Origin of the sequence: Proteus mirabilis HI4320 (genome assembly GCF_000069965.1) — a bacterium.
Lineage (GTDB): Bacteria > Pseudomonadota > Gammaproteobacteria > Enterobacterales > Enterobacteriaceae > Proteus > Proteus mirabilis.
In genome coordinates, this window is sequence record NC_010554.1 from 922,744 (window position 1) to 980,414 (window position 57,671).

At 39.2% G+C, this 57,671-nt stretch carries 47 protein-coding genes (2 of these 47 only partly in view); 35 read left to right on the top strand and 12 right to left on the bottom strand.

From position 1 onward, the window contains the following. From PMI_RS04130 to PMI_RS04140, 4 genes are all read left to right on the top strand, one after another. On the top strand, nucleotides 1–1,387 hold the 3' portion of the coding sequence (locus PMI_RS04130; protein WP_004247812.1) for an amino acid permease. The gene continues 101 nt to the left of window position 1, outside the view; only the last 1,387 of its 1,488 coding nucleotides appear in the window; the start codon falls outside the window, past its left edge; it ends in the stop codon at nucleotides 1,385–1,387. 780 nt (nucleotides 1,388–2,167) lie between these two features. Further along, on the top strand, nucleotides 2,168–4,150 hold the full coding sequence (locus tag PMI_RS04135) for a ligand-gated channel protein (RefSeq protein ID WP_012367757.1): 1,983 nt from the start codon (nucleotides 2,168–2,170) through the stop codon (nucleotides 4,148–4,150). A gap of 751 nt (nucleotides 4,151–4,901) precedes the next feature. Beyond that, complete coding sequence (locus tag PMI_RS19560) at nucleotides 4,902–5,111, top strand: hypothetical protein (protein ID WP_012367758.1); 210 nt, start codon at nucleotides 4,902–4,904, stop codon at nucleotides 5,109–5,111. Continuing rightward, nucleotides 5,101–6,480 carry an APC family permease gene (locus PMI_RS04140; protein ID WP_004247065.1) on the top strand — a complete coding sequence of 460 codons (1,380 nt, stop codon included), beginning with the start codon at nucleotides 5,101–5,103 and terminating at the stop codon, nucleotides 6,478–6,480. Before PMI_RS19560 ends, PMI_RS04140 begins: the two co-directional genes overlap by 11 nt. A gap of 65 nt (nucleotides 6,481–6,545) precedes the next feature. Here the strand turns inward: PMI_RS04140 and PMI_RS04145 are convergent, their stop codons facing one another. Together PMI_RS04145 and PMI_RS04150 are read right to left on the bottom strand one after the other, a co-directional pair. Then, nucleotides 6,546–9,479, bottom strand: a complete 2,934-nt coding sequence (locus PMI_RS04145; RefSeq protein WP_012367759.1) for an autotransporter domain-containing protein — start codon at nucleotides 9,477–9,479, stop codon at nucleotides 6,546–6,548. A 317-nt stretch (nucleotides 9,480–9,796) separates the two neighbouring features. Continuing rightward, complete coding sequence (locus PMI_RS04150) at nucleotides 9,797–11,446, bottom strand: alpha-keto acid decarboxylase family protein (protein ID WP_012367760.1); 1,650 nt, start codon at nucleotides 11,444–11,446, stop codon at nucleotides 9,797–9,799. Nucleotides 11,447–11,595: 149 nt separating this feature from the next. Between PMI_RS04150 and PMI_RS04155 the strand changes: the two genes are divergently transcribed. Together PMI_RS04155 and dld are read left to right on the top strand one after the other, a co-directional pair. After that, entirely contained in the window at nucleotides 11,596–12,489 is an 894-nt protein-coding gene (locus PMI_RS04155) for a LysR family transcriptional regulator (protein WP_004247816.1), read from the top strand. Between the two features lie 217 nt (nucleotides 12,490–12,706). Then, the gene (gene dld / locus PMI_RS04160; protein ID WP_004247070.1) at nucleotides 12,707–14,476 is read left to right on the top strand and encodes a D-lactate dehydrogenase; all 1,770 of its coding nucleotides are present in this window, start codon (nucleotides 12,707–12,709) and stop codon (nucleotides 14,474–14,476) included. Between the two features lie 81 nt (nucleotides 14,477–14,557). Here dld and sbcB read toward each other — a convergent pair whose 3' ends face one another. Then, a complete protein-coding gene (gene sbcB, locus PMI_RS04165) occupies nucleotides 14,558–15,988 on the bottom strand; it encodes an exodeoxyribonuclease I (protein ID WP_004247817.1) in 1,431 nt (476 codons plus the stop codon). Nucleotides 15,989–16,407: 419 nt separating this feature from the next. Between sbcB and PMI_RS04170 the strand changes: the two genes are divergently transcribed. Together PMI_RS04170 and tmaR are read left to right on the top strand one after the other, a co-directional pair. Beyond that, on the top strand, nucleotides 16,408–17,670 hold the full coding sequence (locus PMI_RS04170; protein WP_004251857.1) for an MFS transporter: 1,263 nt from the start codon (nucleotides 16,408–16,410) through the stop codon (nucleotides 17,668–17,670). A 260-nt stretch (nucleotides 17,671–17,930) separates the two neighbouring features. Beyond that, nucleotides 17,931–18,269, top strand: coding sequence for a PTS system regulator TmaR (gene tmaR, locus PMI_RS04175; protein WP_004247073.1), 339 nt, complete (start codon nucleotides 17,931–17,933; stop codon nucleotides 18,267–18,269). A gap of 173 nt (nucleotides 18,270–18,442) precedes the next feature. Here tmaR and rne read toward each other — a convergent pair whose 3' ends face one another. Beyond that, complete coding sequence (gene rne / locus PMI_RS04180) at nucleotides 18,443–21,964, bottom strand: ribonuclease E (protein ID WP_012367761.1); 3,522 nt, start codon at nucleotides 21,962–21,964, stop codon at nucleotides 18,443–18,445. Between the two features lie 531 nt (nucleotides 21,965–22,495). On the opposite strand from rne, the gene rluC reads away from it, so the two are divergent. Then, nucleotides 22,496–23,449, top strand: coding sequence for a 23S rRNA pseudouridine(955/2504/2580) synthase RluC (gene rluC / locus PMI_RS04185; protein WP_004247076.1), 954 nt, complete (start codon nucleotides 22,496–22,498; stop codon nucleotides 23,447–23,449). A 106-nt stretch (nucleotides 23,450–23,555) separates the two neighbouring features. On the opposite strand, the gene PMI_RS04190 is transcribed toward rluC, so the two are convergent. After that, nucleotides 23,556–23,954, bottom strand: coding sequence for a hypothetical protein (locus tag PMI_RS04190; protein ID WP_004247077.1), 399 nt, complete (start codon nucleotides 23,952–23,954; stop codon nucleotides 23,556–23,558). Nucleotides 23,955–23,998: 44 nt separating this feature from the next. Continuing rightward, entirely contained in the window at nucleotides 23,999–24,598 is a 600-nt protein-coding gene (locus tag PMI_RS04195) for a Maf family protein (protein WP_004247078.1), read from the bottom strand. 141 nt (nucleotides 24,599–24,739) lie between these two features. Here PMI_RS04195 and yceD point away from each other — a divergent pair, with 141 nt between their 5' ends. The 21 genes from yceD to umoD all read left to right on the top strand — a co-directional run bounded on the left by yceD (nucleotide 24,740) and on the right by umoD (nucleotide 42,419). Further along, complete coding sequence (yceD, locus tag PMI_RS04200) at nucleotides 24,740–25,273, top strand: 23S rRNA accumulation protein YceD (RefSeq protein WP_004247079.1); 534 nt, start codon at nucleotides 24,740–24,742, stop codon at nucleotides 25,271–25,273. A gap of 5 nt (nucleotides 25,274–25,278) precedes the next feature. Then, nucleotides 25,279–25,449: a 50S ribosomal protein L32 gene (gene rpmF, locus PMI_RS04205; protein WP_004247080.1), complete on the top strand. Its 171-nt coding sequence runs from the start codon at nucleotides 25,279–25,281 to the stop codon at nucleotides 25,447–25,449. Between the two features lie 24 nt (nucleotides 25,450–25,473). Further along, a complete protein-coding gene (gene plsX, locus PMI_RS04210; protein ID WP_012367762.1) occupies nucleotides 25,474–26,511 on the top strand; it encodes a phosphate acyltransferase PlsX in 1,038 nt (345 codons plus the stop codon). A 4-nt stretch (nucleotides 26,512–26,515) separates the two neighbouring features. Then, entirely contained in the window at nucleotides 26,516–27,469 is a 954-nt protein-coding gene (locus PMI_RS04215) for a beta-ketoacyl-ACP synthase III (RefSeq protein WP_004247821.1), read from the top strand. Nucleotides 27,470–27,488: 19 nt separating this feature from the next. After that, a complete protein-coding gene (gene fabD, locus PMI_RS04220) occupies nucleotides 27,489–28,421 on the top strand; it encodes an ACP S-malonyltransferase (protein ID WP_012367763.1) in 933 nt (310 codons plus the stop codon). An 8-nt stretch (nucleotides 28,422–28,429) separates the two neighbouring features. Further along, nucleotides 28,430–29,164, top strand: a complete 735-nt coding sequence (gene fabG, locus PMI_RS04225; protein ID WP_004247085.1) for a 3-oxoacyl-ACP reductase FabG — start codon at nucleotides 28,430–28,432, stop codon at nucleotides 29,162–29,164. Between the two features lie 157 nt (nucleotides 29,165–29,321). Then, nucleotides 29,322–29,558: an acyl carrier protein gene (acpP, locus tag PMI_RS04230; RefSeq protein WP_004247087.1), complete on the top strand. Its 237-nt coding sequence runs from the start codon at nucleotides 29,322–29,324 to the stop codon at nucleotides 29,556–29,558. Nucleotides 29,559–29,632: 74 nt separating this feature from the next. Further along, nucleotides 29,633–30,874 (top strand): beta-ketoacyl-ACP synthase II, encoded by a 1,242-nt coding sequence (gene fabF, locus PMI_RS04235; RefSeq protein ID WP_004247823.1) that lies wholly within the window; start codon nucleotides 29,633–29,635, stop codon nucleotides 30,872–30,874. Nucleotides 30,875–31,018: 144 nt separating this feature from the next. After that, complete coding sequence (pabC, locus tag PMI_RS04240; RefSeq protein WP_012367764.1) at nucleotides 31,019–31,846, top strand: aminodeoxychorismate lyase; 828 nt, start codon at nucleotides 31,019–31,021, stop codon at nucleotides 31,844–31,846. Between the two features lie 17 nt (nucleotides 31,847–31,863). Beyond that, nucleotides 31,864–32,886 (top strand): endolytic transglycosylase MltG, encoded by a 1,023-nt coding sequence (mltG, locus tag PMI_RS04245; RefSeq protein ID WP_004247090.1) that lies wholly within the window; start codon nucleotides 31,864–31,866, stop codon nucleotides 32,884–32,886. Between the two features lie 2 nt (nucleotides 32,887–32,888). Beyond that, nucleotides 32,889–33,533, top strand: a complete 645-nt coding sequence (gene tmk, locus PMI_RS04250; protein WP_004247091.1) for a dTMP kinase — start codon at nucleotides 32,889–32,891, stop codon at nucleotides 33,531–33,533. Then, nucleotides 33,530–34,516, top strand: coding sequence for a DNA polymerase III subunit delta' (gene holB / locus PMI_RS04255; protein ID WP_004247825.1), 987 nt, complete (start codon nucleotides 33,530–33,532; stop codon nucleotides 34,514–34,516). The genes tmk and holB overlap by 4 nt, the downstream gene beginning before the upstream one ends. Before the next feature lie 67 nt (nucleotides 34,517–34,583). Further along, complete coding sequence (locus PMI_RS04260) at nucleotides 34,584–35,369, top strand: metal-dependent hydrolase (protein WP_004247093.1); 786 nt, start codon at nucleotides 34,584–34,586, stop codon at nucleotides 35,367–35,369. Between the two features lie 64 nt (nucleotides 35,370–35,433). Continuing rightward, nucleotides 35,434–35,784 (top strand): purine nucleoside phosphoramidase, encoded by a 351-nt coding sequence (gene hinT, locus PMI_RS04265; protein ID WP_004247827.1) that lies wholly within the window; start codon nucleotides 35,434–35,436, stop codon nucleotides 35,782–35,784. Nucleotides 35,785–35,825: 41 nt separating this feature from the next. Continuing rightward, on the top strand, nucleotides 35,826–36,227 hold the full coding sequence (locus PMI_RS04270) for a YcfL family putative periplasmic lipoprotein (protein WP_004247095.1): 402 nt from the start codon (nucleotides 35,826–35,828) through the stop codon (nucleotides 36,225–36,227). 14 nt (nucleotides 36,228–36,241) lie between these two features. Continuing rightward, nucleotides 36,242–36,823 carry a penicillin-binding protein activator LpoB gene (locus tag PMI_RS04275; protein ID WP_004247096.1) on the top strand — a complete coding sequence of 194 codons (582 nt, stop codon included), beginning with the start codon at nucleotides 36,242–36,244 and terminating at the stop codon, nucleotides 36,821–36,823. Further along, the gene (locus PMI_RS04280; protein WP_012367765.1) at nucleotides 36,816–37,727 is read left to right on the top strand and encodes a phosphotransferase; all 912 of its coding nucleotides are present in this window, start codon (nucleotides 36,816–36,818) and stop codon (nucleotides 37,725–37,727) included. The genes PMI_RS04275 and PMI_RS04280 overlap by 8 nt, the downstream gene beginning before the upstream one ends. Nucleotides 37,728–37,765: 38 nt before the next feature. Then, nucleotides 37,766–38,785, top strand: a complete 1,020-nt coding sequence (gene nagZ / locus PMI_RS04285) for a beta-N-acetylhexosaminidase (protein ID WP_004247099.1) — start codon at nucleotides 37,766–37,768, stop codon at nucleotides 38,783–38,785. Then, a complete protein-coding gene (gene ycfP, locus PMI_RS04290) occupies nucleotides 38,782–39,327 on the top strand; it encodes an alpha/beta hydrolase YcfP (protein ID WP_004247100.1) in 546 nt (181 codons plus the stop codon). Before nagZ ends, ycfP begins: the two co-directional genes overlap by 4 nt. A gap of 395 nt (nucleotides 39,328–39,722) precedes the next feature. Continuing rightward, nucleotides 39,723–41,030 (top strand): NAD(P)/FAD-dependent oxidoreductase, encoded by a 1,308-nt coding sequence (locus tag PMI_RS04295; protein WP_004247101.1) that lies wholly within the window; start codon nucleotides 39,723–39,725, stop codon nucleotides 41,028–41,030. Nucleotides 41,031–41,918: 888 nt separating this feature from the next. Then, nucleotides 41,919–42,419 carry a flagellar biogenesis regulator UmoD gene (gene umoD, locus PMI_RS04300; RefSeq protein WP_004247102.1) on the top strand — a complete coding sequence of 167 codons (501 nt, stop codon included), beginning with the start codon at nucleotides 41,919–41,921 and terminating at the stop codon, nucleotides 42,417–42,419. A gap of 88 nt (nucleotides 42,420–42,507) precedes the next feature. Here umoD and mfd read toward each other — a convergent pair whose 3' ends face one another. After that, nucleotides 42,508–45,963: a transcription-repair coupling factor gene (mfd, locus tag PMI_RS04305; RefSeq protein WP_012367766.1), complete on the bottom strand. Its 3,456-nt coding sequence runs from the start codon at nucleotides 45,961–45,963 to the stop codon at nucleotides 42,508–42,510. A gap of 194 nt (nucleotides 45,964–46,157) precedes the next feature. On the opposite strand from mfd, the gene lolC reads away from it, so the two are divergent. From lolC to pepT, 5 genes are all read left to right on the top strand, one after another. Beyond that, nucleotides 46,158–47,360 carry a lipoprotein-releasing ABC transporter permease subunit LolC gene (lolC, locus tag PMI_RS04310; protein ID WP_012367767.1) on the top strand — a complete coding sequence of 401 codons (1,203 nt, stop codon included), beginning with the start codon at nucleotides 46,158–46,160 and terminating at the stop codon, nucleotides 47,358–47,360. Continuing rightward, on the top strand, nucleotides 47,353–48,057 hold the full coding sequence (gene lolD / locus PMI_RS04315) for a lipoprotein-releasing ABC transporter ATP-binding protein LolD (protein ID WP_004247832.1): 705 nt from the start codon (nucleotides 47,353–47,355) through the stop codon (nucleotides 48,055–48,057). Before lolC ends, lolD begins: the two co-directional genes overlap by 8 nt. Continuing rightward, a complete protein-coding gene (gene lolE / locus PMI_RS04320) occupies nucleotides 48,057–49,304 on the top strand; it encodes a lipoprotein-releasing ABC transporter permease subunit LolE (RefSeq protein ID WP_004247833.1) in 1,248 nt (415 codons plus the stop codon). The genes lolD and lolE overlap by 1 nt, the downstream gene beginning before the upstream one ends. A gap of 90 nt (nucleotides 49,305–49,394) precedes the next feature. Further along, on the top strand, nucleotides 49,395–50,252 hold the full coding sequence (gene cobB / locus PMI_RS04325) for a Sir2 family NAD+-dependent deacetylase (RefSeq protein ID WP_004247834.1): 858 nt from the start codon (nucleotides 49,395–49,397) through the stop codon (nucleotides 50,250–50,252). Between the two features lie 51 nt (nucleotides 50,253–50,303). After that, entirely contained in the window at nucleotides 50,304–51,548 is a 1,245-nt protein-coding gene (gene pepT / locus PMI_RS04330) for a peptidase T (protein ID WP_004247111.1), read from the top strand. A gap of 580 nt (nucleotides 51,549–52,128) precedes the next feature. On the opposite strand, the gene PMI_RS04340 is transcribed toward pepT, so the two are convergent. From PMI_RS04340 to hflD, 5 genes are all read right to left on the bottom strand, one after another. Beyond that, on the bottom strand, nucleotides 52,129–53,250 hold the full coding sequence (locus PMI_RS04340; RefSeq protein ID WP_004247112.1) for a ribosomal protein uL16 3-hydroxylase: 1,122 nt from the start codon (nucleotides 53,248–53,250) through the stop codon (nucleotides 52,129–52,131). Between the two features lie 194 nt (nucleotides 53,251–53,444). Further along, complete coding sequence (phoQ, locus tag PMI_RS04345) at nucleotides 53,445–54,908, bottom strand: two-component system sensor histidine kinase PhoQ (RefSeq protein WP_004251833.1); 1,464 nt, start codon at nucleotides 54,906–54,908, stop codon at nucleotides 53,445–53,447. Between the two features lies 1 nt (nucleotide 54,909). Then, a complete protein-coding gene (gene phoP, locus PMI_RS04350) occupies nucleotides 54,910–55,584 on the bottom strand; it encodes a two-component system response regulator PhoP (RefSeq protein WP_004247114.1) in 675 nt (224 codons plus the stop codon). A gap of 190 nt (nucleotides 55,585–55,774) precedes the next feature. Further along, entirely contained in the window at nucleotides 55,775–57,145 is a 1,371-nt protein-coding gene (gene purB, locus PMI_RS04355) for an adenylosuccinate lyase (protein ID WP_012367768.1), read from the bottom strand. A gap of 32 nt (nucleotides 57,146–57,177) precedes the next feature. After that, nucleotides 57,178–57,671: the 3' portion of a high frequency lysogenization protein HflD gene (gene hflD / locus PMI_RS04360; RefSeq protein WP_012367769.1), read on the bottom strand. 136 nt of this gene lie beyond the right edge of the window; only the last 494 of its 630 coding nucleotides appear in the window; the start codon falls outside the window, past its right edge; its stop codon occupies nucleotides 57,178–57,180.

Consider the following 57,671-nt stretch of genomic DNA (forward strand, 5'->3'; position numbering starts at 1 on the left):
AATTGGTACAGGGCTTTTTGTCGCATCAGGTGCAACTGTTGCTCAAGCAGGGCCAGGGGGCGCATTGCTCTCTTACGCATTAATAGGACTTATGGTCTATTTCCTTATGACCAGCCTTGGAGAGTTAGCGGCATTTATGCCTGTTTCCGGATCTTTTTCAACCTATGGCTCTAAATATGTTGATGAAGGATTTGGTTTCGCACTAGGCTGGAACTACTGGTACAACTGGGCTGTGACGATTGCAGTTGACTTAGTCGCCGCGCAGCTCGTGATGCTGTATTGGTTCCCTGATGTGGATGGTTGGATTTGGAGTGCGTTATTTTTAGCCGTTATTTTCTTGCTTAACTATATTTCTGTAAAGGGATTTGGTGAAGCTGAATATTGGTTTTCATTAATTAAAGTATCGACCGTGATTATTTTTATTGCGGTGGGTATTGCGATGATCACCGGTATTATGAAAGGTGCTGAAAATGCAGGTTGGCACAACTGGGAAATCGGCGATGCGCCTTTTGCTGGTGGTTTTGCCGCTATGATAGGGGTAGCGATGATTGTTGGGTTCTCTTTCCAAGGAACTGAACTTATCGGTATCGCAGCGGGGGAGTCGAAAGATCCTGCGAAAAATATTCCTAAAGCAGTACGTAAAGTTTTTTGGCGTATTTTACTGTTTTATATCCTAGCTATCTTAATTATCAGTTTAATCATTCCTTATACCGATCCTAACTTGCTACGTAATGATGTGGGTGACATCAGTGTGAGTCCGTTTACACTGGTATTTAAAAATGCAGGGTTACTTTCAGCTGCCGCTATCATGAACGCAGTTATTTTAACGGCGGTGCTTTCGGCAGGGAACTCCGGTATGTATGCATCTACGCGTATGTTATTTACCTTAGCAAGAGAAGGTAAAGCGCCGAAATTTTTTGGTAAATTATCCAAAAACGGTGTTCCACGTAATGCACTTTATGCAACAACAGTGGTTGCGGGTTTATGCTTTTTAAGCTCAATGTATGGTAACCAAACGGTTTATTTATGGTTATTAAATACATCAGGTATGACAGGATTTATTGCTTGGTTAGGTATTGCAATCAGTCATTACCGTTTTCGTCGGGGTTATGTAGCACAAGGTCGTGATCTGAATGAATTGCCATATCGTTCAGGCTTCTTCCCTGTAGGACCTATTTTTGCCTTTATTCTCTGTTTAATTATTACATTAGGTCAAAACTATCAGGCATTTTTAGAAGATACTATTGACTGGTATGGTGTTGTGGCAACCTATATTGGGATCCCATTATTCCTGCTGATTTGGTTTACCTATAAAATAGTGAAGAAAACACGTTTTATTCGCTACAGTGAAATGCAGTTTCCTGAGCATATTGAAAACAAAAAATAGTTAGTTTTATCACTAAATAGAGAGCCGGCTAATTTGTGAACTTTATCACAATTTAGCCGGCTCTTTTTCTATTCTATGACTAATAATTACACAAATAAGAGAAAATTCTAATTTATATTCGCAATCGCATTGATAAGTATTCTTATTTGCTTTATTGTTAGCAAACAATTTATTGCATAATAATGTGACGACAGTGTTATTGGTTATAGAAAATAGATCTGATGTATGTAAAGCGTCATCATCCACTCTCTAGAGCGATTTTTAGCTCATCTAATAACGCATCGTTGTATAAGAAGTCATATATTGAATATCGCGTATTATATCAATTAAGCGAATTTTCCTCTTATTTGTCACATTATTCTCAATTAATCAATTTTAATGCAAAAAAGTGATGAATAAATTATCAGGTTAAACTTTGGCATATTTATCTGTTAATGAAACAGCTGGATAGAAAATCAATAGCAATATGCAAATAGATGTAGGTATATATTTGTTTGATTAATCTACAGACAAGCCTGATAAATATATTGTCACTATTAATAGGATTTTATTAACACATTGTTTTAAAAGAAAATTTATATGTCAAATTACTTGAATGATAAAAATATTATAGAAGCATAAAACAATAACAGCAGAAGTATAGGAATTTAGTCAATAGGGATATAAAAATAATATCAAAATAACTAAGGGTAATTAAATTAATTACCTTCATTGTTGAGCAACTGTCGATCTGTCCATCTATATAAAACTTAAAGAATATATATTCTTGGAGAATCGGGAATGGTAGTGTTAAAGAAAAATAAAATTGCGCTTGGCGTTGTTGCTGCTCTTGCATCAAGTTTTGTGATGACAGCTTCCGCAGAAGATCCTGAAAGGTTACTGGTGACAACCGCTTCGGGATTTAAACAGACTGTTGAAGATGCTCCAGCTTCTGTTTCAGTTGTAACTCGTGAACAATTAGAAACAAAATCATATCGTGATGTGACTGATGCGCTAAAAGATGTTCCGGGGGTGCTAGTGACGGGGGGCGGTAGCAGCTCTGATATTAGTATTCGTGGTATGGATCCTAAGTATACCATGATCTTAGTCGATGGTAAGCGTGTTGCATCTCGTGAAACGCGTCCTAATAGTGATAACTCAGGTATTGAACAAGGTTGGTTACCTCCTTTACCCGCGATTGAGCGTATTGAGGTAGTAAGAGGCCCAATGTCTTCTTTATATGGCTCTGATGCCATGGGAGGCGTTATCAATATTATTACGCGTAAAGCGCAAAAAGAATGGAACTTTAGTTTACGTGGTGACACAACGTTGACTGAGCGTAAAAATGAAGGAAATACAGGACAAGGTAGTTTCTATGCTGCAGGTCCATTGATTGATAATGTGTTAGGTCTAAAGCTGCAAGGGCAATATTCTCACCGTGGTGAAGATAGACGTGTTGATGGCTATAACCGTCAGATCACGGCAAGTGGTGGCGGTACATTAAGCTGGACACCAGATGAGAAAAATACCGTTGAATTTGAATTTAAAAAAGATAATCAACATCGTGATTCACGTGTTGGCTATTCAAAATCAGCTGAACTTGTTAAAGGAAAGGCACCACAAAGTAGCTTTACTGATTATGAGCTAACGCATTATGCTTTAACCCATGATGGTATTTATGATTTTGGTACTATGAATACCTATGTTCAGCGCGATGAAAGCCGCAATCCATCACGTAAAATGGATTATGATGATACAACTGTTCGTAACCAAACCGTCTTTATGTTTGGTGATCATATGTTAAGTGTCGGCGGTCAATATCGCTATGAAGAGCTGAAAGATGAAGGCAATAAGCTTAAAGGTAATAATAAGCTAGATCGCTATAGTTGGGCGCTGTTTGCTGAAGATGAGTGGACATTGACAAACGACTTCGCTTTAACCGCCGGTTTACGGATGGATAAAGATGAAAACTTTGGTACTCACTGGACACCGCGAGTTTATGGTGTTTGGCATTTAGCTGATGAATGGACATTAAAAGGTGGGGTATCTACTGGATATCGTTCACCGGATTTACGTCAAGCGACAGCCACTTGGGGACAAGCTACAGGCGGTGGTCGTTATGATGCGGTTATTTACGGTAATCCTGATTTAAAACCAGAAAAATCGGTGACAGAAGAAATTGGTATTATTTGGGATAATCGAGATAATTTAAATGCAAGTATTACGATTTATAATACTGATTTTAAAGATAAAATAATGGAAAGGCGCGTTTGTGACAAAGACTCATCTAAACCATGTAAAGCGAGTGATGGATTTGGACATGTTTATGATTTTGTGAGTACTCGTGAAAATGTTGATAAAGCCAATATGCGCGGTGTTGAAGTTACTGCTAACTGGATTATTTCCCCAGAATGGAATTTAGCAGCAAACTACACGTTCACAGATACGGAACAAAAGAGTGGCGATTTCAAAGGTAAGCCTCTGAATAAGCAACCGCGCCATATGGCAAACGCGACCTTAAATTGGGAAACCACACCTGAAATGGAAACTTGGGCACGCATTAATTTCCGTGGTAAGACATCAGACTATTTATCACGTACTTCAATGGCTAAGAGCACACCTTCATACGCCTTTGTTGATGTAGGTACTAGCTATAGTCTAACGAAGCAACTAAATCTGATCGGTGGCGTCTATAATGTTTTTGATCGTCGCATCGAAAGAGATAATTACGGTTCAACCTTAGAAGGCCGTCGTTATAACATCGGATTAAACTACAACTTCTAGTTTTATCCCTCAGTGTGTGTCAATCAAGCTCCACATTATGTGGAGCTTTTTTTGTTATTTAATTAAAGCCAATACTGGCAAAATGCATAATAGGCATTTATATTTAGTTTAATGAATCACCTAAAAATAAGGTTCATTTGTTTTAACCACTGACTATCTTTACTGAATACTTAATCTTTTTTTCTTATTACTGAAAATCATTTTTGATTACTCTATATGGCTTGTTGAAAAATAATGGTATTTCAGTTGGCTGTATCTTTTTTAGTCTTTATAGCGTGAAATAAGCAATTAATTTACATTAGATTTATTTATGCATTATTAATACTTTATTTTGGTTGGTATTGTTGTATATAACATGCAGAATTAATTAACTTTTTGATTGTTAATGTGTTAATGATTTTTGTTGTTTAATACCAAACGACAATAGGCTATATCTCAAAGTTAGGCTTTGTGATAAAAACGCAAATATTGTCAATGAAATGTGACAGTAAAGGCTAACTTAGTTTGCTATTTAAAAAGATCGTAAAAAAAGGTGGTTTTTTGATGAAAATCTATTGCTATTTAAGTCTGAGACGTGCAAAATGCGCCCACTAAAAATATGACTGATGCGTTTTAACTGCATCGGTTTTTTTTTGCTTTTTACTTATTACTACACCAAGAGGTCAGACTTATTTTAGTCTGAATAGATAACATAATTTGATTAGCAGCCAGCCCCTTAGAGAAAGGGTTGTCGTGATAGAGGAATGCTAATATGGTACAATTATTCCCTTTCGCAGTCGGGCCTAACGGCACCTGCGGTAATGATGACTACGGAGCACGGCGTCTCCTAAACTCACTCCTGTCCTCAAAAACTTCTTTCTATTCTGTTTATAGACAGATGCGAAGTCTTCCCAGTAACTGTCGGTTGAGTTTATCAAGTACTCAGTTCGAAGTTATGGGAGGGTTCGCTCATGTCAGATAATGTCATCTCCTCTATCGGCACCAATCAAACTGGTGTTAATAACCGTGTTCAATTACGCAAAACATTGACGCTAATGCAAGTCGTCATGATGGGGTTGGCATTTTTACAACCTATGACGATTTTTGATACTTTCGGTATTGTATCAGGTATAACCAATGGTCATGTGGCAACATCATATGCTATTGCGTTAACCGCTATTTTATTTACCGCAGTGAGCTACGGGAAATTAGTCAAGCGTTTCCCTTCAGCAGGCTCTGCTTATACTTATGCACAAAAATCCATGAGTCCACATGTTGGTTTTATGGTTGGGTGGTCTTCATTATTAGACTACTTATTTATGCCAATGATAAATATCTTATTGGCTAAAATTTATTTACAAGCCATATTCCCAGGCGTTGATCCGTGGATCTTTGTTGTTGCGTTAGTCGCGTTAATGACATTTTTTAATCTACGCGGAATTAACGTTGTGGCTAACTTAAATACCGTTATTGTTGTTATTCAAGTAGCTGTAATGGTGGTATTTGTTGGTTTATTAATTCATGGCGTATATAACGGCGAAGGTACAGGGGAGTTATGGACTTTCCGCCCATTTGCGTCAGTAGATGCTGAATTAATCCCAATGATAACCGGCGCGACAATTTTGTGCTTCTCGTTCTTAGGGTTTGATGGCATTAGTACCTTATCTGAAGAAACACCCAATGCCGGTAATGTGATACCAAAAGCGATTTTCTTAACTGCGTTAATCGGTGGTTTAATTTTTATCGCTGTTTCTTATTTTTTACAATTATATTTCCCAGATATTTCACGTTTTAAAAATCCAGAAGAGTCACAACCTGAGATTATGCTGTATGTAGCAGGAGCCTTGTTCCAGTCTATTATCTTAGTGTTTTCTTGTGTGACGGTATTAGCATCGGGTATGGCGGCTCACGCAGGTGTTGCGCGTCTGCTGTATGTGATGGGACGTGATGGTGTATTCCCTGAAAAAGCGTTTGGTTATGTTCATCCCAAATGGCGTACACCGGCATTTAACGTACTGTTAGTTGGCTTTTTAGCGCTAGGGGCGATCTTTTTTGATTTAGTCACTGCTACAGCGTTAATTAACTTTGGTGCGTTAGTGGCATTTACCTTTGTCAATTTATCTGTTATTTCGCAGTTCTACATTCGTGAGCGTCGTAATAAAGGGTTAATGGATCATATTAACTATCTTATATTACCGATTATTGGTGCCGCGACAATGGGGGTACTGTGGGTAAACCTTGAACCAGGCTCTATGGAATTAGGACTGATTTGGGGGGCAATTGGTATACTTTATATGGTGTGGATCACTCGTCGATTCCGTCGACCTATGCCTCAAATGCCAGAGAAATAACATTGTATTTAGTATGTTGATTATTTAAAAATGGCCTCATTAGTGAGGCCATTTTTTGTTTATAGTTAGAACGCGATAGAGAGTTTCATATCAATACCATTATCGTGCTGATTTCTTGCCGTTAGTCCGCTGTATCCAATTGAGACTTTTGATGTCTCATTAATTTGGATAGTCGTTCCAGCTTTTACCACCAGTGCATCTCGAGCAGCATCAACACTATTTGCTATAAATGTAGGCTGGGTTTGTGTGAAACGTAAATGGATCCCTCGTTCTACATCGTTATATTGGTGTCTCCAGCCTAGCTCACCATAGAGAGAACCCCTTGATTTACTGTTAAATTTCCATTGGTTATTTAAACGTAGCCCTGTAGTGGAGGTGGTTGACTCTAGAGTTTGCGAATGGGCTTGTAAGGCTGCTCGTCCACCTTGCTCGTTAATGGTGGCGTTTTTTGTTTTGGCATATTCAAAATTAACAAAAGGCTCTAATTGTGTATCAGAGAGGGTGATGGGATAAGCTGCTTCAATAAAAATTTGGCTAGTGTTCCCATTGTAATTCGCCTTATTTTTATCTGACTGTACACCATAGTTGACCGATTTTGTTGTATGGATACGATGAAAGGTATTAGATGCACCAGCACGTAACACGATTGTGTCAAAATCATAGCCACCATAGAGTGATAAGTGGTAATTTTCGCTATTTGCGTGACTGTTATCACCAGATAGTGAGGTTTTGGTGACCCCTGTTGCAATACCAAGCAGCATTTTATCGTGACTAACCCGCTGATCTGCACCTAATAGTACGCCATAGGTGGAAGCATCATAGCTATTTGCATTGCCATCATTGGAAGTCTTTTCCCAATTAGAGAGAATTTTAGCCCAAACATGACCTTTGTTACCTGCACTTTCTTTCTCTCTATTAATTATTTCTGCATTTTTAATCTGAGAGAGGAGTGTTTCTTTTATTTGCCGGCTATTGTTGAGTTGGTTAGATAAGATATCCGCATGAATTTGACCTGTTAATTGATTATAGGCAGAGCGGGCATCATTCCCTGTATCCATTCTTATAATGCTTTCATAAATAGGATGTCCCAAGGGTAATGCGTCTATCGCATTGGCGATTGATAGTTGGTTTTTTGTTTTAGCCACACTTGAAAAGGCGGTGTTATTTCTTCCGACATTTAGTATTACTGAATTTTTATCGTAGGACAGTGTGGTACCTAAAAAAAGATAGTTTGGATTTACATCAGTAAATTGACCATTAACACCGTGATCTGCCGTTAAAATGGTATATTTTGTGTTATATAAACTTTGAACATCATCTTTTGTTAGCAGATTTTGGCTATTTTCAAGCGATACATTAACCATTCCACCATTCAGTGTCGCGGTACCCAAACTGATTATTTTATCGCTATCACCTTGTGAATTTATTTCAACATGGTAGTTGCTACCAGAATTAAAAATAACAGTATCATCTATATTAATTGTACCTATTGAATGACCCGGTGATACGATGCCTCCTGAATAAACGGCCAGCTTATTAATTTTTCCTTTACCAGAAAGTATCCCTTTGTTATTGATATTGACTTGAGAATCAACGCTCCCACCATTTAATAGCAATGCTCCTTTGTTGACATCTAGTAAAGTGTTTAGTGTTCCTTCAAGAAGCAATGTACCACCATTAATGGAAGAATTTTTTGCATAGTGGTTTTCACCAGTGAGCAGTAAATGACCCTGATTAACTTCAATGCCAGCAAAATGGTTATTGCCTGATAAGATCAAGGTGCCATTACCTTGTTTGATTAATTTGCCAGGCCCACTAATATCATTTTTCCATTCATCAAGTTGACCAAATTCAGCAAAGTCAAATTCATTAGTTATTTGATTAACAATAAAATGATTGTAGAAATAACTAGGGCCATTATAGGCTTTCGGGAGATTAATTAATCCCCAATTGGCGTTTGGATCATCTTTGTTTGCAGCCCAGCCAGCCAATGAATTACTCGGGTAGGTGGTACTCGCTAAGATAGATTGTCGTTGCTCTCTGGTTAAATAGGCAAAGCGTAAACGCAGTAAAGCGTTGGCAGATGTTGGTATTTCATTAGGGGTAATGCGTGGTGCAGGTTCTGGATCTTTGGTTGCGTAATAACCTGTTTCATCGTTAGTGATTGTTGTCGAGGTCGTTAAGCAATGTGGATTTTTGCATTGGCTAGCAACATTTTGGCGGACTTCTTTGGCAAGCTCTACAAAAGTGCGGGTGGTGTCATCATCTGCAAGCATTTGTGACAGCAGGTAATAATTGCCTATTCTGGATGCAATGGTATCTGTTGCGAAGTGTGCCCCGACAATAACTCGACTTTCACCATATTCTATTGCTCTGGCAAACATTTCACTGCCCTTTTCAGGGAATAAGATGGATAACACTGCAGCTTGTTTGTATCCGTTCCACGTATGACCACTGGGATAAGATGAGCCTGTTATAGTGGTGTAGTTATCAAGATAATGACCTTCTTTATCAAGTACTTGATAAGGTCGGCCACGTAAAAAAAGTTCTTTTAAGATAAAATCTATCGAGCGTACTCTTTTTTTGTTTGTATCATAAGCATAGGTGCCTGTGCTATGTAATTTATTGAGATCTTGATAAGCTTGAATATCGCTAAAGTTGATCGATCTAGCCTTATCACCAAATAAAATATTAGCATAGGTATTAAACACATAAGTATGAGACTGTGACTTATCTGCTTCGGCAAGTTCTCTACGTTCGCCGGTAATGGCTTGATAATTATTGCTGATTATTCTATCTAATTCGGCGGTTCTCGATCCTTTTTGAGGGCTAGTTGTGATAACACCATTTTTGATCTCATCTAACCAATAATTACGTTGGTCGATAATTCGTTGTTTGGTTTGTGAAATATTGGTTTCAGACCATGTTGAATGGGAAAAAAGTAAAAAAAAGCAGCTTAACGAGGTAGGTATTACGATATTTTTCATAAAATAAGCCATAATCTCTAAAAAATTGAGAGCTAATTTATATTAGCAATGTTTAATTTTTATGACAGGCATTATTATATTAGAGATATTTTCTAAATTGTTTTGCAGTAATTTATTCAGCGTTTTTTTTATTATTTTTACTAACATTATATGATAGTTTGAATATAGTGTGATCAATGTAGTAAAAAATATCGGTATATTCTCTATATTAAAAATAAAAATTAGAGTATGCCGATGATTTAAATTATACCTTATTTATTAAGCAAATTAGCTAAGCTTTATCTATTTTGTACTGTTAAATGCTTAATTAGTTATTCTACTTATTCATTTTAGAATGAATATAATGAACTTTTTGATTCTTTTAATTTTTGCGCTAATTCAGAGGCCTCATATCGCTCTGTGACTATCTCAATATAAGATGCGCTATTTGTTAGTGCGGCTTTATTTAACGCATTATCTAGTCCACTTGCTGTAGTTACTTTTTCACTATACCAATCTGTTGCACCAAAGGCTTGCGGTAACTGATGATAGTTCCACTGAGCTAAATCATTATAATAAGCTTCGGGGTAATCACATAATAATCTCTCTATTAAATAACCATCGTTATTTAATACTAGAATAATAGGTTTTAAACCGAAACGAACAAATTGACTAATTTCTTGTACTGTTAATTGATGAGAGCCTTCACCGGTAATTAAAATAATGCGTTTTTCTGGTGCCGCTAATGCAGCGCCTAATGCAGCCGGTGTTGCCCAACCAATAGAGCCCCATAGTGTTTGGTTATGAAATTGTGCACCTTCAGGTAATAAAGCGAAGCCTAATCCCATGGATGAGGTTCCTGTTTCTGCAATAATAATATCATTAGGCTTAAAGAATTTTTCTAAACGAGGATAGAGATATTGTGCTGTAATTTTATCATTATCAGATGCAACCGCTTCACCTAATCCTTTCGCTGTTATTTTATGATAAGTTTTATTTGGTAGTCGTTGGGTTAATTCAGAAAGAATATCTGTCATATAAACGCAGGAGTAGATCACAGAATCAATTTCAACATAGTCTGGCATGATACTGATAAATTGTTCTGATTTCATATTAGCAGTGAAACTGCCTGTATTAAAGTCAGTCAGTAATGTACCGATCCCTAATATATATTCACTACTTTCAACAAATTCTCTGACCTCTGGTGTCATTAATTGTCCGTCATACATACCAACATATTGCGCGTTAGATTCACTTAATATGCTTTTATCCATAAACATAGTGGCATAAGGTAAACCTGTTTTATCAATAAAATGCTGGATTTTATCTGTTAACCCTAAACGTGCAGATAAAAAGCCTGGTAATACACAGACATTATTGCTGTGGGTGAGTTTCTCAATGATTGCTGATACTGCTTTTTCTAATGTTGCTTTATCACTTGTTGGCTTTTGTGGTGCGGTAACAGATAACGGCGCTACTACTTGGCTATTAGCATAATCTGAAGGTATACCAATATAAACAGGACGACGCTCTTTTAATGCCACATCTATTACGCGCTCCATTTCTTCCACACAATTTTCGGGTGTTAAAATAGTATGAGCGCAAGCAAGGCGCTGAGCAATCTGATAAAAAACATCAAAATCACCATTACCTAAAGTATGATGCACAAGGCGTTTACTTTTTTGTACGCCACTTGCTGGCATGCCAACTAAATGGAAAATCGGTAAATTTTCAGCATAGGCACCGGCAATAGCGTTAATCGCACTTAATTCACCTACGCCAAAGGTAGTGGATAATGCTGCCATACCTTTAATTCGGGCATAGCCATCTGCAGCATATGCCGCATTTAATTCATTACAGTTACCAATCCAACGTTGTTGTTGGTTGTTGCAAACAGTGTCTTCAATAGGGAAGGCGTAATCACCAGCAACACCAAAAATATCTTTGATACCTAAATCATATAATCGGTCTAAAACGTACTTAATAACTGTGTTTGTCATATAATCTCCAGAAAATCTGAAATAATAATCTACTAAATGATAGTAAAGTTCTTACATTATGCTTAATGTTCTATCGCTAATTTTGTTTTTAAGGAAATGGTTTATTATTATTGGGGGTATAACCAAAAGTAATAAGGTAAAAATTATTTATGGATATTCGTGTTTTACGCTATTTTATTGAAGTTGTTCAATTAAATGGATTTAGCCGAGCCGCTGATGCTTTATTTATTACACAACCAGCCATTAGTCGTAGCATTAAAAAATTAGAGGATGAATTAGGCACTGTTTTATTAATAAGAGAAGTGGATGGGGTAAAATTAACTGATGACGGTGCTATTTTATATGAGCATGCAAAGCAGATCCTCGCTCAATTTAATAGTATGAATAAAGCATTAAATGATAAAGATGAACCTTTAACAGGCGCCTTAAATGTCGGATTACCTCCTGTTATAGCCTCAACCTATTTTGCTGATATTATCATGGCGTTTAGCTCTCGCCATCCCAATGTTGAACTTAAAATTTTTGAGCTGGGCACCAAACAGATGGAAGATGCGATGTTAGAAGGCACGGTAGAAACTGCGGCAGTGATGTTACCTTTTAATGATAAAGATTTTGAATTAACCATTTTTTCAGAAGATCACTTGATGTTATTAGTAGCACAATCCCATCCTTTGGCTAAAGATAAGAAGGTTAATTTTAAACAGCTTATTACAGAGCGGTTTATCTTTTTTTCAGAAGATTTTCGTATTAATGATTTGGTACGTAGTGCTTGTGGGATTTATAACACTGAACCACAAATTGTGGGGAGAAGTAATCATTTAGATTTAATTATTGCAATGGTTAAAGCCGGTGTCGGGATCACACTGTTGCCTAATAGCATGTGTAATAAATATCCTATCGATGATTTAGTGGTTATTCCCATTACTTCCCCTAGGTTATCTTATCAATTAGCTTTAGCCACCAATCAAAATAGTTACCAAAGCCGTAGTTGCCAAGCATGGAATAAATTAGCAATAGAGAAATTAATGAAAGAGAATATTTAATCATGGAATGATAAATACGCTTTGTAAAAAGCGTTTTATTAATGGTAGCTATAATTATTTTATCAAACTAGTGGCTAATTTATTGTGATTAACTTGCTCACAATGGTATAAAAGTGGTTATATTGATAATACATTTCTTTTTATCTCATTATTTTTAAATAAAAATTAAACTGTGATAAATAGAAAAATCAGACAAGACAGGAATAGGATAGGGACAATGAATGAGAGTAGCAGCTCCACAAACCAGCATTTTATTCGTAAGTTAGAAGGTATTGTCGGTAAAAAACATGTATTAACCCAAGAGCATAAAACAGAGCGATATCGTAAAGGGTTTCGTTCCGGACAGGGAAAAGCGCTGGCAGTGGTATTCCCCGGCTCTTTATTAGAACAGTGGCGTATTTTTAAAACCTGTGTTGAAGCCGATAAAATTATTATTATGCAAGCGGCAAATACTGGGTTAACAGAAGGTTCAACCCCCAGTGGTGATGACTATGATCGTGATATTGTTATCATCAGTACCTTGCGCCAAGATAAAATACAAGTTCTTTCTGAATATAACCAAGTTATTGCCTTTCCTGGCAGTACATTATGGCACTTAGAAAAAGTATTAAAGCCATTAGGAAGAGAGCCACATTCAGTGATAGGGTCTTCTTGTATTGGTGCTTCGGTGATTGGAGGCATTTGTAATAACTCAGGGGGGGCATTAGTGCGCCGCGGTCCTGCTTATACTGAGTTATCTCTTTATGCCCGTGTTAATGAACAAGGTGAAGCAGAGCTTATCAACCATTTGGGAATTGATTTAGGTGACACTCCGGAAGAGATATTAACCAATCTGGATAATCGACATTATCATGCGAAACAAATTCATGCGACGGATAAACTGGCATCTGATCATGAATATAGTGAGCGAGTACGTGATATTGATGCAGATACACCATCTCGATTTAATAATGACGAAAGACGTCTCTTTGAAGCGGCGGGAAGCGCCGGTAAGCTCTCTGTTTTTGCCGTGAGATTAGATACTTTCCCTGCTGATCATCGCACACAAGTTTTCTATATTGGGACCAATGATCCTGATGAGTTAGAAGATATCCGTCGCCATATTCTCAGTCAATTTAAGGTATTACCCGTTGCGGGTGAGTATATGCATCGAAGTTACTACAAGATGGCAGAAGTTTATGGCAAAGATACTTTTTTAATTATTGATAAGTTAGGTACAGATAAGATGCCAGCATTATTTGCTATTAAAGGGCGTGTTGATGCTGTTCTTAATAAAGTGCCATTTTTACCTAAGAATCTAACTGATAGAACAATGCAATTGATGAGTAAGTTATGGCCTGCTCATTTACCTGCTCGTATGACAGAATATCGCGATAAATATGAGCATCATTTAATGCTAAGAATGGCGGATAGTGGTATAGAAGAAGCCTCAACTTATTTAAAAGAATATTTTAAACATGCCACGGGGGATTATTTCGAATGTACAGAAGAAGAAGGTAATAAAGCCTTTTTACATCGTTTTGCCGCCGCGGGTGCTGCGGTGCGTTATCATGCCGTTCATATTAACGATGTGGAAGATGTGCTACCTTTGGATATTGCATTGCGTCGTAATGATCGAGATTGGTTTGAAAAACTGCCTCCTGAAATAGAAAACCAATTGCTCTATAAATTGTACTGTGGTCACTTTATGTGTCACGTTATGCATCAAGATTATATTATTAAAAAAGGTGTTGACGCTAAGGCGCTTAAAGCACAGATGTTAGCCTTACTAGACAAACGTGGTGCGGAATATCCAGCAGAGCATAATGTAGGGCATCTCTATTATGCAAAACCGCAATTAAAAGCGTTTTATAAACATAACGATCCGACAAATAGCATGAACCCAGGCATTGGTAAAACCTCAAAATTAAAATATTGGGGAGAAGAGTGTGGTTGCGGGCATAATCATAATCAAGCTGAAGTTAATCATATAGAAAACAAAGAATAAGTTTTTTATTCTCTGACAGCTAAATATAATAAAGGCAGGGAAACCTGCCTTTTGCGTAATTTAATTGCTTATCTGATGTTATTAACTCGCAATTTCTTGAGCATATAAATATAGCTCTTGCAGTTGTTTTAGCTTTTCTTCGTTATCGCTATGTTCTTCTGCTAACAGCTGAATGGTATTGATATATTCAGTCAGCTTTTCTGGCGTTAATTGCTCTTTTCTATGCGCTAACCAACGTTGTTGTTCATCATAAGTTAATGTGGCTGGGAAGTTTCTCGCACGGTAACGGAAAAACAGCGGCTCCATACGTGGATCTTCAAAAGTTAAATTAAGTGCTGGTAAGTTTTGTGGCTGTGTTGAGCGAATAATTTCCATCGCGCTACGATCATTATCGCTAAAAAAGCCATTGTATAATTGAGCATCAACATCATCTGCAGGGGTAAATGGTGTTTGCTGAGCAAAAATCTCGACGACTTTATTGCGGATCTCAGGATTAGACAGCAATATTGCTTGGTTATTTAAACAATTATCAATATCTAATCCAATTCTATCGGCATCTTGAGATCTGAGGGTATTTTTAGGTGCAACGATAGGGCATTTATTAATATGCAGTAATTTTATCGGAACTGGTGGCTCATCGGCAGATAACTCACTGCGAGGAGTATATAAGCGCTCACGCAATTGCTCTGAAGTGAGGGTTAATAAAGGGGAAATATCCGCAGCTAAATCACAAACAATCACCGCATTACGATTATCTGGATGCCAAGCTAAAGGAGCTACAAGGCTTAAATTAGAACGCGCTGCACCAAACATACCAGAAACATGCACAAGCGGCGTCATGGTTGGGATATCTATCAGTGCTTGTACTTTACGTTTATCACGTAAATTAAAGAAATAATCAAACATACGAGGTTGCGCTTGTTTGAGTTTTTTTGCCATCGCAATAGTTGCATAAACGTCTGACATGGCATCATGCGCATTTTCGTGGGAGATCCCATTTGCTTTAGTTAATAGCTCAAGGCGAAAACTCGGAAAGCCATCATCATTCTCAGGCCAATTAATTCCCTCAGGACGCAATGCATAACATGCACGTAAAACATCAAGTAAATCCCAACGTGAATTTCCTTTTTGCCAACTATAGGCATAGGGATCATAAAAATTACGGTATAAGATATTTCTGGTGACTTCATCATCAAAGCGTAAATTGTTATAACCCATAATACAACTGTTAGGCTGGCTAAAGGCTTGATGAATTTGGCGAGTAAATTCAGCTTCTGATACACCATGCTTTAGTGCTATTTGTGGTGTGATCCCCGTTATCATGACGGCTTCTGGCTGAGGTAAGTAATCATCATTCGGTTTGCAATAAATGACCAGAGGATCTTCAATGATATTAAAATCCATATCTGTTCTGACACCGGCAAATTGCGCAGGGCGATCCATCGCAGGATGCGTACCAAAGGTCTCGTAGTCATGGATATAGAAAGTGGGGGTATTAGCTGAATTTGACAAGGTTTCCTACCGTAATTTATCTGCTTAATTAATTGATTTTTAAATGAGTTTTAAAGCATTAAACCTTGCACTATTGAGTTGCATCGGGTTTAAACAATGGATATAACGACAAAGTTTGATTGATGATAGTGTCACAAATATCAAATTGTTAACAATGCTTAACTGCGATAAAAGGTATGGTAAACCATATTGACTAAAACGTGAAATATCTAATGAATAAGAAATAAAAGGAGCATAGCGTTGAGTATAGGGAGAACCTCGTTTAATGGGGATATACAAATAGCGATCTATCGCACATAACTTATATGTTAACGTTAACTTTAGTGCGTTAAATCACATAATGGTAAATATTTTCTACGTTATAAATAGAGTTAACGTTAACATTCTGGTCGCAAAATGACTTTATAAGGCGCTTAACAATGAATAAAGATGCTAAAAAATACTATGTGATCTTAAGTGCGTTGCTATTTTTCTTCTTTTTTACATGGTCTTCATCGTTTTCATTAATCTCTATTTGGTTACATCAATATGTTGGACTTAAAGCAACAGATACTGGTTTGATATTCTCGGCTATATCATTGATTGCTTTATGTGCCCAGCCACTCTATGGCTTTATTCAAGATAAACTGGGTTTACGCAAAAATTTACTGCTGGTTATCGCGGTATTGCTTATTTTATCGGGGCCTTTTTTTCTTAGCTTTGCGGCAATATTGCGCTGGAATATTTTTATTGGCTCTATTCTCGGAGGGCTCTATGTAGGAATGACTTTTAATGCCGGGATCGGCGTTTTAGAATCTTATACTGAGCGTGTTAGCCGTATTCGTGGTTTTGAGTATGGCAGGGCGAGGATGTGGGGCTCTTTGGGATGGGCATCGGCAACTTTTATTGCTGGGCATAATATCAATATCGATCCTAACTATAACTTTTTTATGGCATCGATAGCGGGGGTGATCTTCTTAATTCTGTTGGCGTTACTAAAAACAGATAAACCAGATGCTTTTAATCAATTAGAGCATGGTAAACCTTCTGCACTCACCATCAATGATGCATTAAACTTACTGTCATTACCGCGCTTTTGGGCATTAATATTATTTGTGGTCGGAACCTGTATTTATAGCGTCTACGATCAACAGTTCCCGGTTTTCTTCTCTTCACAATTTGCATCATTACAGCAAGGTAATGAGATGTACGGGTATCTTAATTCCTTACAGGTTTTCTTAGAAGCGGGAGGAATGTTTGTTGCGCCTTTCTTAGTGAACAAAATAGGGGCGAAAAACGGTTTATTATTGGCGAGTAGTGTGATGGCTGCGCGTATTATTGGTTCTGGATTAGTTGAAGGGCCGATAATGATCTCTTGTATGAAGTTATTACATGCCGTTGAGCTTCCTATCCTGTTAATTTCTATTTTTAAATATAACAGCCAACATTTTGATAAGCGTTTATCTTCTACATTGTATTTAGTCGGTTTCCAATGTGTCAGTTCCATTGTGGCAACATTGTTATCCCCATTAGCGGGTTATGGCTATGATCATTACGGTTTTGCCCCTACGTATATGGTGATGGGATGTATGGTAGTCGGTACTACGTTACTTTCTGCTGTGTTGTTACGTGCTGACTCGAAAGCATTACCACAACATGATATGACTGATCTCGATAGTAACAATAAAGCTCAACCGATTTAAGCGGGTAGGCATTAGCTATTACAGCGCTGCTAGATAATTTTTATGGCTACCATTCGTGAGTGGTAGCTTTTTTTATCGATTTTATTTAGGTTTACGAATATCGGCTGATTGACTATATTGAATAGAGCGTATCATTCTAATCTACTGTTTATTAAGCCAAATCAATTAAATTTATAAACTTTACTTGTTTATTGACACGATTAAGCGATAATCTTAAACAGTACTATTTTTCTTAAATATCAATTGTAAAGGTGTAGGAAATGGATAACGCAAGCAAGCCGTCTTTCCAAAACGTACTGGAGTTTGTGCGTATGTATCGTCGTAAAAACAAAATCCGTCGTGAGATCACTGACAATGAGAAAAAGATCCGTGATAACCAAAAACGTGTTCTTTTATTAGACAACTTAAGTGAATACATTAAGCCTGGTATGTCAATTGAAGATGTACTCGGTATTATCGCTAATATGCGTAGTGACTATGAAGATCGTGTAGATGATTACATCATAAAAAATGCAGATCTCTCTAAAGAGCGTCGTGAATTGTCAAAACAATTAAAAGCGATGGGTGAAATTAAAAATATTCCTAATATTAAAAATTAATTATATTAGCTGGCAAATCCAAAGGCCTCTGAATGGTTGTTCAGAGGCCTTTTTTTTCGTTTTTTCATCATAGTTATGGTCACACAAGCCATAAAACAAAAGAGCCTGCTAATTAACAGGCTCTTGGATTAACAACGGATATTTTATCGCGTTATATTATTGCTTCTTTTCTCTTATGACTCACTATGCGTTGACGCTTTAGTCATTTCAGATGAAGCATGATTAGTTGAACAATGACCACCCGCACCGCTACGGCCTTGCTTATCAAAGGCTGGACGTGCATCCCATGCTTTGATTTCAATTGCTACAGGCGCATCTGTAGATGCCGGAGCTTTCGTCATTGGCGAGCTGGCATGTAACTGGCGTACTGTTGGCTCTTGACGAATAACGGTCACTTTAGCTGGCTGCTTAACTTCAACCGATACGACTTCGGTTTCCGTTTTAGTTTCAGCAACAGGCTCGGTCACTTCAGGCTGTGTTTCTACAGGCGTAGATTGAGAAGCAGTTTGCTCTACATGCTGCTCAGCCGCACATTCAGTTGATGCTTGGGTTGTTGCTGGCATCTCAGGTACAGGCGCTTGCGTTGTCATGTCACTATGGGTGTCTTCACTAGCGGTTTCATGATCAGCATTAGCTATGACTTTATTATGAGTGGTTTCTGTTTTCTCTTCGGCAACATCTGCTTGCTCAGTCACTTCATGTAGATAAGCTTCCGTTGTATTTAATACCGCAGAGATATTCTCTTTACGAGTAACATGCTCTTGGGTATTAACGTCAGCAATAACGTTGTTAACAGCGTTTTCTTCTACATGATCGGCAGTTGACTCATTAACATCAGCAGTCGTTTCTTGCGGTGCAATCGCGACAATTTCAGCTACAGCTTCAGTGGTTGATTCAGTACTAACTGTGACCGAATAAGTCGCTTCAGTTGCTTCAGTATTTGCTGTTTGAGCCTGAGCAACATCTGCAGCAATGGTTTCTGATACTTCTGGTGCAATAGCAACCATTTGTGGATCTTTATGAGTAATGAAGTTTTTAGCAACTGTATTGTCAGTGCTATTTTCAACATTATTGTCAACAAATGGTGCATCACTAATTGGTGTGACAGGGTAATGAATACATACTTTACCTGACGCAAGCTCTGGAGAAGCTACGGCCATCGTTAGCGGCATAGGGGAGACTAATGTACGTTCATCACGATAACGGCGACGACGTTGCCCACTAACACGTAAATGACGAGGTGAACGGCGAGAGCGACGTGGCATCACATTTTCTTGTTGGCCCGCATTCTCTTCTTTTTTCACTTCTTCTTGTGCTTTTACAGTATCAGTTAACGCATTAGCAGAAACTTGTTCTTGCTCATCTTTAACCGTCGCTACTGGTTTCGCAACTTGCTGTTTTTCTGATGATGGTAATTGACTAACCACTGTCGCTGGTGGCTCAGAAACCGGTGAGTCGCTCACAGCAACATCAATAGCGGGTGTTGCGACAGCATCAGTAACACGAACAGATTGCGTTAATTGACGGCGAGCACGACGAGGCATAACAGGGCGACGAGGTTCTTCTTTCTTCTCAGCCTGTTTTGCTGCATTGTCATTTTCCGCTGTATTTTGTGCGGCTTTCGCAGCTTCTTGTTGTTGCTGACGTTTTTCTTCCTGACGACGACGTTGTTCTGCACGTTGTTCACGGCGTTGTTGACGACGGGCTTCACGTTCAGCGATTTCTTGCTCATTACTGACTTCAGTATTGGCATTTTGCGCTTTCTGATTACGGTTCTTACGATTTTCTTCGCTCGTTACGTTATCGCGATTGCGCTCGTGGTCACGATTGCGATCATTATCGCGTTCACGGCGGTTATTATTGCGACGATTGTTATTATTTCGGCGCTCACGACGGTTTTCATTATTCTCTTTTTTGCTTTCTTGCGGTTTTTCTTCAACGACAGGCTCTGGCTGACTCGCAAATAAGTTAGAGAAGAATTTTGCAATAGCACTAAAGAATCCACCACTCTCTGTTGTTTCGCTTTTCTTCACCTGTTTAGCTGGAGTTGGTGCAGATTTTTTCTTATTGGTGGTGTCAGCGCTATTATCTTGTAATGCAAAAGCGGATATCGCCGGTTGCTCTGGCGCTTTACGCTCAGGTACGGCTTCATCTTCTGCTTCATTTAACTGAGTTTCGTGATATTGCGCTAAATTGTAGCTTAATGAAGAGATCTCTTCGCCCTTGCGCACACGAATAACTGAGAAATGCGGTGTTTGCATTTGATCATTAGGAACAATCACTACTTTGACATTGGCTTGGCGCAACTCAATATCGGTGACGGCCTTACGTTTTTCATTGAGCAAGTAAGAGGCAATTTGTACGGGCACAATAGCGTGTACTTCATGAGTATTTTCTTTTAATGCTTCTTCTTCGATAAGACGCAATACAGAAAGAGAAAGTGACTCATTATCACGGATAGTCCCGGTGCCTAAACAACGCGGACAAACATGATGGCTTGATTCACCTAATGAAGGACTTAAACGCTGACGTGACATCTCTAATAAGCCGAAACGCGAAATGCGACCTATTTGAATACGTGCGCGATCTTGGCGCACAGCCTCACGCATTCTATTTTCCACTTCACGCTGATGACGAACAGGGGTCATATCGATAAAGTCGATAACAATCAAACCACCAAGGTCACGTAGACGGAGTTGGCGCGCAATTTCATCAGCAGCTTCTAAGTTAGTGTTAAAGGCTGTCTCTTCAATATCGCCACCTCGTGTTGAACGAGATGAGTTAATATCGATAGCGGTTAATGCTTCTGTTGTATCAATAACCAGAGCGCCACCCGAAGGTAAACGGACTTCACGTTGGAAGGCTGATTCAATTTGAGATTCAATTTGGTAGTGACTAAATAGTGGTACAGCCCCTGTGTAGTGGCGAATTTTGCTAGCAAAGTCACCACGACCAATGGCTTCAATATGGCTACGAGCCATTTCAACTACTTTAGCGTTATCAATTAAGATCTCACCAATATCTGGTCGTAAATAATCACGGAAAGCACGTACAATCACGTTACTTTCTTGGTGGATCAGAAAAGGAGCAGGGCGGCTTTCCGCTGCTTTTTTGATAGCATCCCAATGTCTTAAACGGTAGCTTAAATCTTGTTGTAATGCTTCTGCGGATTTACCCACACCTGCAGTACGAACAATTAATCCCATTCCATCAGGAATATCAAGGCTAGATAATGCTTCCTTTAATTCAGTGCGATCTTCCCCTTCAATACGACGAGAAATACCGCCAGCACGAGGGTTATTTGGCATTAATACCAAATAGCTACCTGCAAGGCTAATAAAGGTGGTTAAAGCTGCACCTTTATTTCCGCGCTCTTCTTTATCTACCTGTACGATTACCTCTTGACCTTCTTTTAAAACATCTTTGATGTTAGGACGACCATGTGAGTGATAATTACTAGGGAAATATTCGCGGGCAATTTCTTTGATAGGAAGGAAACCGTGGCGTTCCGCACCATAATCAACAAAAGCGGCTTCTAGACTGGGTTCAATTCGGGTGATTTTACCTTTATAGATATTGGCTTTTTTTTGCTCATGTCCGGGGCTTTCGATATCCAGATCATACAAACGTTGCCCATCAACAAGGGCAACACGCAACTCTTCCTGTTGAGTCGCGTTAATTAACATTCTTTTCATATTGTGACTTACTCGTTATTTTCACGTTTTATAATGTGCCACTGACATACGTAATTACACTATTGATAACCGATGACCTCGTGTCTTTTACAAAGGCGTCAACCTCACGGTTGTCGATTGTATAGAGGTGCAATTTGTCGGTGAGTCTGATTTTCAGTTCTAAAATTCAGCACTCTTTAATTGAGACGTAATGTGCCAACTCAATAAGTGATGTATTTATGGCATACTAAATTGTTTGATATTCGACTATGTCTTACGCCATTGCTGCATTTGAATATCAAACAAACAAAATTTCATAAATATACCTGATAAACTTAATCAGGAGAGTCTGCATTATTCCATTGGTGTTGGGGTTATAGCAAGATGACTTTTCCGCTTTGGTGACTTTTTCTGTATAAATATGAGAGATTAGTTAATGTTTCGTCTTTTTCCCATTAATCAGGTTAAAATAGGCACCCAATTTGATGTTATTTTGTGCACCAATAATTTGTTTGTCATTTTTTATTTTAAGAGAGCTAAAAAATCGCCACTATGAAATCATTTAATCAAGTTCAGTTCGTCACCATTGATGGCGATGAAGCAGGCCAGCGTATTGATAATTTTTTACTGGCACGCTTAAAAGGTGTACCGAAAAGTATGATTTACCGAATTATCCGCAAAGGTGAAGTTCGGGTTAATAAAGGGCGCATTAAGCCTGAATATAAATTAGCTGCAGGGGATAGCATTCGTATTCCTCCTGTCCGGGTAGCAGAAAAAGAAGAACATGCGGTATCGCCTAAGTTAGAAAAAGTATCAGCACTTGCTGAGTGTATTTTATATGAAGATGAACATGTGATGCTGATTAATAAGCCATCAGGGACGGCAGTACATGGTGGTAGCGGACTCAGTTTTGGTGTGATTGAAGGTTTAAGGGCATTGCGCCCAGAAGCGAGATTTCTAGAATTAGTGCATCGCCTTGATAGAGATACCTCAGGGGTATTGTTGATTGCTAAAAAGCGCTCAGCCCTGCGTTCACTACACGAACAGCTAAGATTAAAACAGATGCAAAAAGATTATTTAGCCTTAGTACGTGGTCAATGGCAATCTCATACAAAAGTAGTACAAGCCCCTTTATTGAAAAATATCCTACAAAGTGGTGAGCGGGTGGTTAAAGTAAGTAGTGAAGGTAAACCATCAGAAACACGCTTTAAGGTAGAAGAGCGCTTTGAATTTGCGACCTTAGTTAAAGCAAGTCCTGTCACGGGACGAACTCATCAAATTCGTGTCCATACATTACATGCCGGCCATCCTATTGCTTTTGATGATCGCTATGGTGATCGTGATTTTGATACACAATTAGCTTCAACCAAGCTTAATCGTCTCTTTTTACATGCGAGTTCATTAACCTTTATTCATCCCTCAACAGGGGAAAAAATGCGTATTGAAGCGCCGATGGATAAAACGTTACGTTACTGTTTACAAGTATTACGCAATCAAAAATCTTAATACTACTGTTTTCAAACTAGCAAAGTGGGAGAAAATTTTTTCCCACTTTGTTTGCAAATGATTTACCGTTGTCGTCCTAGAAAATAGGATCAGTATCCAGCCAAGGTTATTTGGTGATGGTTGATATACATTGCTCAACAATTTTATCGATATTCCACTCTTTCGGTAGCGATTTAGAGCCGTCTTTTCTCATTTCCATATCAACACGAATAAATTCGGTCATACCATAATCTTTGATGATGTTGTCGTAAGTACAGCTACAAACTTCGGTAATTTGTGGTATTAGTGCATCATCAGTCACACCAGAACCGAGTATGCAACTACTAATAAAGTTCTTTTTAAATGAAGATGCACTTTCATCTTCTTTTTTGGGATCAGTATTTTGGGCAACATTACTACTGTTGTCTGCTTTTACGGCTGAATTGTCAGGTGCTTTCTCATCAGAGCAACCTACTACCGATGCCGTAAGGATTAAAGCTGCCAAAATTGATGCTAATTTATTCATAATACGCTTTATCGCTAAATAAGATTAAAATAAGACAATCACGACTATTCCTGATTATCTGTGGAAAGTAATGGGTTAATTCTTTGTGAGAGTAACATTTTATTCAATCGGATAAGTGGTAATCCGATTAAAGAATTTGGGTCATCACCGCTTAATTTATCGAACAGAGTAATTCCTAACCCCTCAGATTTGAAACTTCCTGCGCAATAAAACGGCGTTTCTTTATTTAAATAGCCGATAATTTCATCATCGGTTAAATGCCGAAAGTGAACTTGAAATAATTCACAATGACTTTCATAGGCTAATGTTGAGCTATTATATAAAGTTAATCCAGTATAAAATGATACACATTGACCGGATGCTTGTTTTAATTGTGCAAAAGCGTTTTCAAAGTTAAGGGGCTTACCCGTAATTTTTTTATTGAGTACACAAACCTGATCTGAACCAATAATTAAGTGATTTGGGTATTGTACCTCTAAAGCACGCGCTTTTTCATAGGATAAACGAGTGACTAACGCTTGTGCACACTCTGTGGGCAAAGGGGTTTCGTCAATGTTTGGGGAGGCCTGTATAAAGGGCATTCCAAGCTTTTTCAGAAGCTGAGCTCGGAAGGGCGAAGTCGACGCAAGAACCAGTGGCAACATATTTTTTATAAAATCCGTAGCAAAATGATGCCCGACATTCTAAACTATGCGCCGCTGATAAAGCGAATTTTGGTGGAAAGGTGTAGATAACCCGCCTTTTTCTTTGACTATATTCCATTACAAAGATAATATGCGCGCCTTATGCAAAAGGTAAAATTACCCCTGACCATTGATGCGCTGCGAGCAGCACAGAAGAATTTAGACTATGACGGTCAATATTCCTCTGAGCAAGTTAGCCGCTTAGCTGAATCGGTGGTCAGTGTGGACAGTAATATTGATGTGGCTTTATCATTTGATATTGACCATCAACGTTTGGCAGTCATCAAGGGGCATTCCGATGTGGATGTCACTTTAGAGTGTCAACGTTGCGGGGGCCATTTTCCCTATCATGTTCACACAACATATTGTTTTAGCCCTGTTGTTAGTGATGAACGGGCTGAAGCATTACCGGAAGAATATGAGCCAATCGACGTAGACGATTTTGGTGAAATAGATTTGCTGGCGATGATTGAAGATGAAATAATCCTCAACTTGCCGGTGGTTCCGGTACATGATTTTGAACACTGTGAAGTGTCCGACGCGGAACAAGTGTTCGGTGAACTCCCTGAAGAATTATCAGAGAAGCCGAATCCATTTGCCGTATTAGCCAGTTTAAAGAAAAGTACTAAGGAGTAAGGTCAATGGCCGTACAACAAAACAAACCAACTCGTTCTAAACGTGGTATGCGTCGTTCTCATGACGCACTGACAGCAACTCATGTTTCTGTTGACAAAACTTCTGGTGAAACTCACCTGCGTCACCATGTAACTGCTGACGGTTACTACCGTGGCCGCAAGGTTATCAACAAGTAATTAGCTTTATAGCTCGTTGATACTTTGACAAATCTAACCATAGCGTTAGATGCGATGGGCGGGGACTTCGGTCCTCGTATCACAGTGCCTGCATGTTTGCGGGCGCTGGCATCTAATCCTCATTTAAAAATATTGCTGGTGGGTCAACCAGACTCTATCTCTCCTCTGCTTGCAAATCAAAATGCTGAGCTAATCTCCCGTTTACATGTTATACCGGCTGAACATATTGTCGCCAATGATGCCAAACCTTCACATGCTATTAGAGCAAGTAAAGGCACATCAATGCGCGTGGCACTCGATCTGGTGAAAACAGGGGAAGCACAGGCATGTGTAAGTGCAGGTAACACCGGTGTGTTGATGGGGTTAGCAAAACTTCGGCTAAAAGCGATTGATGGAATAGAACGTCCTGCATTGGTTTCTGTGTTACCTAATCAGAAAAAAAGCAAGACCGTCGTTCTTGATTTAGGCGCGAACGTTAACTGTGATAGCCAAATGTTAGTTCAATTTGCTGTTATGGGTGCCGTGATGGCAGAAGAAATTGCAGGTATACATTCACCTAAAGTGGCACTTTTAAATATTGGTGAAGAAGAGAGTAAGGGATTAGATAATATCCGCGAAGCCGCCACCGTTCTTAAGGCGACACCAAATATAAACTATATTGGTTATGTGGAAGGTAACGAGTTACTGACCGGCAAAACAGATGTGTTGGTGTGTGACGGCTTCGCAGGTAATGTTTCCCTTAAAACAATGGAAGGGGTGATTAGAGTCTTCCTTTCATTGATTAAATCTTCTACTGGTGACAATAAAAAAACGTCGTGGTGGATGAAATTATTGAAGAAATGGTTACAAAAACGCCTAAATAAGCGTTTTGGCCATATGAACCCCGACCAGTATAACGGTGCTTCTCTGTTAGGATTACGCGGTATCGTCATTAAAAGCCATGGTGGCGCAAATGAAAACGCGTTTACAGCAGCAATAGAACAGGCTGTTCAGGCCATTGAGCGACAAATTCCAGAACGAATTGCCTCACGTCTGAATACAGTATTACCCAAGAGTGATTGATAGTATGTATACAAAAATCTTAGGTACTGGTAGTTACTTGCCTGTACAAGTGCGAACTAATGCCGATTTAGAAAAAATGGTTGATACATCAGACGAGTGGATTGTCACCAGAACAGGTATTCATGAACGTCGTATCGCAACAGAAGAAGAAACTGTTGCCAAAATGGGTGCGAGTGCCGCTGAGAATGCATTAGAAATGGCTGATATTGATAGACAAGAAATTGGCTTAATTATCGTTGCCACAACATCAGGCTCTCATGCGTTTCCGAGTGCGGCATGTCAAATTCAACACGCCCTCGGTATTGCTGATTGTATCGCGTTTGATGTTGCAGCCGCGTGCTCAGGATTCGTTTACGCGTTAAGTATCGCTGATCAATTTATTAAGGCTGGCACGGTGAAACAAGCTTTAGTGATTGGTGCTGATCGCTTATCACATGCGTTAGATCCTAACGATCGCGGTACAATTATTCTTTTCGGTGATGCTGCTGGTGCCGTCGTTGTCGGTGCTTCTGAAGAGTCAGGTATTATTTCTACACATTTACATTCTGATGGGCGTTTTGGTGAGCTGTTAGCTCTGCCTTATCAGGATAGAGAAAATCAAGACTTACCTGCTTATGTCACCATGGCAGGGAATGAAGTCTTTAAAGTCGCAGTTCGTGAACTTGCCCACATTGTGGATGAAACATTAGAAGCGAATCATATTGATAAATCGGAACTCGACTGGCTTGTGCCTCATCAAGCAAATTTAAGAATTATTTCAGCAACAGCCAAAAAGCTGGATATGACAATGGATAAAGTCGTGGTGACATTAGATCGCCACGGTAATACGTCAGCAGCATCCGTTCCTACAGCATTAGATGAAGCTGTAAGAGACAATCGCATTCAACGTGGGCAGTTAATTCTGTTAGAAGCGTTTGGTGGCGGCTTTACTTGGGGCTCTGCACTTATCCGTTTTTAATATTATCAGGAAAATAAACATGACTGATTTTGCAATGGTTTTCCCTGGACAGGGATCACAAGCGATTGGAATGCTTGCAGAACTTGCCGAGCATTATCCAATAGTGACAGAAACATTTGCTCAAGCATCTGATGTATTGGGTTATTCTCTTTGGGATTTAGTGCAAAATGGTCCTGAAGAAGAGTTAAACAAAACATGGAAAACACAGCCGGCATTATTAGCAGCATCCGTTGCTATTTGGCGAGTATGGCAAGAAAAACAAGGCAAAATGCCACAAATGATGGCAGGTCACAGTCTTGGTGAGTATTCTGCTTTAGTCTGTGCTGGCGTAATTGATTTTGCTGCGGCGATTAAACTAGTAGAATTGCGCGGTCAATTAATGCAAGAGGCTGTACCTGCAGGTACTGGCGCCATGTATGCAATTATCGGATTAGATAATGATGCTATTGCAAAAGCTTGTGAAGATGCGGCTCAAGGACAAGTTGTCTCACCTGTGAACTTTAACTCACCCGGTCAAGTGGTGATTGCGGGTAATAAAGAAGCCGTAGAGCGTGCAGGGGCATTATGTAAAGAAGCTGGAGCGAAACGTGCGTTACCTTTAGCGGTAAGTGTGCCTTCTCACTGTGCTTTAATGAAGCCTGCTGCAGATAAGTTAGCTGTTGCATTGCAAGAAATTGAATTTAAACAACCTGAAATTCAAGTTGTTAATAATGTTGATGTGAAAGCACAAACCGATGCTAATGCTATTCGAGATGCATTAGTTCGTCAGCTTTATAACCCAGTCCGCTGGACTGAAACGGTTGAATTTATTGCTGGTAAGGGCATCACACAATTATTAGAAATAGGACCCGGTAAAGTATTAACTGGTTTAACGAAACGTATTTCTAAAGAGATGAACGCTGCAGCAGTTAATGATATTGCATCATTAGACGCTGCATTAGGAAATGACTGAGGGATCTCATGGGATTTGACGGAAAAATAGCGCTAGTTACTGGTGCAAGCCGTGGTATTGGCCGTGCGATTGCAGAAAAGCTAATAGCATGTGGTGCTACCGTAATTGGTACAGCAACGAGTGAAAACGGTGCTAAAGCGATCAGCGAATATTTAGGCAATAAAGGTAAAGGTTTTGTGTTAAACGTCACAGAAACTGACTCTATTGAAAAATTTTTAGCTGATGTGCGCGCGGAATTTGGCGAAATTGATATTTTGGTCAATAATGCAGGTATTACTCGTGATAACCTGTTGATGCGCATGAAAGATGATGAGTGGCAAGATATCATTGACACTAATCTTTCATCAGTCTTCCGTCTGTCTAAAGCAGTTATGCGTGCTATGATGAAAAAACGTTATGGTCGCATAATTACTATTGGTTCAGTAGTTGGAACCATGGGTAATGCTGGACAGGCAAACTATGCGGCAGCAAAAGCGGGTGTGATTGGTTTTAGTAAATCATTAGCACGCGAAGTTGCTTCCCGTGGCATTACGGTAAATGTTGTTGCTCCTGGCTTTATCGAAACTGATATGACCAGAGCGTTAACAGAAGACCAAAGAGCCGGTATTTTATCTCAAGTGCCAGCTAACCGTTTAGGTGATGCCAAAGAGATTGCCAGTGCTGTAGCTTTCTTAGCTTCTGATGAAGCAGGCTATATCACGGGTGAAACATTGCATGTCAATGGCGGCATGTACATGGTCTAATTACGGGGACGTCTTTATATTTGCTTTTTGCGTACAATATAATGCAAAATATAGCGAATAAAGTAGTCCACACAGTCGGGATTGGTTAGATCTTTTCCTGTATTTATAAACTAAGAAAATCATCGCGCAAGCGAGTTTTGATAGGAAATTTAATAGTATGAGCACTATCGACGAACGCGTTAAGAAAATCATTGTTGAACAACTGGGTGTTAAAGAGGAAGAAGTTGTGAATTCAGCTTCATTTGTTGATGACTTAGGCGCTGATTCTCTTGACACAGTTGAGCTGGTAATGGCTCTGGAAGAAGAATTCGATATCGAAATCCCAGACGAAGAAGCAGAAAAAATTACTACAGTTCAAGCTGCTATTGATTACGTTGAAAACGCAGGTAAATAAGCTTGCTAATCTAGGCGGTCACTCGACCGCCTATATTCTTAATCCTAAACTTTTTCCCTCCTTGGAGGATAAGCGTGTCTAAGCGTCGTGTAGTTGTGACCGGACTAGGCATGTTATCTCCTGTCGGTAATAACGCAGAAGCTTCTTGGAAAGCTGTGTGTGCCGGACAGAGTGGTATCGGCCTTATCGAAGAATTTGACACCAGTCATCATGCGACTAAATTCGCAGGATTGGTAAAAGATTTCAATCATGAAGATTACAATCTTTCGCGTAAAGATGCGCGCAAGATGGATCTCTTTATTCAATATGGTATTGCAGCAGGTGTTCAAGCCATTGCGGATTCAGGTCTTGAAGTAACAGAAGCCAATGCAAGTCGTATCGGAGCTGCTATTGGTTCTGGTATTGGTGGCTTAGGCCTTATCGAGGAAAATCATTCATCATTAATCAATGGTGGCCCTCGTAAAATTAGCCCATTCTTTGTTCCTTCAACCATCATTAATATGGTTGCTGGCCATTTAAGCATTATTTATGGCTTACGTGGACCGACCATTTCTATCGCAACTGCATGTACATCAGGTGTGCATAATATCGGGCATGCCGCTCGTATTATCGCTTATGGTGATGCTGATGTGATGTTAGCGGGCGGTGCTGAAAAAGCAACAACACCATTAGGTGTTGGTGGTTTTGGTGCAGTACGTGCATTATCAACACGTAATGATGATCCTCAAGCGGCAAGTCGCCCATGGGATAAAGATCGTGATGGTTTCGTGTTAGGTGATGGTGCAGGTGTGTTAGTCCTCGAAGAGTATGAACACGCTAAAGCACGTGGCGCTAAAATTTATGCAGAAGTTGTTGGCTTTGGTATGAGTAGTGATGCTTACCATATGACCTCTCCTGCAGAAAATGGTGCGGGTGGTGCACTTGCAATGGAAAACGCATTGAAAGATGCGGGTATTACCGCTGCTGATGTCGGTTATATCAACGCGCATGGTACTTCTACTAATGCGGGTGATATTGCAGAAGCGCAAGCTGTTGAAACGGTATTTGGCAAAGGGACTGATGTATTAGTTAGCTCAACAAAATCGATGACGGGTCACTTATTAGGTGCTGCCGGGGCGATTGAGTCTATCTTTACTATTTTGTCTTTACGTGACCAAATTGTACCGCCAACAATCAATCTTGATAATCAAGATGAACATTGTCACCTTGATTTCGTACCACATAAAGCGCGTAAAGTTGAGAACATGGATTATGCACTATGTAACTCATTTGGCTTTGGCGGTACCAACGGTTCGATTCTCTTTAAGCGTGTGTAAACCGCTTATTCGCGTATTGAATTAGTCTAAAGACCCAGACGTCATGCTGGGTCTTTTATTTTATCTATAGCTTTGTCCTTTTACATTAACTTGTTTATCATGTACAAAAAATATCAATAACATAGATTATAAATAAGGTGTTTGATGTATTGGGTAAATGGACAACAGCAACAAAGCATCAATGTGAGTGATCGCGCGGTACAATTTGGTGATGGCTGTTTTACAACACTTGCCGTTGAACAAGGTAAACCTATTCTATTATCTGCTCACCTTAAGCGTTTACAACGCGGTTGTGATGCACTGTTTTTACCCTCACCAGACTGGCAATGGTTAGCCAGCCATCTTCTACAAATAGCGTCCACAATCACTGAAAAAAGTGTTATTAAGGTGATTATTAGCCGCGGAAGCGGTGGGCGAGGCTATTCATCGAAAGGCTTTGACACACCCACAGTGATCACATCCTGCTCAACTTACCCGTTTTATTATCATAACTTACAAAAGCAAGGGGTTTCTTTAGCCATTAGCCCAGTGAGATTGGGACAAAATAGTTTATTAGCCGGTATCAAGCATCTTAATCGCTTAGAGCAAGTGCTGATTAAACACCATTTAGAAACAACCCCATTTGATGACATGTTAGTGTGTGACAATGAAGGATATTTAGTTGAAGCGAATGCCGCAAACCTTTTCTGGCGTAAAGGAAATCAATTAGTTACCCCGGATATTAGTCTTTCGGGTGTGAATGGGATCATGCGCCAGCAGGTATTAGATTTTGCGCAACAATTGGACTGGGATATTCACATTGTGCGAGAAAAACCGCAAACGCTCTATCAAGCAGATGAAATTTGGTTAACCAATGCACTGATGCCCATTATTCCCGTAAAACAGATCTATTTTTCAGATGATAAGCACTATCAATATCGCGATAGAGACGCTTACCATGTTGTTTTACAACACTGTTTGTCACTGACTTAACGTTTGATGAGTTATAAATGAAGATAAAAAAATTAGTTTGGATAGCCTTTTTTGCATTATTGATTAGCGCTGGCGCAGCCACATTATATATTATGCAAAGCCTTCGTGGGTTAGAGAACAATGTTGTGGTAAAGCAAGATGAAATGCTGCTTACTGTTCCGGCAGGAACAGGGCGTATTGCGATGGAACAATTGCTTATTAAGAATAATCTTCTTAAACAAGGAGATTATTTTCAAATTTTATTAAAAGTAAAACCAGAACTCAGTCAATTTAAAGCAGGGACTTATCGTTTAACAAAAGGTATGACACTGCGAGATGTTTTGCTGTTAATAAAAAGTGGCAAAGAGGCGCAGTTTACGATTCGATTTATCGAGGGTAGCCGTTTAAGTGATTGGCAAGCTATTTTTGATAAAGCTCCTGAGTTAAAGATTGTCGCAAATGGTATGGAAAGCGATAAGTTACGCCAAGAAATAGGAATGAAGCCTGAAATTACCCATCTTGAGGGTTGGTTTGCTCCTGATACTTACCATTACACCGCAGGCACGACGGATATCGCCATTTTAAAACGTGCTTATCAGCAAATGGAAAAAACATTAGAAGAAGAGTGGCTAAAACGCGATAGTGATTTACCCTATAAATCTGCCTATGAAATGTTGATTATGGCATCGATTATTGAAAAAGAGACAGGCATTGATGCAGAAAGAACCAAAGTGGCCTCGGTGTTTGTTAATCGTTTAAAACGTAATATGCGCTTACAAACTGATCCCACTGTGATTTATGGGTTAGGTGATAAATATCGCGGTACAATTTATCGCAGTGATCTTAATGGCTATACGCCTTACAATACCTACCAAATTGATGGGCTACCGCCAACACCGATTGCTATGCCAAGTGTTGCTTCCATTAAAGCCGCAGCACATCCTGCGGATACACGTTATCTCTATTTTGTCGCAGATGGCACTGGGGGGCATAAATTTTCTACAACGTTGGCGGAGCATAATAAAGCCGTCGCACAATACCGACGCTTACAACAAAGATAATTATGAAAAACAGCAAATTTATTGTTATTGAAGGATTAGAAGGGGCTGGCAAAACCAGTGCTATTCAAACGGTTGTTGATACATTAAAACAACAAGGGATCACCGATTTGGCCTTTACGCGCGAGCCGGGGGGAACTCCGCTTGCAGAAAAATTACGGGAATTGATTAAACAAGGTATTGAAGGCGAAAAAGTTACCGATAAAGCTGAATTGCTAATGTTATATGCTGCACGAGTGCAACTGGTTGAAAATGTGATAAAACCAGCTTTAGCCCAAGGTAAGTGGGTGATAGGGGATAGACACGATCTCTCTTCACAAGCATATCAAGGTGGTGGTAGAGGAATAGACAAAGCCCTGATGAAGTCACTACGTGATACGGTATTAGCAGATTTTAAACCTGATCTTACCCTTTATCTTGATTTAGATCCGGCAGTTGGTCTAGCCAGAGCACGAGCAAGAGGTGAATTGGACAGAATAGAAAAAGAGTCTATGGACTTTTTTTACCGCACTCGTGAACGTTATCAAGCATTAGCAAAAGAAGACGCCTCGATTATTACCATTGATGCATCACAAGATATTGATAAAGTACAAGCGGATATTCGCGATGTACTCAATCAGTGGCTGACTCAGGAAAATAGCGCATTATGAATTGGTATCCTTGGTTAAATCAGGCATATCGACAACTGGTAAGTATGTACCAAGAAGGGCGTGGTCATCATGCGATTTTGTTGCATGCATCTCAAGGAATGGGGGCTGATGCACTTTCTTATGGATTAAGTCGTTGGTTAATGTGTCAGAATAAGCAGGGTTCAAAAAGCTGTAATGAGTGTCATAGTTGCCGTTTGATGTTGGCAGAAACACATCCAGATTGGCATATCTTGCAAAATGAAAAGGGAAAGTCATCAATAGGGATCGAAGCGGTTAGAAAAGTCACCGAAAAGCTTGAGCACCATGCACAACAAGGTGGCTCACGAGTGGTATGGATAAAAGAGGTTGAGGCATTAACAGAAGCGGCAGCCAATGCGTTATTAAAGACCTTAGAAGAGCCACCAGTTAATTGCTATTTTTTATTGAATTGTCAACAACCTGAAATATTGCTAGCAACACTACGTAGTCGCTGTTTCTATTACCATTTAGCACCGCCTGAGATGAATTATGCGATACATTGGCTACAACAACAGCTACCTAATATGGCTTATGCCGATGGTGTCACAGCATTAAACCTATCTCAAGGTGCGCCCGTTTTAGCGTTATCATTACTAAAACAAGAATGGCAAGAAAGAGAAGCCTTCTGCCAAGCGTTATATGTTAGCTTACAACAACGAAATTTATATGGGTTGTTAGCTCAGTTCAATCAAGATAATGCTGAACGTAAGATCTATTGGTTATTATCATTACTGTTGGATGCTTTAAAACGACAAACTCATGCTGAAGTGTATTGTGTCAACCAAGATAAGCAGCCATTAATTATGGCGTTATCACAGTTGCCTTCTGCAATGTTGTTAGCGGTGAGCGAAAGTTGGAAACAGTGTCGCCATCAATTAGTTACCATTCCAGCAATCAATAAAGAGCTATTGTTGGCAGAACAGTTACTTGATTGGGAAGCCCAGCTAGTTGCTCTAGGGAAATAATTTCCCTTTCTATTTAGCAGACAAGTAAAAGAAATAATATAAAGTTATATAACGATGAGAGTACATTATGTTTTTAGTTGATTCACACTGCCATCTTGACAGCTTAGATTATGAAAAACTGCACAAAAATATTGATGATGTTGTAGAAAAAGCACAACAACGTGATGTCAAATATATGTTAGCTGTCGCAACAACATTACCCGGCTTTAAAAATATGCGCGAACTGATCGGCAAGCGTGATAATGTGGCTTTTTCTTGTGGTATTCACCCATTAAACCTTGATGAGGGACACGATGTCGCTGAGCTTGCGCGCCTTGCAGCTGAGGCCGATGTTGTTGCATTAGGCGAAACAGGTTTAGACTACTATTATCAACAAGAAAATGCGTCACTTCAGCGTGAAATTTTCCGTGAACATATTCGCATTGGGCGCCAAGTTAATAAACCTGTTATTGTACATACGCGTAGCGCTCGTGAAGATACGCTAACTATTTTAAAAGAAGAAAAGGTTCAAGACTGTGGCGGTGTATTGCACTGTTTTACGGAAGATAAAGAAACAGCAATGGCGCTACTTGATCTTGGTATGTACATCTCTTTTTCAGGCATTGTGACATTTAGAAATGCCGAGCAAATTAGAGAAGCTGCACGTATCGTACCACTTGATCGTATTCTGGTTGAAACGGACTCACCATATTTAGCGCCAGTGCCTCATCGTGGTAAAGAGAATCAACCCGCTTATGTACGTGATGTTGCTGAGTATATGGCCGTATTAAAAGGGGTGAGCATAGAAGAGCTTGCTCAGCAAACCACCCGTAATTTTGCAACACTTTTTCAAATACCAAACCTCGCAGACTAAGTTGTTCAATAGAAATATTGGCGAGTGATGGCTAGGAATTAAAATAAATAATAAGGTGATAAAAATGGCAGAAGAGACAATTTTTAGTAAAATTATTCGTGGTGAAATTCCTGCAGATATCGTTTTTCAAGATGATACTGTCACTGCATTTCGTGATATTTCACCCCAAGCGCCTACTCATATTTTAATTATCCCCAATAAACTTATTCCAACGGTAAACGATGTTACTGCACAAGATGAACAAGTTTTAGGTCATCTATTTGTTGTGGCAGCTAAAATTGCTCAGCAAGAAGGTATTGCAGAAGAGGGATATCGTTTAGTAATGAATTGTAATAAACATGGTGGGCAAGAAGTTTTCCATATTCATATGCATCTTTTAGGTGGAAAACCATTAGGGCCATTATTAAGCAAATAATCTAATGTGATAATAGATCATCATGGCAACAAGGTAGCAGCATGATAAAACAAGCTAAAAGGGTTTATTCATTACTTATAGTATTGTTGATGACAACGTTATTGGCTGGATGTTTTGCGTCTCATTCAGACAATAAACTCTATTTTAATCGTCAACAATCTATTGTGATGGAGCCGTCGGTTTTAGCTGTAGGTATTGTGGCAGGCAAACCATTATTGACGCGTTATGAACAGGGGAGTCGCGCCACGGTGACGTTATCGAATACGCGATCTTATCCTGTCTCTATTCGTTATCGTTTTTATTGGTATAACGAGCAAGGACTGGAAATTTCTCCGGCAGGCCGCGTAAATGATGTGATGATTTTGGGCGATGGTGATACTGAGATCAGTGCTGATATACCCAATAAAACAGTGAGTTATGTCAGAGTCTATCTCTTTACTTAGGATAAGGTAGTCATATGAAAAAAATGCTATTTGTGGTGGCAGCGGTATTTTTACTGGCAGGTTGTCCATCGATGTTACCACAACAACCCCCAGCACCTGTAGAGCCTGTTACTCCCACAGAGCCAACAGAGCCACCTAAACCTATCGAGCCACCCATAGAGGTTGTACCAACACCGCCAAAAATAACCAGTATTAATTGGAACGCGGCCATTCAGCCATTAATTAGAGAGATGTCTGTCACGGATGATTTAGCAACTGGCAAATTATTAGTGGTTGATAATGTAAAAAATAATTCGGGCGGAAACATCCAAGCAGTTAATGCTACTAACACAATTATCGACTCAGTAAATAGTATTAGTGCATTACAAACAGTTCCTTATGCACAAATGATGTCAGCAAGAAAAGCATTAGGACTATCCGGTGAAGATAGCTTAGGATTGCGCAGTGCGGCAATTGGTTTAGCGCGTTATTTGCAAGCAGACTATATTTTGTTTTCTACTGTCGATGGTAAGAAAGATAATCGTGTGATCAGCATGCAATTAATGTCGGTTGCGAGCGGAGAAATACTCTGGAGCGGGCGCCATAAGGTTGAGTAAGTCTTATCAACAACAGTTATTGAGCCTATTGCGGGAATGGTTTCCCGCAATACCCTTATCACAGTGGCAAATAACCGCCTTAGCGGGATTAGGGGGCGGCACTTTTCGTTTGCAAAGTAATGGGATAGATTGGGTTGCTCGTTATTATGGCACTGAAAAAACGGCACTTTTTGTCAGGGCTAAAAAAGAGTCTTCGATTTTAAAACAGTTATTAAATACTCAGCTTGCACCAAATATTATTAAACGCCATGGTGCATGGTTTTTTTTCCAGTGGCTAGAGGGTGAGCATCTTACTCATCAGCAGTTATTTGACCCCCATCTCAAATCATTAGCTCATCAAATTGCTAAGTTACATCAGCAAAAACCTTTTGGGTTTCCTCTTGATTTGTGGCATGAACTTTCAGTCTATTGGTATCATATTGACAGAAAACGATTATCACCAAAGTGGTTACGTTTACATCACGATTTTTTACGTCAACCTCGACGTACACTCATAAAATACGCGCCAGCTCACATGGATCTTCATCCTGAGAATATTCTTCTGAGCGATTCAGGTATAAAATTTATTGATTGGGAATATGCCGCTGATATTGATACGGCAGATTCATTAATGACATTTTTTGCCGCAAATCAGTTAAACAGCGCACAACAAACAGCATTTTTACATGAGTATTGTGCATATCATCACTATACTGAATTAAATAATGATCAGCAAAATAGGCAACACCCACAACAGCAGCCGTTTTATTCGGTTAACGTATTAAAGCAGCGTATTTTATTAAGAGAACCCTTTATCTTGTATATGATGCTGATGTGGTATGAGGTTCGTTGGCAACAAACCAAAGATAACGCGTTTTTGGCTATGTCTGAACCTTTACGTCGCTATTTTAGTCTGATGAATTGAAAAGATTTTATTATTGCAATAACAAAGAGAGGAATGTTATGGGTCCTGTAATGCTTGATGTTGAAGGATATGAGCTCGATAACGAGGAGCGTGAAATTTTAAAGCATCCCCTTGTTGGTGGTTTGATCCTCTTTACCCGCAACTTCCACGACGCTGAGCAGTTAAATGAATTAGTGCGCCAAATCCGTGATGCTTCCCATGAGCGTTTAGTGATTGCCGTTGACCAAGAAGGAGGGCGAGTACAGCGCTTTCGTGATGGTTTTACTCGCTTACCTGCCGCGCAATCTTATGCTGCGCTTAATGAGCGCTATCAAGCTAGTCGCTTAGCACAAGAGGCCGGTTGGTTAATGGCATCAGAAATGATCGCAATGGATATTGATATTAGCTTTGCTCCTGTCCTAGATCTTGGTCATGACTGTATTGCTATCGGTGAGCGCTCTTTCCATGAGTGTCCAGAAATCGCTATGGATATGGCGGAAAGCTTTATTAAAGGAATGCGCTCTGCAGGTATGAAATCAACAGGTAAGCATTTTCCTGGTCATGGTGCAGTCAGAGCCGATTCCCATAAAGAAACGCCACGTGATGAGCGCTCTTTAAACGATATTCGTCAACGTGATATGGCTATCTTTAAAGATTTTATCCAACGTCAATTATTAGATGCCATTATGCCAGCTCATGTTATTTATTCTCAGATTGATGAGCGTCCAGCAAGTGGCTCTCCTTATTGGTTGAAATCAATTTTACGTGAACAACTCGGTTTCCAAGGCGTTATTTTCTCAGATGATTTATCTATGGAGGGTGCCGCTATTATGGGAAGTTATGCGCAGAGAGCACAACGTTCATTAGATGCGGGTTGTGATATGCTTTTAGTGTGTAATAACCGTAAAGGGGCGGTAAGTGTGTTAGATAACCTGTCCTTTGTCAAAGCAGAACGCATTTCGGCGTTGTACCATCACCGAGGTCGTTACACATTAAGTGAACTGCAAGCATCTGATCGTTGGAAAAAAGCGAATCAAATGCTGACCCAATTACAGGAGCAATGGCAGGAGCGCGCATGATTATATATTTACATGGCTTTGATTCCACTAGTCCGGGAAATCATGAGAAGGTATTACAGCTACAGTTTATTGATCCTGATGTCCGTTTTCTCAGTTACAGTACGTTGCATCCACGTCACGATATGCAACATCTACTCAAAGAGACGGATAAACTGATTAAATCGACAAAACAGCCGGTGCTGATTTGTGGTGTTGGATTAGGTGGCTACTGGGCAGAGCGTATCGGTTTTTTATCTAATATTCGCCAAGTAATGATTAACCCCAATCTTTTTCCATATGAAAATATGACTGATAAGATTGATAGACCTGAAGAGTATTTAGATATTGCCACTAAGTGTATTCAAGATTTTCGCTCTAAAAATAGAGACAATGCATTAGTGATTTTATCCCGTCATGATGAGATTTTAGATAACCAGCGTTCTGCTGATGAGTTATCACCTTATTATTCGATTATTTGGGATGAAACGCAGACACATAAGTTCAAAAGCTTGTCAGAACATCTTTTTAAAATTAAAGCATTTAATAGCAAAATCCCCGCTTAAAATTGGCTTATGTAAGATGGACAGAGTGCATTTTGTCCATCTTTTTTTGATTTATATTTTTTCTTTTTTTTATTATTTTTAGCCCCTCTCATATTCCGACTGAATTATTCACTTATATCCTCTATCTAATTGATAGTTATGGTAAAAAATAGCTATATGTCAATAAGATGTTCTATTGGCGAATGAAAAACAACCTAAATGACTCGATTCATCAAAAAACAGGTATGAAAATTCAAATTTTTTTGATATAAATCAACTTTGGTATGACCATATTGCCAATGAGCTTTGGCTATTATCAAAATCATTGACTGAAACGTTTTAACTGTCGTTATTTAAGTGGATTTAACCAAGATGACTTAAATAACAACAGTAAATATCTTTAGGAGTGACGTTATATGTCATTAACAAAAATTGTTATAGTCGGTGGTGGAGCTGGTGGATTAGAACTAGCGACTAAATTGGGTGATAAGTTAGGGCGCAAAAAAAAAGCAGAAATTACCCTTGTTGATAGAAATAATAGTCACTTATGGAAACCTCTGTTACATGAAGTTGCCACAGGCTCGTTAGATGATGGTGTTGATGCATTAAGTTATCTCGCTCATGGTTATAACCATCACTTTAATTTTCAATTAGGCACTTTAACAGGGCTTGATCGCCAACATAAAAATATCACTTTGGCTGCTATTTATGATGAAAATCAAGAGCTATTAGTTCCAGAGCGTCAACTCGATTATGATATTTTAGTCATGGCCTTAGGCAGTAAATCTAATGATTTTGGCACCCCAGGGATCAAAGAGCACTGCATCTTTTTAGATAGCCCACAGCAAGCACACCGTTTTCATAATGAAATGCTCAATTTATTTTTAAAATATTCAGCAGACTCCAACGCAGAAGCTGAAAATCGTAAAGTAAATATTGCGATTGTGGGTGGTGGTGCAACTGGAGTGGAATTATCTGCCGAATTACACAATGCTGTTCGCCAACTCAATAGTTATGGTTTAAAAAAATTAGCGCCATCAGCCCTTAATATCACGCTTGTTGAGGCGGGTGAGCGAATATTACCTGCATTACCCGTGCGTATTTCAAGTGCAGCACATCAAGAGCTGACTAAGTTGGGTGTGCGCGTGATGACGAAAACCATGGTAACAAGCGCCGATGAAAAAGGGTTAAATACCAAAGATGGCGAGCATATTGATGCTGATCTGATGGTTTGGGCTGCGGGGATCAAAGCCCCAGACTTTATGAAAGATATCGCTGGATTAGAAACCAATCGTATTAACCAATTAGTCGTTAAGCCGACATTACAAACAACATTAGATGATGCGATTTTTGCGATTGGTGATTGTGCATCCTGTCCGCGAAAAGAGGGAGGTTTTGTTCCGCCAAGGGCACAATCCGCTCATCAAATGGCAAGCCGTTGTTATAGCAATATTTTAGCCATGTTAAAGGGTAAAACGTTAAAAGAATATGTGTTTAAAGATCATGGCTCGTTAGTTTCGCTCTCTAAATTTAGTACGGTAGGGAGTTTGATGGGCAACTTAATGAAAGGCGATATGATGATAGAAGGGCGTATTGCACGTATCGTTTATATTTCTTTATACCGTATGCACCAAATCGCGTTACATGGTTATCTTAAAACGGGTTTGATGATGTTAGTTGGATCAATCAATCGTGTGATTAGACCAAAACTAAAACTTCATTAGTGAATAATGGTTTATTTTTCTAACTTTTGTTTCTTTTAGCAAACAAAAGTTTATTTTAACCCCCCGCAGTATTTATATTGTCGGGGGTTTTATCTATCTAAAGAGTAGTAATAATTGTGAACAGTCAAAATAAGAATCTCTGAATTAGATGATTAATTCAGTAGAAAATATTTATGTGGATATCGAATTAATTTTTTAATAATATTAAGCTTCAATTTCAAATAACTTTATGAAAAATATAGTGTTATTTCTATAAATTTAATTATTTATATATAAAAATAATCTTCAATAGAATAGGGGTTTTTCATAAATTAAGATTTTTCTTAAATAGAAATAGGCGCTTTTAAGAATTTATTTAGGTCATAAAATGTTATGGTATTTAAAGATACATATTAAAACTTATAAATAATATATGTGAATAAAAAACATGTATTTAATCTATTATTTTTATTATCTTTATGTACAAACCAATCTGTTACGCATAGTGAAAAGCAAATCGGCTATGTAAAGGTTAATGAAGAAGTTTCTTAAAAGAGATTACATTTGTTAACTTGATGTTATCATTACGCTATATTTATAAATATGTAAATGAAATTAGATTTCATTGATGAGATAAGAAATATTTAAGTTCATTCTTAATTTTTTTGAAAATAATTAGAAAATAGCGCGTATTTAATTAACTGATTAAAACAATAATTAGTGGTGTATTTACCATGTTATAAGTACATAGTTTACTTATGATGTTAATCAGCAAGGACGTAATAATATATTTTTTCATATAAGCTTATTCATTCAACATATTGAATTACAACGTGGTGATAAAAGAGTGAAATCCGCTTATAACAAAAAAATAGTAAAATAGGGATAAACGCATAAAAAGGGGAAAAAGTGAGTGTTGATAGCAAAAAGTTCACACTAATAGGACTAATCCTTGTATTAGCTATTCTTTTATTTGTCGCTTGGAAGTGGATATTTCCACGGCCACAATTTGCCCATGTGGTTTCAGCAACACCGATTAAATCAACCGTTTTTGTGACAGAAGAGTATTGCCATCGTATTGGACTGCCTACACAATTTACACCAGAAAAATTATCGCGTTTTCATCCCGCAGAGCAAGAGTGCCGTGTTTTCTATATGATAGAAGCGCTAAACAATAAAAGTATTGCTCACTTCCCTTATGCTCAATTTAGAGAATGTATTCCCATTTACCGCCAAGAAAGGCGAGTTATCGGTTATGATGTGCTTTACACAATTGATGGTACACCGGGTAAAGTGAGAACGACATTTAAACCGGGCGATATCATCGCGCTAGATAGCGATGGCCGACTTGTTTTGGAGCAAGAGCCATATTGTTCTATGAATGAAAATATTCCTTGCCGTAAAGAGTAACGGTTTTCTTTTTAGCATTAACGCTGATAACTGATAAGATAAAAAAGGCCTAATATTTATTATGTTAGGCCTTTTTGCATTTTATTATCTAAACAGACAATGCGTTTATTTTGTGTTCACTAAAAGCGGTGAGCATATCGTCGATAAAAGTGAGTCGTTTTTCTCGATCGGTTAGGCTTATCATAAATTTCAATTTGGTAGGGCCATCTAAACGGAAGACGCTCGGTTGCTCTTGCAATAAACCGATTAAATAAGTCGGGTCGACATTATTTTTTTCACCAAACTCAATAAAGCCACCTTTGTCATGGGCTTCAATGCGAGATATACCTAAACTCATGGCGCTTAATCGAATAGCCGCATTACGTAATAAGTTGCGTCCTGCATCAGGTAAGGTGCCGAATCTATCAATAAGCTCTGCCCTTAGATCATTAAGTTCATTTAAGTCTTTGGCACTGGCAATACGTTTATAGAAAGAGAGTCTTACATTGACATCAGGAATATAGTCATCGGGCAATAGCACCGGCATTCTTAATTCAATTTCGGTTTGCTGATTGGTCAGATCTTCTAATGATGGCTCTCGACCCTCTTTTAATGCTTCAACTGCACTTTCTAGTAACTCCATATATAAAGAGAAGCCAACGGTATTCATTTGACCGCTTTGCTCTTCACCTAATAACTCTCCCGCACCACGAATTTCTAGATCATGTGTGGCTAAAGCAAAACCTGCGCCGAGATCTTCTAGGGAGGCAATCGCTTCTAAGCGTTTATGGGCATCTTTAGTCATTGCTTTGGGATGAGGGGTTAATAGATAAGCATAGGCTTGATGGTGAGAGCGACCAACGCGTCCACGTAATTGGTGTAGCTGCGCTAAACCAAAGTGATCAGCACGTTCAATAATAATGGTATTGGCACTCGGAATATCAATACCCGTTTCTATAATGGTGGTGCAGAGCAATACATTAAATCGTTGATGGTGAAAATCGTTCATCACACGTTCAAGCTCACGTTCACGCATTTGCCCATGGCCAATACCAATACGAGCTTCAGGTACTAACTGTGCTAGCCTATCACGCGCTTTCTCTATATTTTCAACATCGTTATATAAATAGTACACTTGCCCGCCACGTAATGTTTCACGCAAGATAGCCTCTCTAACAACCAGATCATCATATTCGCGGACAAATGTTTTAACGGATAAACGGCGAGCGGGTGGGGTGGCAATAATTGACAGATCACGCATACCACTCATCGCCATATTTAGCGTACGAGGAATAGGGGTGGCCGTTAAGGTTAATATATCGACATTGGCACGCATTGCTTTAATACGCTCTTTATGACGTACACCGAAGCGATGCTCCTCATCAACAATTAATAACCCTAAGTCTTTCCATTGAATGCCCGGTTGTAATAATTTATGTGTACCAATAACGATATCAATGGTGCCTTCTGCTAATTTTTCGGTGATCTGCTGTTGCTCTTTGGCACTACGAAAACGTGAGATCATCTCAATATTGACCGGCCAATTAGCAAAGCGATCACGAAAGTTTTCAAAGTGTTGTTGAGCCAGTAGGGTAGTAGGCACCAAAATAGCCACTTGCTTATTGTTGCTTATTGCAAGAAATGCCGCACGCATAGCAACTTCTGTCTTACCAAAACCAACATCACCACATACTAGCCTATCCATGGCAATGGCTTGGCACATATCACTTAATACGGCATTAATTGCCATCTCTTGATCGGGTGTGGTTTCAAAAGGGAAGCTTTGGCGGAAAGTGTGATATTGTTCTTTATCTAATTTAAACGCAAAACCAGATTTTACGGCTCGTTGAGCGTAGACATCTAATAATTCCGCCGCCACATCCCGCACTTTTTCGGCTGCTTTTTGGCGTGCACGAGTCCAAGCATCACCCCCTAATTTATGAAGAGGCGCATTTTCATCCGCCCCACCAGAGTAGCGACTGATCAAATGCAGTGACGAAACAGGAACATAGAGTTTGTCATCTCCCGCATACGAGAGGATCAAGTACTCTGCTTTTACGCCACCCGCTTCTAAGGTGGTCATACCTTGATAACGACCCACCCCATGCTGAAGATGGACAACAGGTTGTCCGGGACTTAATTCTGCCAGATTGCGGATCAATGTATCGGTATTGATGGTGCGACGATTATCTTGACGGCGACGGTGGACTCGCTCACCTAACATATCACTTTCGCAGATCAGCGCTAACTGACGATAATTGTCAATAAAGCCATGCTCTGCAGAGCCAATAATAAAATAACACCCTTTCTCTTTAGCATCCGCTAATTCAATAATTTGTTTGGGGGCAATTTTAATTCTAGATAAGAGATCTTGAACGGTTTCCCGCCGGCCTTCACTTTCAACCGAAAAAACAATACTGCCAGAAAATTGCTCTTGGAAACGGCGTAGATTATCAAGCGGTGATTTACTTTGTGCATTGACTGATAAATCAGGCAGTGGTTGATAACCTAAATTGGTATAACCCGCTTTTTCCGGCAGTGCTTGCGTTTTAAGTTGAATACGTGGCCACTGTTTTAACTGTTGATTGAGCGTTTCGACATTAAGCCAAATATCATCTGGTGGCAGTAATGGCCGCATGGGATCAACACGACGGCTTTCATAACGTTGGTTGATATCTTGCCAAAATTTATCAGCGCAATCTTGCAGATCTTGCGTCACAATTAAGGTGTTTTGTGGGAAATAAGCAAATAAATTGGATAATGGCTGACTAAAAAAGAGCGGTTGCCAGTATTCAATCCCTGCGGGTAATACTTGCTTACTTACTTGTTGATAGATATGTTCAGGATCACGTCTTACTTCAAAACGTTCACGCCATTGGCTACGAAAGAGTTCAATCGCATTAGGATCAGTTGGAAACTCATGAGCCGGTAATAGTTTGATCTGCTCGACTTCTGTTAAGGTGCGTTGCGTATCAACATCAAAAGTTCTTAGGCTATCTATCTCATCATCAAAAAAGTCAATTCGATAAGGAAATTCACTGCCCATCGGGAATAGGTCAAGTAATGCGCCGCGTGTTGCATACTCGCCATGTTCTAACACTTGTTCTACATGACGATAACCCGCCTCATCAAATGTTTTGCGTAAATTGTCGCGAGAAAGTTGCTCTCCTTTACTCATTATTAATGCATGACTTGCGAGATAATCTGTTGGGCAGACTTTTTGCATTAACGTATTGACGGGTAAGATTAAAATTCCCTTGAGAAGTGATGGAATACGGTATAGCGTAGAAAGGCGGTTAGAGATTATTTCTTGATGGGGAGAAAAACTGTCGTAAGGCAATGTTTCCCAATCAGATAATGTCTCTACAGGATAATCACAAAACTGACGGATTTCATCTTGTAAACGCAGTGCATTTTGCATATCACGAGTGACAAGAACGACTAATCCAGCATGACGTTTGATGATTTCTGCACATTCTAGGGCGCAAGCGGCACCTGTCAGCTGACCCAGCTGGCGAGTATCCCCTTGTTTTACAGGAAGTTGATAACGATATTCTGAGGACATAAGCGTGTAATGTGAACTCTTGGTTGTAGTTAACTCCCAACACATCTTTAGCGACATCGCCAAAGCTTAAACTGGCGGGCAGGTTAAGATAAAAGAAAAAACCACAGTTTGGGAATAGAGTGGTTCCATTCAGTAAGACTACCCTTTATTATCCCTGAACACTTAGCATTAGCAACAGGAACAGCACAGTTTTCATGTACAATTCTGTCTCATTTTTTATAGGGCTCCGTTATATGCGGGGTCGCGCAGTCGACAAATTTGGTCGATTCGTCTCATGGCTATCCGCTTTAGGGATTATGCTGGGTGTTGCGGCATTGATCACAGTGACTTCTGTGATGAATGGCTTTGAACGCTCATTACAAAACAGCATTTTGGCCTATATTCCACAAGCTGTTATCACAACACCCAATGGGCAGCTACCCAAACAAGATAGTACTGCACAAATGTTATTAAAACGAGAAGATGTTATCAATGTCGTTCCTTTAGTTGAAGGGGATGTGGTATTACAAAGTAAAGATAATATCGGTGTTGGCGTGATGTTAGGGATTGATAAAGCACAAGATGAACCCCTAACACAGTTTATTCGCTATGGCGATTTCTCGTTATTAAAACCGGGAGAATATGGTGTGATCCTCGGTAGTGGTTTAGCTAAACAGCTAAAAACCAAAGAAGGGGATAGCATTCGCCTTATTGTTCCCGGCGTAAGCCAACTCACCCCAATGGGCCGAGTGCCTAGCCAACGACTGTTTACTGTCAAAGGTATTTTCCAAAGTGGTGGTGATGCTGATGCTTCTCAACTTCTGGTCAATCAACAAGATGCGGCGCGTTTGATGCGCTATCAACCCGGCAATATTACCGGATGGCGTCTATTCTTCTCAACCCCCCTTAATATTGAAAAATACAGTGCTGAACCTTTGCCAGCAGGTTTAAGTTGGAAAGATTGGCGTGAACGAAAGGGCGAATTTTTCCAAGCAGTGAAAATGGAAAAAAATATGATGGGCTTATTATTAAGCCTAATTATTGCGGTCGCCGCGTTTAATATTATTACTTCGCTTTCATTACTGGTGATGGAAAAACAAGGTGAAGTGGCAATATTACAAACCATGGGCTTAAAGCGTTCACAGATAATGTCTATTTTTATGCTACAAGGAGCAGGTGCCGGTATTTTAGGTGCTATTGCCGGAGGTTTGTTAGGGGCGTTACTATCAAGCCAACTAAATGTGATTATGCCTGCGGTAGGGCTTATTCCTCATGGGGTAGAATTACCCGCGACTTTAGAGTGGAGCCGAGTCTTTATGATTGGTTTTGCCGCTATTGTGATTTCACTATTATCGACTTTATACCCGTCTTGGCGGGCCGCAACTATTCAGCCAGCAGAGGCGCTACGTTATGAGTAATACCCCTTTATTACAATGTCATGCACTTTGTAAGCAGTATCAAGATGGTGCTATTTCAACACAAGTCTTAAAATCCGTCTCTTTCGCGATCAATCAAGGTGATTTTATGGCGATTGTCGGCAGCTCAGGTTCAGGTAAAAGTACCCTATTACATTTATTGGGTGGTTTAGATTCTCCAACCTCAGGTGAAGTGATATTTAAAGGGCAATCGCTCAATAAATTAACTTCAACGGCAAAAGCGGATTTACGTAATACTCAATTGGGTTTTATCTACCAATTCCACCATTTATTACCTGATTTTACTGCATTAGAAAATGTTGCAATGCCTCTAATGATTGGTGGAATGAGTGCAGTAAAGGCCAAACAGAAAGCGATGTCTTTACTTGATGCCGTAGGATTAACTGCTCGTGCACATCATCGTCCTTCTGAGTTATCTGGGGGAGAAAGACAACGTGTTGCTATTGCTAGAGCCTTAGTAAACGATCCGGCGTTAGTTTTAGCCGATGAGCCGACAGGTAATCTTGACCAAAAAAATGCGGAAGGTATTTTCGAATTACTCATGAAATTAAATAAAGAAAAGAAAACTGCCTTTTTGGTTGTTACTCATGATTTATCTCTCGCGGCACGCTTTCAACGTCAACTTGAAATGAAAGATGGTCAATTAGAGTCTCAAGAAGCGATTTCAGGAGTGGAATAATGGCGCAGTTGCCACTTGCTTTAGTTACCGCATTACGTTTTTCAAAAGGACGAAAACGTGCTGGTATGGTGTCATTAATTTCGATTATCTCAACGCTGGGCATTATGTTGGGTGTAGCGGTATTGATTATCGGATTAAGTGCCATGAACGGTTTTGAACGTGAATTAAAAAACCGCATTCTTTCTGTGGTTCCCCATGGACAAATTTATTCGGTAGAACAACCCTTTATATCTTGGCAACCGGCACTATCGCGGATTGAAAATACTGAGGGTGTTGTTGCTGCTGCCCCCTATATTTTATTAACCGGATTACTTGAAAAAGGAACCGAATTAAAAGCGGTACAAGTGATGGGGGTTGAACCGAATAAACAAAGTGATATCAGTTTATTACCGAGCTATGTGCAAAATAATGCATGGCAACATTTTCAAGCGGGTCAACAGCAAATCATTATTGGCCAAGGTGTTGCCGATGCCTTAAAAATCAAACAAGGTGATTGGTTAACTATTCTGATCCCTAACAATGATGATCCGAAAAAGCTATTACAACCTAAACGCATTCGTTTACAAGTCAGTGGTATATTTAAACTCAGTGGTATGCTCGATCACCAATTAGCGTTAATTCCATTGGCAGATGCGCAACAGTATCTTGATTACGGCAAAGGAATTACGGGTATTGAAGTGAAAACAAGCGATCCATTTCTAGCTAATGAAATTATTCATAATGCAGGCTTAAATAGCCAAGCCTATGTTTATGCTAAAAGCTGGATCAGCGATTATGGTTATATGTATAGCGATATTCAGATGATCCGCAGCATTATGTATCTCTCAATGATTTTAGTGATTGGGGTTGCTTGTTTTAATATTGTCTCGACGCTGATTATGGCGGTAAGAGATAAGAGCGGAGATATTGCTATTTTACGAACGTTAGGTGCAAGGGATAGCCATATTCGCAATATTTTCTTATGGTACGGACTGTTGTCAGGCATGATCGGATGCGTGGCCGGTGTTATTATGGGGGTAGTTGTCTCACTAAATTTAACCCCTATTGTCTCGGTAATTGAATCCATGACAGGGCATAGTGTGTTATCAGGAGATGTCTATTTTGTCGATTTCTTACCTTCAGAAATACATGCAATTGATGTTTTCTCCGTATTTTTGACGACGGTTATTTTGAGTTTGATTGCCAGTTGGTATCCTGCTCGTCGAGCAACTAAACTCGATCCTGCTAGAATTTTAAGTGGACAGTAAGTTTATTGACATAAAATGGATATAAACGGAAATAAGACAGTAAAGTTATCAATTTTTATTGATTGTTAAATATAAAAACCAAGGATTGCCATGATGAAACTTAAACTTCGTCATCGTCGGCTTAGGAAGTTTCGTAAGATAAAAAGTTTACGTAGACAACACTCACGTTGTCGTTATTTTCATTTAACCCATAAAACGGAACATGAAATGAATTTACCCAAAGTAGTGGTGCTAACCGGGGCGGGCATTTCGGCTGAATCAGGTATAAAAACCTTTCGATCAGAAGATGGATTGTGGGAAGAGCATCGCGTTGAAGATGTGGCAACGCCAGAGGGATATCACCGCAACCCTAAGCTGGTTCAGCAGTTTTACAATGAGCGCCGTCGTCAATTACAACAACCCTCAATTCAACCTAATGAAGCACATTATGCATTAGCAAAACTTGAGCAATATCTTGGAAAGGACAATTTCCTGCTGGTCACGCAGAATATTGATAACTTACATGAAAAAGCAGGGAGTAAACATATTCTCCATATGCATGGTGAGTTATTGAAAGTCCGCTGTCCGCAATCAGGTCAAGTTTTTGAATGGAAAGGGGATTTATCAACGACAGATTATTGCCATTGTTGCCAATTTCCCTCTCCTCTACGTCCACATATTGTTTGGTTTGGCGAAATGCCAATCGGCATGGATGAAATTTATCACGCTTTAGCACAGGCAGATCTCTTTATCGCTATTGGCACTTCGGGGAATGTCTATCCTGCTGCTGGGTTTGTCCATGAAGCACGGTTAACAGGGGCTCACACGGTTGAGCTTAACCTTGAACCTAGCTTAGTGGAGAGTGAGTTTGAAGAAAAACATTATGGCCCCGCAAGCCAAGTGGTTGATGCATATGTCCATAAATTGTTTGATTTAATTAATGATCCTAAAGCTGATTTGACGCAATAATTATTTTATAGAGTTCCCTATTATTGTTATTAGAGAGATTTAGGGGGCAAAATGGATAAATTATTAGAACGGTTTTTTGAATACATTAGTTTTGATACACAATCGAAACCATCATCGAAAATGTCACCAAGTAGCGATGGTCAGCTAAAATTAGCGAAGGCACTGGTACAAGAATTAAAAAAACTGGGTTTTTCTGATGTGACACTCAGTGATAAAGGATGCGTTATGGCGAGTTTGCCCTCTAACGTATCTTGGCCTGTACCTGTTATTGGCTTTATTTCCCATCTTGATACTTCACCTGATTTTTCAGGTAAACATGTAAAACCTCAAGTGCTTGAAGATTACCGTGGTGGTGATATCGCGCTAGGTATTGGTGATGAAGTATTATCACCGGTTATGTTTCCAATTTTACACTCAATGATTGGTAAAACATTAATTACAACGGATGGTAAAACTCTATTAGGTGCTGATGATAAAGCCGGTATCGCAGAGATAGTCACTGCGATGGTACGTTTAAAAGCACAAAATCGACCTCATGGTGATATCCGTATTGCATTTACGCCGGATGAAGAGATAGGGCGTGGTGCACATTATGTCGACCTAAAAGCATTTGGTGCTAACTGGGCATATACCGTTGATGGTGGTGGTGTGGGCGAATTGGAATATGAAAATTTCAATGCCGCTTCTGTGAGTATTAAAATCGTTGGTAATAATGTTCATCCCGGTAGTGCCAAAGGCGTGATGGTAAATGCGTTAGGACTCGCTTCGCGTATTCACCAAGAATTACCTGTTGAAGAGACCCCTGAAAACACAGAAGGCTATGAAGGTTTTTATCACCTACAAAGTATTAAAGGTACGGTGGAAAGAGCCGAAATGCACTATATTATTCGTGATTTTGATCGCAATCAGTTTGAAAAGCGTAAACAAAACATGATCACGATTGCTGAAAAAGTAGGTAAAGGTCTACATCCTGATTGCTATATTGAACTAACTATTGATGATAGCTACTACAATATGCATGATAAAGTGGTTCAGTATCCACATGTTATTGATATTGCAAAACAAGCAATGATTGATTGTGATATTGAACCTGATATTAAGCCTATTCGTGGTGGTACAGACGGTGCTCAACTCTCTTACCGCGGATTACCTTGCCCAAATATCTTCACGGGTGGGTATAATTTTCATGGCAAACATGAATTTATCTCTTTAGAAGGTATGGAAGCCGCAGTAAGTGTTATTATGCGAATTGCTGAAATTACTGCCGAAAGAGAAAAAGCAAAAGTTATTTGTTAATAGAGCAGTTATGTAAAATAATTGCCCCATAATAGCCGACAATCTCGGCTATTATTTTATCTTTGTCTTTTAAATATAGGTTTGTTTTCATATAATTTAAAATTAAACTTTAAAAATAAGTTTGTTTTTTATAAGTTATTGGCCGATTATTTCAAATAATATTCTTTATAATCTAAATAAAATGATATAAGGATATTTGCGTAATGGCTGTACTCTCCAAAATAATAATAAAACAAACAAGATCAGAATGTCTGTGTAAAAAAATACCGATAACCAGTGATAATACTTTTAGTAAACAAGAGTATAAAGCATCGTTTATTATCGTTTTCAGCTATTTTTTAATTACCCATCTTATTATATTTTCTTTATATTTATCAAATGATAAGCATACCTGGTTACTTTTAGGGCTACAGAGTGCGTTCTTTATCATTTTGCCATGGTTATTTTATGGCACAAGAACGTTACTAAAAGAGGCAATATATTATTTAATAAGATAACAGTTACTGTTTATTAACATAGTTAAAATAACACCCAGCTATAATTAGCTGGGTGTGTTTGTATAAAAATAGTTTATTTATACTTAATCTTCAAAATACCAATAGCCTTGGTTAACAAGATGCGTCAATAAGCGTATAAATTTTGGATCTGCTAAAGCATCACCTAAATGTTGTTTATCAATACAATCATATTGGCAAAGGGCATCTGCAGCTTCAATATGATGAGTATCCATTAATTCACCATTAACAAAGCAACTATCACCAACACGCAGTGCGCGAATACCGTTTAAACGATGAAGTTGTTCACCTTGTTGCAGTAAATCGTGGATCTCAGCATTTTCATATAAAGGTTCAGGAATGGCCAAGTCAAGTTCATGGCGAGATTGAGAAATAAACTCCCCAAACCAATGACGGAATACTTCGGGTTGGGCAAGTAAGTCTTCCATCATATCATGCAACTTATTTAATTCTTGATGCTGGACTAATGCCGGATTATCTCGAGGAGTAAGATCAGGATCACTGTAACGGTAGCTTCCTAAGTCATTTGCTAAAACATAGTCAGCAAAACCGCTAAATAGCTCTCGTGCATTAGGTGCTCTAAAGCCAACAGAATAGTTTAGTGATTCTTCAATGGCATAACCTTCATGAGGAAATCCAGGTGGAATATACAGAATATCACCCGGCTCTAATTCTTCATCGATAATGGCATCAAAAGGATCAACTTGAAGTAAATCCGGGTGAGGGCAGTGCTGTTTCATTGGGATTTTCTCACCCACACGCCAACGACGACGACCTTGCCCTTGAATAATAAATACGTCATATTGATCAAGATGAGGGCCCACACCGCCTCCGGGAACAGAGTAAGAGATCATCAAATCATCAATACGCCAATCGGGCAACACACGAAAAGGTTTCATCAATGCCGCACTTGGAAAATGCCAGTGATCGACCGCTTGAACTAATAACGACCAATCTTTATCGCCCAAACCTTCAAAGTGCTCAAAAGGCCCATGTTTAACTCCCCACTGCCCATCTTGACAACTCACAAGACGGCTATCCACTTCATCTTCCATTGCAAGACCCGCAAGTTCATCAGGAGATAAAGGATCAATAAAACCAGAGAAGCCGTTTTTGATTAATAAAGGACGTTTTTGCCAATGGCTTTCTAAAAATGATTGCCAATCTAAATTAAGTTTATAGTCCATTGTGTATTTCCTGAATTTGGGAAGCCTAAAAATATCATATAATGAATTACAACTTCCTGCTAAACATTCCTTGGTGCAATGTGAGTAATAACGAGTAATATACTGACAACTGCGTAGTTATCATACATCTCGCAATCTTATTGTGATAAGACCTAAATTGAATCAGCAATAATATAAGTTGATAGAGAAGAGCGTTACTCTATTTCAGTAGTGAGTTGTTGCTCAGCAAAGGTGACGATGAGTCTCGCCCCCCCTAATGGACTATCGGTAATGGTGATATCACCGTTATACTGCTCAATAATATCAACAGCAATTGATAATCCTAAGCCTTGTCCTGGGCGCAATGTATCTGCACGTGTACCACGCTGAAAAATAAGCTCCCTTTTTTCTGGGCTGACTCCTGGGCCATCATCATCTACGGTGATAATCACACAATTGTCATCATGACTTACATTGATCTCGACAAACTCTAAACAGTACTTACAAGCATTATCAAGTACATTTCCCATGACTTCCATAAAATCATTCTTTTCACCTAACCACATCATTTCAGGGGAAACATTTAATGTTATATCAACGCCTTTGGATTGATAGACCTTATTAAGTGCACTACAAAGATTGTCAAGTAAGCCTGATAAAGAGTGGAGCTTACGTGTTGTTATATCGTGATCGCCGTGAAGAGAAGCTCGATGTAAATAATAACCAACTTGCTGTGAAATTCGTTCAATTTGACTTTGCATAATTGGCTCAGCTTGTTCTATAGACATTTGTTTGCCAGCACGTAGAGCACGTAATGTTGATTGTAAAACAGCAAGGGGGGTTTTTAAGCTATGGGTCAGATCAGATAAACTGGTACGGTATTTACTATAACGGTTGCGTTCATTACGCAATAAAATGTTGAGATTATAAACTAATCCTTTGAGCTCTTTAGGAGGATTTTCATCTAAATTATCGCGAGTGCCTTTTTCCAACGCGCTGATCTGCTCAATAATGGATTTAATCGGCCTTAAACTCCAATGGGCTGCTAACCAAATTAATGGGATCACCAAAAGAAAATTAGCTAGTAATATATAGAGAAACCAATCCCAGACTCTACTTACATTTTGCAGACTTTGAGGAATAGGATCGATAACCGCAATGGATAGATAAGGCATATTATCCGCCGCAGGATAGTGATTAATAACCACGGAATGCGTTAAGGTATCATTACTTGAATATTCGTTGAGTTTTTTTAGATAGGCTCGATATTGAGGCAGTTGCTGTAACATAAAACGTGTCGTTTTAACATTCACACTAATTTCAAATAAGCCTTCTTTATTGCGCCATTTTGGCGCGATACTGTTTGGGATCACCTGAGGTAAATCCGTTGGCGTCCATAGCACATTGCCTTTCTCGTCGAAAATAACCACCAGCGATGTGTTGTTGTTATTGAGGTTAGTCGGAAATTCAATCTGCAATTGCCCATCTTTCCATTGCGCTAAGCTATAGTAGAGATTACTTTGGCTACGCATTAGCATAAAAGTCGTTTTATCAAAACTGACAATAGAACCGACTATGGCAACCAAACCATAAGAGAGTGTCAGTGCTAAAATAATGGCGCTGGTGGCAAGTAAAAATCTTGTTCGTAAAGAGAAGGGCGAACGTTGTTTTTTATGCATATTAAGCTTTCATATCAAAACGATAACCTTGTCCACGTACAGTTACAATGACATCATTATCATATTTTTGGAGAATTTTTTTGCGCAGACGCCCCATAAGAACATCAATGGTATGACTTTCTCGCTGCTCTGCATCAGGATAAAGTTGGCGCATTAGCACATCTTTGCTCACCACTTTGTTTTGATTACGCATTAATGTTTCTAAAATAGTATATTCGAATGCAGTGAGCTTGATTTGCTCACCTAAGATCATGAACTCTTTACGTGATAAATCCAACTCAAAAGGGGCAATAGTCAGTATTTGTGATGCAATGCCCATGTTTCTTCGCATTAATGCCTGAACGCGTGCCACGATCTCTTCAAAATGAAAAGGCTTTGTCACATAATCATCAGCACCGGCATTTAATGCGGTCACTTTTTCCTGCCAGCTTTCTCGAGCCGTTAATACCATAATGGGAATAGTAATATTATTTTCCCGCCATCGACGAATAAGGCTGATACCATCTTCATCAGGAAGACCTAAATCAACAATGGCGACATCAGGTGTACTTTCTGCGATAAAGTGATCGGCTTCTTTCGCATCCTGTGCTGCATCAACTTGATGTCCTGCATCGCGAAACTGCACAGATAAATGATGGCGAAGTAAGATATTATCTTCAATAATTAAGATCCGCATATTCCACCTTGTGTACATCAGTAAAAATCAGTTGCTATAAGAGAAATTAAGATAATGATAGTCAATCTAGCACTTAAAGAATACCGTAACGGACAATGTGTTTAAGTTATAGATAGTTTTTATCTTATTTAGGACGGGTTATCGATATAAAAAAAGGCAGAGATTATCTGCCTTTTAAGTATGGGATAAATTAATCTAATTTATCAACAAGTTGACTGGCAAAACCAATATAGCTTTCAGGTGTCATCGCTTTTAAGCGTGCTTTTTCTTGTTCTGGTAGCGCTAAACCGTCAATAAACACAACCATATCTTGTGCCGTGATCCGTTTACCACGAGTTAACTCTTTAAGTTTTTCATAAGGCTTTTCAATACCATAGCGACGCATAACCGTTTGGATTGGTTCAGCAAGAACTTCCCAGTTGCTATCTAACTCTTCACGAAGATGACTTTCATTAACTTCTAATTTATTTAAGCCTTTCATGGTTGATTGGTAAGCGATTAATGCATAACCGATACCGACACCTAGGTTACGTAGTACGGTTGAGTCAGTTAAATCACGTTGCCAACGCGAAACTGGTAATTTGCTGGAAAGATGCCCCATAACGGCATTAGCTAAACCTAAATTACCTTCAGAGTTTTCAAAATCGATAGGATTCACTTTATGAGGCATTGTTGATGAGCCAATCTCACCGGCAATGGTCTTCTGTTTGAAGTGATTAAGAGCGATATAACCCCAAATATCACGGTCAAAATCAATTAAAATTGTATTAAAGCGGCTGATGCAATCAAAAAGCTCGGCAATATAGTCGTGTGGCTCAATTTGAGTAGTATATGGGTTCCATGTGATCCCCAATGAAGTAACAAATTCTTCACTAAATTGGTGCCAATCAACTTCAGGATAGGCAGCTAGGTGAGCATTATAGTTACCTACTGCACCATTAATTTTACCTAAAATTTCTACTTGAGTAAGCTGGCGATATTGACGCTCCATACGGTATGCAACGTTTGCAAACTCTTTTCCTACCGTTGAAGGTGTTGCCGGTTGTCCGTGAGTACGAGAAAGCAGGGGTAAATCACGATATGCTTGCGCCATTTTACTGATAGTATCAATAAGCTCGCGCCATGCAGGTAGTAGCACTTCTTGGCGTGCTGTTTCTAACATGATGGCATGGGATAAATTATTAATATCTTCAGAAGTACAAGCGAAGTGAATAAACTCAGAAACTTGCTGTAGTGCAGGGATAGCTGCCACTTTTTCTTTTAAGAAATATTCAACCGCTTTCACATCATGATTGGTGGTGCGCTCGATAGTTTTGATACGGGCAGCATCATCTTCATTGAAGTTAGCAACAATTGCATCAAGGTAATCGATTGCGTTTTGTTCAAAGGCGGGAACTTCTTTAATGTCGGTGCAAGATGCTAGCTTTTGTAGCCAGCGAACTTCTACCTGTACACGGAATTTCAAAAGACCGAATTCACTAAAAATAGTCCGTAACGACGAGGTTTTACTACCGTAACGACCGTCAATCGGTGAAATCGCTGTCAGCGAAGATAATTCCATTGTTGGCAACTCCCAGGTTGAATTTTAAAGTATTAACATTGAGCGAGAAAATCATCAGTTTGTCGTAAGATGGTTTTTTGATGGAGTAAAAAATCAAAACGGCGACCACCTACTTGACGCCAAAGTACGGCACTACGAAGACCTGTCAGAAGTAATCCACGAACTTTGGCTTGAATAATAGGGTTTTTAAGTAACTCAATCGAACCATTAACTTGAATTTTTGGCCCTACAGGGCTGACCGCATCACTATAAACGCCAGCGAGAGCATTAAATAATCCGTCAGAAAGCGGTTCAAAATAATTTTTTTGTCGTTCAAGTTGAGATATTTTTTGTGACAAATGCGAACTGTAATCGTTATTTTTGTTGATGATACGTTCAAGGTTAATCAGGCCTTGTTGATAAGTCATCAACTCAAACGTGAGTTTTTCTCTTCTTACCGCTTGATGGATAGCTTTTATGGTTTGAAAACCTAATTTCAAATGACTTATTTGATTACTATAAACATCCAAGGTTGAAGTTGGGTTGA

Bases quoted from the DNA above. Each gene is read 5' to 3' on its own strand.
- PMI_RS04135 (WP_012367757.1), top strand. From the start codon at position 2,168: ATGGTAGTGTTAAAGAAAAATAAAATTGCGCTTGGCGTTGTTGCTGCT.
- PMI_RS19560 (WP_012367758.1), top strand. From the start codon at position 4,902: ATGGTACAATTATTCCCTTTCGCAGTCGGGCCTAACGGCACCTGCGGT.
- PMI_RS04140 (WP_004247065.1), top strand. From the start codon at position 5,101: ATGTCAGATAATGTCATCTCCTCTATCGGCACCAATCAAACTGGTGTT.
- PMI_RS04145 (WP_012367759.1), bottom strand. From the start codon at position 9,479: ATGGCTTATTTTATGAAAAATATCGTAATACCTACCTCGTTAAGCTGC.
- PMI_RS04150 (WP_012367760.1), bottom strand. From the start codon at position 11,446: ATGACAAACACAGTTATTAAGTACGTTTTAGACCGATTATATGATTTA.
- PMI_RS04155 (WP_004247816.1), top strand. From the start codon at position 11,596: ATGGATATTCGTGTTTTACGCTATTTTATTGAAGTTGTTCAATTAAAT.
- dld (WP_004247070.1), top strand. From the start codon at position 12,707: ATGAATGAGAGTAGCAGCTCCACAAACCAGCATTTTATTCGTAAGTTA.
- PMI_RS04170 (WP_004251857.1), top strand. From the start codon at position 16,408: ATGAATAAAGATGCTAAAAAATACTATGTGATCTTAAGTGCGTTGCTA.
- tmaR (WP_004247073.1), top strand. From the start codon at position 17,931: ATGGATAACGCAAGCAAGCCGTCTTTCCAAAACGTACTGGAGTTTGTG.
- rne (WP_012367761.1), bottom strand. From the start codon at position 21,964: ATGAAAAGAATGTTAATTAACGCGACTCAACAGGAAGAGTTGCGTGTT.
- rluC (WP_004247076.1), top strand. From the start codon at position 22,496: ATGAAATCATTTAATCAAGTTCAGTTCGTCACCATTGATGGCGATGAA.
- PMI_RS04190 (WP_004247077.1), bottom strand. From the start codon at position 23,954: ATGAATAAATTAGCATCAATTTTGGCAGCTTTAATCCTTACGGCATCG.
- PMI_RS04195 (WP_004247078.1), bottom strand. From the start codon at position 24,598: ATGTTGCCACTGGTTCTTGCGTCGACTTCGCCCTTCCGAGCTCAGCTT.
- yceD (WP_004247079.1), top strand. From the start codon at position 24,740: ATGCAAAAGGTAAAATTACCCCTGACCATTGATGCGCTGCGAGCAGCA.
- rpmF (WP_004247080.1), top strand. From the start codon at position 25,279: ATGGCCGTACAACAAAACAAACCAACTCGTTCTAAACGTGGTATGCGT.
- PMI_RS04215 (WP_004247821.1), top strand. From the start codon at position 26,516: ATGTATACAAAAATCTTAGGTACTGGTAGTTACTTGCCTGTACAAGTG.
- fabD (WP_012367763.1), top strand. From the start codon at position 27,489: ATGACTGATTTTGCAATGGTTTTCCCTGGACAGGGATCACAAGCGATT.
- fabG (WP_004247085.1), top strand. From the start codon at position 28,430: ATGGGATTTGACGGAAAAATAGCGCTAGTTACTGGTGCAAGCCGTGGT.
- acpP (WP_004247087.1), top strand. From the start codon at position 29,322: ATGAGCACTATCGACGAACGCGTTAAGAAAATCATTGTTGAACAACTG.
- pabC (WP_012367764.1), top strand. From the start codon at position 31,019: ATGTATTGGGTAAATGGACAACAGCAACAAAGCATCAATGTGAGTGAT.
- mltG (WP_004247090.1), top strand. From the start codon at position 31,864: ATGAAGATAAAAAAATTAGTTTGGATAGCCTTTTTTGCATTATTGATT.
- tmk (WP_004247091.1), top strand. From the start codon at position 32,889: ATGAAAAACAGCAAATTTATTGTTATTGAAGGATTAGAAGGGGCTGGC.
- holB (WP_004247825.1), top strand. From the start codon at position 33,530: ATGAATTGGTATCCTTGGTTAAATCAGGCATATCGACAACTGGTAAGT.
- PMI_RS04260 (WP_004247093.1), top strand. From the start codon at position 34,584: ATGTTTTTAGTTGATTCACACTGCCATCTTGACAGCTTAGATTATGAA.
- hinT (WP_004247827.1), top strand. From the start codon at position 35,434: ATGGCAGAAGAGACAATTTTTAGTAAAATTATTCGTGGTGAAATTCCT.
- PMI_RS04270 (WP_004247095.1), top strand. From the start codon at position 35,826: ATGATAAAACAAGCTAAAAGGGTTTATTCATTACTTATAGTATTGTTG.
- PMI_RS04275 (WP_004247096.1), top strand. From the start codon at position 36,242: ATGAAAAAAATGCTATTTGTGGTGGCAGCGGTATTTTTACTGGCAGGT.
- nagZ (WP_004247099.1), top strand. From the start codon at position 37,766: ATGGGTCCTGTAATGCTTGATGTTGAAGGATATGAGCTCGATAACGAG.
- ycfP (WP_004247100.1), top strand. From the start codon at position 38,782: ATGATTATATATTTACATGGCTTTGATTCCACTAGTCCGGGAAATCAT.
- PMI_RS04295 (WP_004247101.1), top strand. From the start codon at position 39,723: ATGTCATTAACAAAAATTGTTATAGTCGGTGGTGGAGCTGGTGGATTA.
- mfd (WP_012367766.1), bottom strand. From the start codon at position 45,963: ATGTCCTCAGAATATCGTTATCAACTTCCTGTAAAACAAGGGGATACT.
- lolC (WP_012367767.1), top strand. From the start codon at position 46,158: ATGTACAATTCTGTCTCATTTTTTATAGGGCTCCGTTATATGCGGGGT.
- lolD (WP_004247832.1), top strand. From the start codon at position 47,353: ATGAGTAATACCCCTTTATTACAATGTCATGCACTTTGTAAGCAGTAT.
- lolE (WP_004247833.1), top strand. From the start codon at position 48,057: ATGGCGCAGTTGCCACTTGCTTTAGTTACCGCATTACGTTTTTCAAAA.
- cobB (WP_004247834.1), top strand. From the start codon at position 49,395: ATGATGAAACTTAAACTTCGTCATCGTCGGCTTAGGAAGTTTCGTAAG.
- pepT (WP_004247111.1), top strand. From the start codon at position 50,304: ATGGATAAATTATTAGAACGGTTTTTTGAATACATTAGTTTTGATACA.
- PMI_RS04340 (WP_004247112.1), bottom strand. From the start codon at position 53,250: ATGGACTATAAACTTAATTTAGATTGGCAATCATTTTTAGAAAGCCAT.
- phoQ (WP_004251833.1), bottom strand. From the start codon at position 54,908: ATGCATAAAAAACAACGTTCGCCCTTCTCTTTACGAACAAGATTTTTA.
- phoP (WP_004247114.1), bottom strand. From the start codon at position 55,584: ATGCGGATCTTAATTATTGAAGATAATATCTTACTTCGCCATCATTTA.
- purB (WP_012367768.1), bottom strand. From the start codon at position 57,145: ATGGAATTATCTTCGCTGACAGCGATTTCACCGATTGACGGTCGTTAC.